The 56,895-nt window shown below is 70.0% G+C and carries 53 protein-coding genes and 1 tRNA gene (2 of these 54 cut by a window edge); 27 read left to right on the top strand and 27 right to left on the bottom strand.

What is annotated here, in order from left to right:
- On the bottom strand, positions 1 to 436 hold the 5' portion of the coding sequence (locus ABNF93_RS02040; protein ID WP_349325755.1) for a hypothetical protein. Its footprint begins 191 nt before the window's first position; the window shows 436 of its 627 coding nt (coding positions 1-436); the start codon lies at positions 434 to 436; the stop codon falls past the left edge of the window.
- Positions 437 to 832: 396 nt separating this feature from the next.
- Here ABNF93_RS02040 and ABNF93_RS02035 point away from each other — a divergent pair, with 396 nt between their 5' ends.
- Genes ABNF93_RS02035 through ABNF93_RS02020 form a run of 4 tightly spaced genes read left to right on the top strand, consistent with a single transcriptional unit; the run spans position 833 to position 3,292 of the window.
- On the top strand, positions 833 to 1,153 hold the full coding sequence (locus ABNF93_RS02035; protein ID WP_349325971.1) for a YbaB/EbfC family nucleoid-associated protein: 321 nt from the start codon (positions 833 to 835) through the stop codon (positions 1,151 to 1,153).
- A gap of 36 nt (positions 1,154 to 1,189) precedes the next feature.
- The gene (gene recR / locus ABNF93_RS02030; RefSeq protein ID WP_349325754.1) at positions 1,190 to 1,789 is read left to right on the top strand and encodes a recombination mediator RecR; all 600 of its coding nucleotides are present in this window, start codon (positions 1,190 to 1,192) and stop codon (positions 1,787 to 1,789) included.
- Complete coding sequence (locus ABNF93_RS02025) at positions 1,782 to 2,579, top strand: DUF5063 domain-containing protein (RefSeq protein WP_349325753.1); 798 nt, start codon at positions 1,782 to 1,784, stop codon at positions 2,577 to 2,579. Before recR ends, ABNF93_RS02025 begins: the two co-directional genes overlap by 8 nt.
- 17 nt (positions 2,580 to 2,596) lie before the next feature.
- Positions 2,597 to 3,292 (top strand): class I SAM-dependent methyltransferase, encoded by a 696-nt coding sequence (locus ABNF93_RS02020; protein ID WP_349325752.1) that lies wholly within the window; start codon positions 2,597 to 2,599, stop codon positions 3,290 to 3,292.
- A 91-nt stretch (positions 3,293 to 3,383) separates the two neighbouring features.
- Here the strand turns inward: ABNF93_RS02020 and ABNF93_RS02015 are convergent, their stop codons facing one another.
- Complete coding sequence (locus ABNF93_RS02015) at positions 3,384 to 3,869, bottom strand: MarR family winged helix-turn-helix transcriptional regulator (RefSeq protein WP_349325751.1); 486 nt, start codon at positions 3,867 to 3,869, stop codon at positions 3,384 to 3,386.
- A gap of 144 nt (positions 3,870 to 4,013) precedes the next feature.
- Here ABNF93_RS02015 and ABNF93_RS02010 point away from each other — a divergent pair, with 144 nt between their 5' ends.
- Together ABNF93_RS02010 and ABNF93_RS02005 are read left to right on the top strand one after the other, a co-directional pair.
- Entirely contained in the window at positions 4,014 to 5,090 is a 1,077-nt protein-coding gene (locus ABNF93_RS02010; protein WP_349325750.1) for a ring-cleaving dioxygenase, read from the top strand.
- Entirely contained in the window at positions 5,087 to 5,755 is a 669-nt protein-coding gene (locus ABNF93_RS02005) for an alpha/beta hydrolase (protein ID WP_349325749.1), read from the top strand. Before ABNF93_RS02010 ends, ABNF93_RS02005 begins: the two co-directional genes overlap by 4 nt.
- 67 nt (positions 5,756 to 5,822) lie before the next feature.
- On the opposite strand, the gene ABNF93_RS02000 is transcribed toward ABNF93_RS02005, so the two are convergent.
- From ABNF93_RS02000 to ABNF93_RS01980, 5 genes are all read right to left on the bottom strand, one after another.
- Positions 5,823 to 6,368 carry a GtrA family protein gene (locus tag ABNF93_RS02000; protein ID WP_349325748.1) on the bottom strand — a complete coding sequence of 182 codons (546 nt, stop codon included), beginning with the start codon at positions 6,366 to 6,368 and terminating at the stop codon, positions 5,823 to 5,825.
- Positions 6,369 to 6,439: 71 nt separating this feature from the next.
- Positions 6,440 to 7,264 (bottom strand): SAM-dependent methyltransferase, encoded by an 825-nt coding sequence (locus ABNF93_RS01995; protein ID WP_349325747.1) that lies wholly within the window; start codon positions 7,262 to 7,264, stop codon positions 6,440 to 6,442.
- Between the two features lie 176 nt (positions 7,265 to 7,440).
- Positions 7,441 to 8,202, bottom strand: coding sequence for a decaprenylphospho-beta-D-erythro-pentofuranosid-2-ulose 2-reductase (gene dprE2, locus ABNF93_RS01990; RefSeq protein ID WP_349325746.1), 762 nt, complete (start codon positions 8,200 to 8,202; stop codon positions 7,441 to 7,443).
- Between the two features lie 94 nt (positions 8,203 to 8,296).
- Positions 8,297 to 9,688, bottom strand: coding sequence for an FAD-binding oxidoreductase (gene dprE1, locus ABNF93_RS01985; RefSeq protein WP_349325745.1), 1,392 nt, complete (start codon positions 9,686 to 9,688; stop codon positions 8,297 to 8,299).
- 4 nt (positions 9,689 to 9,692) lie between these two features.
- Positions 9,693 to 10,604, bottom strand: coding sequence for a decaprenyl-phosphate phosphoribosyltransferase (locus ABNF93_RS01980; protein ID WP_349325744.1), 912 nt, complete (start codon positions 10,602 to 10,604; stop codon positions 9,693 to 9,695).
- Positions 10,605 to 11,397: 793 nt separating this feature from the next.
- Here ABNF93_RS01980 and ABNF93_RS01975 point away from each other — a divergent pair.
- Both ABNF93_RS01975 and ABNF93_RS01970 read left to right on the top strand, forming a co-directional pair.
- Positions 11,398 to 12,729 carry an aspartate kinase gene (locus tag ABNF93_RS01975; protein ID WP_349325743.1) on the top strand — a complete coding sequence of 444 codons (1,332 nt, stop codon included), beginning with the start codon at positions 11,398 to 11,400 and terminating at the stop codon, positions 12,727 to 12,729.
- Positions 12,726 to 13,817, top strand: coding sequence for an aspartate-semialdehyde dehydrogenase (locus ABNF93_RS01970; RefSeq protein ID WP_349325742.1), 1,092 nt, complete (start codon positions 12,726 to 12,728; stop codon positions 13,815 to 13,817). Before ABNF93_RS01975 ends, ABNF93_RS01970 begins: the two co-directional genes overlap by 4 nt.
- A gap of 315 nt (positions 13,818 to 14,132) precedes the next feature.
- Here ABNF93_RS01970 and ABNF93_RS01965 read toward each other — a convergent pair whose 3' ends face one another.
- From ABNF93_RS01965 to ABNF93_RS01955, 3 genes are all read right to left on the bottom strand, one after another.
- Entirely contained in the window at positions 14,133 to 14,366 is a 234-nt protein-coding gene (locus tag ABNF93_RS01965) for a hypothetical protein (protein WP_349325741.1), read from the bottom strand.
- Between the two features lie 361 nt (positions 14,367 to 14,727).
- A complete protein-coding gene (locus tag ABNF93_RS01960; protein WP_349325740.1) occupies positions 14,728 to 16,032 on the bottom strand; it encodes a DUF418 domain-containing protein in 1,305 nt (434 codons plus the stop codon).
- Between the two features lie 62 nt (positions 16,033 to 16,094).
- A complete protein-coding gene (locus ABNF93_RS01955) occupies positions 16,095 to 18,602 on the bottom strand; it encodes an SCO7613 C-terminal domain-containing membrane protein (protein ID WP_349325739.1) in 2,508 nt (835 codons plus the stop codon).
- A gap of 131 nt (positions 18,603 to 18,733) precedes the next feature.
- Between ABNF93_RS01955 and ABNF93_RS01950 the strand changes: the two genes are divergently transcribed.
- Positions 18,734 to 21,838: a glycine--tRNA ligase gene (locus tag ABNF93_RS01950; RefSeq protein ID WP_349325738.1), complete on the top strand. Its 3,105-nt coding sequence runs from the start codon at positions 18,734 to 18,736 to the stop codon at positions 21,836 to 21,838.
- A 102-nt stretch (positions 21,839 to 21,940) separates the two neighbouring features.
- On the opposite strand, the gene ABNF93_RS01945 is transcribed toward ABNF93_RS01950, so the two are convergent.
- Positions 21,941 to 22,840, bottom strand: coding sequence for a beta propeller repeat protein (locus tag ABNF93_RS01945; RefSeq protein ID WP_349325737.1), 900 nt, complete (start codon positions 22,838 to 22,840; stop codon positions 21,941 to 21,943).
- A gap of 284 nt (positions 22,841 to 23,124) precedes the next feature.
- Here ABNF93_RS01945 and ABNF93_RS01940 point away from each other — a divergent pair, with 284 nt between their 5' ends.
- Entirely contained in the window at positions 23,125 to 24,480 is a 1,356-nt protein-coding gene (locus tag ABNF93_RS01940) for a serpin family protein (RefSeq protein WP_349325736.1), read from the top strand.
- A gap of 190 nt (positions 24,481 to 24,670) precedes the next feature.
- Entirely contained in the window at positions 24,671 to 25,048 is a 378-nt protein-coding gene (locus ABNF93_RS01935) for an RNHCP domain-containing protein (RefSeq protein WP_349325735.1), read from the top strand.
- A 297-nt stretch (positions 25,049 to 25,345) separates the two neighbouring features.
- Here the strand turns inward: ABNF93_RS01935 and ABNF93_RS01930 are convergent, their stop codons facing one another.
- Complete coding sequence (locus tag ABNF93_RS01930) at positions 25,346 to 25,843, bottom strand: cupin domain-containing protein (protein WP_349325734.1); 498 nt, start codon at positions 25,841 to 25,843, stop codon at positions 25,346 to 25,348.
- Between the two features lie 326 nt (positions 25,844 to 26,169).
- Here ABNF93_RS01930 and ABNF93_RS01925 point away from each other — a divergent pair, with 326 nt between their 5' ends.
- On the top strand, positions 26,170 to 27,093 hold the full coding sequence (locus tag ABNF93_RS01925) for a phosphotransferase family protein (protein ID WP_349325733.1): 924 nt from the start codon (positions 26,170 to 26,172) through the stop codon (positions 27,091 to 27,093).
- A gap of 100 nt (positions 27,094 to 27,193) precedes the next feature.
- Positions 27,194 to 27,844: a class I SAM-dependent methyltransferase gene (locus ABNF93_RS01920; RefSeq protein WP_349325732.1), complete on the top strand. Its 651-nt coding sequence runs from the start codon at positions 27,194 to 27,196 to the stop codon at positions 27,842 to 27,844.
- 124 nt (positions 27,845 to 27,968) lie between these two features.
- Here the strand turns inward: ABNF93_RS01920 and ABNF93_RS01915 are convergent.
- The 3 genes from ABNF93_RS01915 to ABNF93_RS01905 form a co-directional block, all read right to left on the bottom strand.
- A tRNA-Pro gene (locus ABNF93_RS01915) sits at positions 27,969 to 28,042 on the bottom strand.
- Positions 28,043 to 28,058: 16 nt separating this feature from the next.
- A complete protein-coding gene (locus ABNF93_RS01910) occupies positions 28,059 to 28,631 on the bottom strand; it encodes a GNAT family N-acetyltransferase (protein WP_349325731.1) in 573 nt (190 codons plus the stop codon).
- The gene (locus ABNF93_RS01905) at positions 28,628 to 29,530 is read right to left on the bottom strand and encodes a metallophosphoesterase (RefSeq protein ID WP_349325730.1); all 903 of its coding nucleotides are present in this window, start codon (positions 29,528 to 29,530) and stop codon (positions 28,628 to 28,630) included. Before ABNF93_RS01905 ends, ABNF93_RS01910 begins: the two co-directional genes overlap by 4 nt.
- Before the next feature lie 171 nt (positions 29,531 to 29,701).
- Here ABNF93_RS01905 and ABNF93_RS01900 point away from each other — a divergent pair, with 171 nt between their 5' ends.
- On the top strand, positions 29,702 to 30,154 hold the full coding sequence (locus tag ABNF93_RS01900) for a GatB/YqeY domain-containing protein (protein WP_349325729.1): 453 nt from the start codon (positions 29,702 to 29,704) through the stop codon (positions 30,152 to 30,154).
- Positions 30,155 to 30,185: 31 nt separating this feature from the next.
- On the opposite strand, the gene ABNF93_RS01895 is transcribed toward ABNF93_RS01900, so the two are convergent.
- Positions 30,186 to 32,591 carry a penicillin-binding protein gene (locus ABNF93_RS01895; protein WP_349325728.1) on the bottom strand — a complete coding sequence of 802 codons (2,406 nt, stop codon included), beginning with the start codon at positions 32,589 to 32,591 and terminating at the stop codon, positions 30,186 to 30,188.
- A 219-nt stretch (positions 32,592 to 32,810) separates the two neighbouring features.
- Between ABNF93_RS01895 and ABNF93_RS01890 the strand changes: the two genes are divergently transcribed.
- Positions 32,811 to 33,146, top strand: a complete 336-nt coding sequence (locus ABNF93_RS01890; RefSeq protein WP_349325727.1) for a WhiB family transcriptional regulator — start codon at positions 32,811 to 32,813, stop codon at positions 33,144 to 33,146.
- A gap of 105 nt (positions 33,147 to 33,251) precedes the next feature.
- Here ABNF93_RS01890 and bagB read toward each other — a convergent pair whose 3' ends face one another.
- Positions 33,252 to 34,397, bottom strand: a complete 1,146-nt coding sequence (gene bagB / locus ABNF93_RS01885) for an ArsA family ATPase (protein WP_349325726.1) — start codon at positions 34,395 to 34,397, stop codon at positions 33,252 to 33,254.
- 263 nt (positions 34,398 to 34,660) lie between these two features.
- Positions 34,661 to 35,812: an ArsA-related P-loop ATPase gene (locus ABNF93_RS01880; protein ID WP_349325725.1), complete on the bottom strand. Its 1,152-nt coding sequence runs from the start codon at positions 35,810 to 35,812 to the stop codon at positions 34,661 to 34,663.
- 292 nt (positions 35,813 to 36,104) lie between these two features.
- Here ABNF93_RS01880 and sp36 point away from each other — a divergent pair, with 292 nt between their 5' ends.
- From sp36 to ABNF93_RS01860, 4 genes are read left to right on the top strand one after another with little or no spacing between them, the layout of a single operon-like run.
- Positions 36,105 to 36,260 (top strand): Sp36 family protein, encoded by a 156-nt coding sequence (sp36, locus tag ABNF93_RS01875; protein WP_349325724.1) that lies wholly within the window; start codon positions 36,105 to 36,107, stop codon positions 36,258 to 36,260.
- The gene (locus ABNF93_RS01870; RefSeq protein ID WP_349325723.1) at positions 36,257 to 36,718 is read left to right on the top strand and encodes a RidA family protein; all 462 of its coding nucleotides are present in this window, start codon (positions 36,257 to 36,259) and stop codon (positions 36,716 to 36,718) included. Before sp36 ends, ABNF93_RS01870 begins: the two co-directional genes overlap by 4 nt.
- Before the next feature lie 13 nt (positions 36,719 to 36,731).
- Complete coding sequence (locus ABNF93_RS01865; protein WP_349325722.1) at positions 36,732 to 37,811, top strand: NUDIX hydrolase; 1,080 nt, start codon at positions 36,732 to 36,734, stop codon at positions 37,809 to 37,811.
- The gene (locus tag ABNF93_RS01860) at positions 37,808 to 38,626 is read left to right on the top strand and encodes an MBL fold metallo-hydrolase (protein ID WP_349325721.1); all 819 of its coding nucleotides are present in this window, start codon (positions 37,808 to 37,810) and stop codon (positions 38,624 to 38,626) included. The genes ABNF93_RS01865 and ABNF93_RS01860 overlap by 4 nt, the downstream gene beginning before the upstream one ends.
- 163 nt (positions 38,627 to 38,789) lie before the next feature.
- Here the strand turns inward: ABNF93_RS01860 and ABNF93_RS01855 are convergent, their stop codons facing one another.
- On the bottom strand, positions 38,790 to 39,437 hold the full coding sequence (locus ABNF93_RS01855; RefSeq protein WP_502877524.1) for a Crp/Fnr family transcriptional regulator: 648 nt from the start codon (positions 39,435 to 39,437) through the stop codon (positions 38,790 to 38,792).
- Positions 39,438 to 40,056: 619 nt separating this feature from the next.
- On the opposite strand from ABNF93_RS01855, the gene nth reads away from it, so the two are divergent.
- From nth to ABNF93_RS01835, 4 genes are all read left to right on the top strand, one after another.
- A complete protein-coding gene (gene nth, locus ABNF93_RS01850) occupies positions 40,057 to 40,785 on the top strand; it encodes an endonuclease III (protein ID WP_349325970.1) in 729 nt (242 codons plus the stop codon).
- Between the two features lie 125 nt (positions 40,786 to 40,910).
- Positions 40,911 to 41,618, top strand: coding sequence for a TlpA family protein disulfide reductase (locus ABNF93_RS01845; protein ID WP_349325719.1), 708 nt, complete (start codon positions 40,911 to 40,913; stop codon positions 41,616 to 41,618).
- Positions 41,615 to 42,469: an NUDIX hydrolase gene (locus ABNF93_RS01840; protein ID WP_349325718.1), complete on the top strand. Its 855-nt coding sequence runs from the start codon at positions 41,615 to 41,617 to the stop codon at positions 42,467 to 42,469. The genes ABNF93_RS01845 and ABNF93_RS01840 overlap by 4 nt, the downstream gene beginning before the upstream one ends.
- Complete coding sequence (locus tag ABNF93_RS01835) at positions 42,466 to 43,644, top strand: MarP family serine protease (protein WP_349325717.1); 1,179 nt, start codon at positions 42,466 to 42,468, stop codon at positions 43,642 to 43,644. Before ABNF93_RS01840 ends, ABNF93_RS01835 begins: the two co-directional genes overlap by 4 nt.
- A 54-nt stretch (positions 43,645 to 43,698) precedes the next feature.
- Here ABNF93_RS01835 and ABNF93_RS01830 read toward each other — a convergent pair whose 3' ends face one another.
- From ABNF93_RS01830 to ABNF93_RS01815, 4 genes are all read right to left on the bottom strand, one after another.
- The gene (locus tag ABNF93_RS01830) at positions 43,699 to 44,613 is read right to left on the bottom strand and encodes an alpha/beta fold hydrolase (RefSeq protein ID WP_349325716.1); all 915 of its coding nucleotides are present in this window, start codon (positions 44,611 to 44,613) and stop codon (positions 43,699 to 43,701) included.
- A 64-nt stretch (positions 44,614 to 44,677) separates the two neighbouring features.
- Positions 44,678 to 45,652 carry a phage holin family protein gene (locus ABNF93_RS01825; RefSeq protein ID WP_349325715.1) on the bottom strand — a complete coding sequence of 325 codons (975 nt, stop codon included), beginning with the start codon at positions 45,650 to 45,652 and terminating at the stop codon, positions 44,678 to 44,680.
- Positions 45,649 to 46,902 carry a Na+/H+ antiporter NhaA gene (nhaA, locus tag ABNF93_RS01820; RefSeq protein ID WP_349325714.1) on the bottom strand — a complete coding sequence of 418 codons (1,254 nt, stop codon included), beginning with the start codon at positions 46,900 to 46,902 and terminating at the stop codon, positions 45,649 to 45,651. The genes ABNF93_RS01825 and nhaA overlap by 4 nt, the downstream gene beginning before the upstream one ends.
- A 255-nt stretch (positions 46,903 to 47,157) precedes the next feature.
- Complete coding sequence (locus ABNF93_RS01815; protein WP_349325713.1) at positions 47,158 to 48,036, bottom strand: TrmH family RNA methyltransferase; 879 nt, start codon at positions 48,034 to 48,036, stop codon at positions 47,158 to 47,160.
- A gap of 524 nt (positions 48,037 to 48,560) precedes the next feature.
- On the opposite strand from ABNF93_RS01815, the gene ABNF93_RS01810 reads away from it, so the two are divergent.
- The 4 genes from ABNF93_RS01810 to ABNF93_RS01795 all read left to right on the top strand — a co-directional run bounded on the left by ABNF93_RS01810 (position 48,561) and on the right by ABNF93_RS01795 (position 52,854).
- Positions 48,561 to 49,496, top strand: a complete 936-nt coding sequence (locus tag ABNF93_RS01810) for a coiled-coil domain-containing protein (protein WP_349325712.1) — start codon at positions 48,561 to 48,563, stop codon at positions 49,494 to 49,496.
- 201 nt (positions 49,497 to 49,697) lie between these two features.
- On the top strand, positions 49,698 to 50,366 hold the full coding sequence (locus tag ABNF93_RS01805) for an MOSC domain-containing protein (RefSeq protein ID WP_349325711.1): 669 nt from the start codon (positions 49,698 to 49,700) through the stop codon (positions 50,364 to 50,366).
- A 167-nt stretch (positions 50,367 to 50,533) separates the two neighbouring features.
- The gene (locus ABNF93_RS01800) at positions 50,534 to 52,138 is read left to right on the top strand and encodes a flavin monoamine oxidase family protein (protein ID WP_349325710.1); all 1,605 of its coding nucleotides are present in this window, start codon (positions 50,534 to 50,536) and stop codon (positions 52,136 to 52,138) included.
- Positions 52,135 to 52,854 (top strand): Rid family hydrolase, encoded by a 720-nt coding sequence (locus ABNF93_RS01795; protein ID WP_349325709.1) that lies wholly within the window; start codon positions 52,135 to 52,137, stop codon positions 52,852 to 52,854. The genes ABNF93_RS01800 and ABNF93_RS01795 overlap by 4 nt, the downstream gene beginning before the upstream one ends.
- Positions 52,855 to 52,897: 43 nt before the next feature.
- Here the strand turns inward: ABNF93_RS01795 and ABNF93_RS01790 are convergent, their stop codons facing one another.
- The 4 genes from ABNF93_RS01790 to ABNF93_RS01775 all read right to left on the bottom strand — a co-directional run.
- Positions 52,898 to 53,803 (bottom strand): zinc-binding dehydrogenase, encoded by a 906-nt coding sequence (locus ABNF93_RS01790; RefSeq protein ID WP_349325708.1) that lies wholly within the window; start codon positions 53,801 to 53,803, stop codon positions 52,898 to 52,900.
- A 94-nt stretch (positions 53,804 to 53,897) separates the two neighbouring features.
- Positions 53,898 to 54,359, bottom strand: coding sequence for a hypothetical protein (locus ABNF93_RS01785; RefSeq protein ID WP_349325707.1), 462 nt, complete (start codon positions 54,357 to 54,359; stop codon positions 53,898 to 53,900).
- 36 nt (positions 54,360 to 54,395) lie between these two features.
- Positions 54,396 to 56,363 carry an acetate--CoA ligase gene (acs, locus tag ABNF93_RS01780; RefSeq protein ID WP_349325706.1) on the bottom strand — a complete coding sequence of 656 codons (1,968 nt, stop codon included), beginning with the start codon at positions 56,361 to 56,363 and terminating at the stop codon, positions 54,396 to 54,398.
- Positions 56,364 to 56,555: 192 nt separating this feature from the next.
- On the bottom strand, positions 56,556 to 56,895 hold the 3' portion of the coding sequence (locus ABNF93_RS01775; RefSeq protein ID WP_349325705.1) for a bleomycin resistance protein. Its footprint extends 29 nt past the window's final position; the window shows 340 of its 369 coding nt (coding positions 30-369); the start codon falls outside the window, past its right edge; it ends in the stop codon at positions 56,556 to 56,558.

Raw genomic sequence — 56,895 nt, 5'->3', positions numbered from 1 at the left:
AGTCGGCGAGGTAGTCGCGGAGAGCCTTCAGATCGCTGAGTGACGGGCTGCGCAGGGTCTTGACCGTGAGGTCGACGGAATAGCTCCCTGAGTCGTCAGGTCCGCGCTCCCAGACCCGGCTGCGGTGCGTGACGCCTTCCCATTCGTAGGTGAAATCGGAGACATGCGGACCCAACCCGTCGGGAAGGAAGCCGATCTCGAACCCGTCAAGGATGCGCGGGACGCTGTCGTCGACCACGTCACGGCCTTCCTGCTCCGCCTCGGAACCTGCTCTGCTCCCACCGGAACCGGCATCTGCCGTGGCGCGAGCCGACGGGCCCGGCCGGTCGGGTGGCATCGCCGCCGTCGCCGGCGAGGCGACGGACACCTGCGCCAGGACGGTCGCTGAGACCCCGATGACGATCGAGGCACAGGTGAGTCTCGTTGTCGTGAACATCTTGTCCTCCACGAAGAGTCGTCGTGCCGGCGGCACTGGACTAGGGGTGCCGGCGGCGGTGCGTCCCATCGTTGGGTGAGCGAGGCTGGAGGGAGGAGGTGCGAGCTGAGCCTGTGGACAACTACGCCGATCGCGCCGCTGTGGACAAAAGCTGGCACCTCGTACGGACCAGTTGAACGGGAGCGCCCTCACCAGCGGGCGTCCGGCCCGCAACCGCCCCAACCACGGATCCGTGCGCGATCGGGGGTCTCACCCCCTGTGGGGGTGGGGCATCGTAGGCTCGACCTACGCAGTCATCCCGCCCGCACCATCTCGTCCAGACCGGTCCACCGGGACGAGACTCCAGCTGTGGCCGAGACGAGGGAGATCATCGTGTTCCCTGGCGGAACGCCCGACATGCAGCAGCTCCTGCAGCAGGCTCAGCAGATGCAGCAGGACCTGATGTCAGCGCAGGACGAGCTGGCCCAGACCGAGGTCAAAGGCACCTCCGGCGGCGGACTGGTCACCGCGACGGTCAACGGCGTGGGCGAGTTGCAGCGCCTCGAGATCAAGCCCGAGGCCTGCGACCCCGACGACACCGAGACCCTCGCCGACCTGGTGGTCGCGGCGGTGCTCGACGCCGGCAACAACGCCAAGTCCGTGGCGTCGCAGAAGCTGGGCCCACTCGCCGAAGGACTCGGCGGCCTGCCCGGCGGGCTCGGGCTACCCGGCCAGTAACACCCGAGCGCCGGCGGAGAGAGCAGAGGTCGCAGAGTGTACGAAGGTGTCGTTCAGGACCTCATCGACGAGCTCGCCCGTCTGCCCGGCATCGGCCCCAAGGGCGCGCAACGCATCGCGTTCTACCTGCTCGCCGCCGACGCGATCGACGTACGCCGGCTCACCGACGCGCTCGTCCAGGTCAAGGAGAAGATCCGGTTCTGCGACGTATGCGGCAATGTCGCGGAGGAGGAGCAGTGCCGGATCTGCCGTGACGCCCGGCGCGACCCGGCCGTACTCTGCGTCGTCGAAGAACCGAAGGACGTCGTGGCGATCGAACGGACCCGGGAGTTCCGCGGCCGCTATCACGTGCTCGGTGGAGCGATCAGCCCGATCGAGGGGATCGGCCCCGACGACCTTCGCGTCCGCGAGCTGATGACCCGCCTCGCTGACGGTACGGTCCAGGAGGTCATCCTGGCGACCGACCCGAATCTCGAGGGTGAGGCCACCGCGACCTATCTCGCCCGACTGCTCGGCCCGATGGGGTTGCGGGTCACCAGGCTGGCGAGCGGGCTGCCGGTGGGTGGCGATCTGGAGTACGCCGATGAGGTCACGCTGGGTCGTGCGTTCGAAGGAAGGAGGTTGCTCGATGCCTGAGGCGACCAACGATCCTCCGGCGACACCGGCCGGGGCGTCGGGGCAGCGGACCTCCACCCGGACGACCACGCATCCCAGTACGCAGCACACCACGCAGATCACCACACAGGACACCACGCAGGACACCGCAGGAGATGTACGCCGAGCCGGGGGACCGGCGGGAGAGAATGCGATGACGACGACTGACCCGGGGGTTGAGCACGTGCCAGAAAGCGATGTCGAGGACTTCGCGCAGGAGATCGCCGACCAGGTGGAGAGCTTCCTGATCGCGCTTCGCGAGATCGCGCGCGCGGAACACCATGCGACGGCGGTCCCCATGCTGCTGCTCGAGGTGAGCCAACTCATGTTGGCGGGTGGCCGGCTCGGTGCGATCACCGATGTCGTGCCGGTCGAGCGGTTCGAGCCTGACGCTGGTCCCGATCCTGATCTCGACGAGCTGCGCGAGCGCCTCGGCTACCTCCTCGCCGATGTGGACGTCTACACGGAGGTGTTCGATCCGTACGGCCAGCAGGTCGAGCTCCTGCACGGTCGGCTCTCCGACGATCTCGCCGGTATCGCGTCGGCGCTCGTCCACGGGCTGAAGCACCACCGCGCCGGACGGATCGACGAGGCCCTGTGGTGGTGGCAGTTCTCCTACCTGTCGAGCTGGGGCGCAGAGGCGGGCGCGGTGTTGCGGGCGCTGCACTCGGTGGTTGCGCACGCCCGCCTCGATTCCGGGTCGGACGAGCCGAAGGCCGGCGCCGAGGACGGCCTGGCGGCCGAGTCGTTGAGCGACGCACGCCAGTCCTGACGTTCCGGAGAGCCGTCGTGGAGGGTGAGCCGAGCGCCGCCGACGCTGGCACTGATGCCGCCGAGGAGTACTGGGATCAGTACTTTCGTACGCTCAGCGAGGCCGGCCGAGATCTCGACTGGGAAGGGCGATGGACCGAACCGTTTCTCGCGCCTCTGCGTGAGTTGGGCGGGGCGCCGCACGTTCTCGAGCTCGGGTGCGGCACCGGCAACGACGCCGCTCGGCTGGCCGACGCCGGTTGCGCCGTCACCGCTCTCGACCTGTCCGGTGAGGCGATCGCCCAGGCGCGGCGGAAGTTCGGCGCCCGGGCCACGTTCTTCGTCGCCGACATCGCGGAGCCGTTGGCGTTTTCGGACGGTGCCGTCGACGCGGTGATGTCCAACGTCGCGCTGCACCGGTTCGACGACGCGGTGACGCGCGCGATCTTCGCCGAGATCGCTCGGGTCGTGCGGCCGGGCGGGCTGTTCCTGTTCCACGTCAACGCGCGGGAGGACCGCCCGTTGCGGGCGCGTCGCTATCCGGTCCTACGCCAGGTCGAAGACGATCTCGTCCTCGAGCAGGGCGGCGGCCTGATGAGGTTCTTCTCCGACGCCTACCTGCGGGAGCTTCTGAGGGACTGGGAGGCGGAGTCCCTCGACCTGGTGGAGATCCTGGAGGAGGGAACGGGAACGCCGTTCAAGTACGTGTGGCGGGGTGTGGCGCACCGCAGGTAGGAGAAGCGCCTGGGGGATGTTGGCGGACCGGCCCAACGGTCCTCCCTCTCGGACAGCCGGCGCGTGGCGTGTCCGATTCGCCGCCGTCGCGTCAGGTCCGCGCCGGTCCTGCCGGTGGGGTGTTGGCTTCGCGGAGGGTACGCATGGCAGCGGCGAGCGCCGAGGACGCCTCGGGTCCGAGCGGGCCCAGCACCCGCCGGCGGAGGATCTCGGCGCAGGCGTGCCGGGCTTGTGCGGCGACCTCGCGACCGTGGTCGGTGAGGACGGCGTAGATCACTCTCCGGTCGGTGTCGCAGGGCTCCCGCCGGATCAGCCGGCTGGCGACGAGCCGGTCTGCGACCTTGGTGAAGCCGCCGCTGGACAGCGCCGCCTCCCGTGCGAGCCGGGTCATCGGCATCCGGAAGTCGGGCGACCGTACGAGCCGGAGCAGGATGTCGAACGGCGCCGGTGCCAGGCCGAAGCGCTGGGCGATCTCGTCCATCAGCCCCGCCTGGGTGGCGAGGTAGCCCTCGATCACGAGGCCCCACCAGGTGACGATCTCGTCGTCGTCGATGGCGTCGCGTGCGTCGTCGCCCATCTGCTGCCTTTCGTGAGTTTCGCGCGAGTCAAGGAAAGCCTAGCGCGCGAACATCTTCCGTACAGATATCTTGCGTGGAAGATAAATGGGTCGTATCGTCGACTCCGAGACCGGCGAAGGTCCACGACCTGAAGGTGATCCACCATGACTGGCAGCAACACTCACGGCGGCAGCGGCTCCACGGCGAGCGGTTCCACGGCGAGCGACTCCACCGCCAGTGGTTCCACGTCCAGCGGCTTCACGACCAGCGGCTTGCACCACGTCACCGCGATCGGCGGTGATCCGCAGCGCAACGCCGACTTCTATCTCCGTACCCTCGGCCTGCGGCTCGTGAAGACCACGGTCAACTTCGACGATCCGGGCACTTATCACCTGTACTACGGCGACGAACTGGGCCGTCCCGGGTCGCTGATCACGTTCTTCCCCTGGCGGGACGCACCGCGCGGGCGGCGAGGCGTGGGTCAGGCCACGACGACGGCGTTCTCCGTGCCGGAGACGTCGATCGGCTGGTGGAAGCAGCACCTGCAGTCGCAGGGCGTCGAGGTCAGCCAGGTCACCAACCGCGACCAGGAGGAGGTCCTCACCCTCCGCGACCCGGACGGCCTGGACATCGCCCTCGTCGCACATCCTCAGGGCGACCCGCGGGACCCGTGGAACGCCGGGCTCGTCCCCGGTGAGCACGCCATCCGCGGGCTGCACTCGGTGACGCTGTCGGTGGCGCGCGAGGAGGCGACCGCCGCGATGCTGGTCGACGGCCTTGGCCTGCGGTACGACAGCGAGGGCGCGAACCGGTTCCGGTTCGCCGCCGGTGAGGGTGGCCCTGGTGCCTACGTCGACGTCGTCGTCACGCCCGATGTCCCGCGTGGTCTGGTCTCCGTCGGCACAGTGCACCATGTCGCGTGGCGGGCGCCCGACGAGGCCACCCAGGTGGCGTGGCGCGAGGAGCTGCTCGAGGACGGCGTGCAGGTGACGTCGATCATGGACCGGCAGTACTTCCGTTCCATCTACTTCCGCGAACCGGCCGGCACGCTGCTGGAGATCGCGACCGACCAACCCGGCTTCGCGATCGACGAGCCGCTGCTCGAACTCGGCCGGGCGCTCAAGCTGCCGCCATGGCTCGAGCCCAACCGCGAGCAGATCGAAGCGATGCTGCCCACGCTCAACCTTCCCAGTGAGAACGATCCCCGCCCCGAGCCGCAACCGCAGAGTGGGCCGGCATGACGACCCCAGGCTCGCCGTCGTCCTCTGCACCGTCCTCGCCGGCGGCAGCGTCGCTCTCCCTGGAGCACCGGTTCGTGGCCGGCGACCCGAGCGCGCCGGTGGTCCTCGCACTCCACGGCACCGGCGGATCGCCGGAGGACCTGATGGAGCTGGCGCGCTACCTCCAGCCGGGTGCCGGCGTGCTCGCCCCGGCTGGCCCGGTCTCTGAACACGGCGCCGCCCGGTGGTTCCGGCGTCTCGCCGAGGGGGTGTTCGACGTCGACGACGTGATCGCGCGTACGCATCAACTGGCCGAGTTCGTCGTCGCCGCGCGCCAGGCGTACGCCCTGGGCGACCGACGGATCATCGCACTCGGGTTCTCCAACGGCGCGAACATCGCCGCCGCGACAGTGCTGTTGCGCCCTGACGTGCTACGCGAGGCGGTGCTGTTCGCCGCGATGATGCCGGTGCCGGACCCGCCCGACCATGACCTGTCGGTCAGCCGGATCTTCCTCGCCAACGGCACCCGCGACCCGATGGCACCACTCGATTCCGTCGTACGCCTGGAGAGGGCGCTGCTCGCCCGGTCGGTCCAGGTGCAGGTCTTCCGCCACGACGGTGGCCACCAGATCCCACTCGACGCCGCCGCCGCGGCACGAGAATGGGTGGGCACACCCGGGGAGTGAGGGCGCCCATCAACGCGACGTCCGCTCCCAAAGCGAGCCCTGTCAGTCGCCGGCCGACCGCGGGTCGTCAGGTCTCGATGTCGCCGGAGGCAGAGGCCCTGACGCGCGGGTGAAGGCCCGCCGAACTGTCGGTGGGAACGGGAAGGCCGGTGTGCGGATCGACCGGTGGCAGGTCGGGCGGCAGGAACACCCACCGCTTGTAGGACCAGAAGCGAAACAGCGACCCGAGGCCGAGCCCGATGACGTTGGCGGACAGGTTGTAGGCCAGCGGCCCGTCGAACCGCAGGATGTAGACGGTGAAGCCGACGACGCCCAACGCGATCGCGAGGCCGACCGCGTTGAGGGCGAAGTAGCGGAGGTACTCGGTCGCCAGCCCCTGCCGGGCGCGGTGCCGCCAGGTCCAGAACCTGTTGCCCAGGAACGCCACCGTCGCCGCGACCGCCACCGAGATCGTCTTGGAGGTGAGCGGCCCGAGGTCGAGGCCGAACCGCAGGACATTGGATCCGGCGATGTCGATGACCGCGGCGATGCCGCCGACCGTCCCGAACTTCGCCAGCTCGGCGACGAGGTGCTCGAATCGCCGCCACAGCCAGATCCACCGCCGAACACTCACCCGCCGAACGTTAACCCACGCGGGTGGCGAACCGGCCCGCCACGACGAAATGCCGCGGCGTTGGACACCCCTTAGGGCTTGCGGGCGACTCCGCAGAACGCCCACCGGGATCCGTCGCTGTCGGCTGCCTCGGGATCGTCGGCACCCCAGAGTCCGATGTGGGTGAGTCCCGGCTCGGCGCCGTCATAGGGCGACACCAGCTCCAACCCGGTGAAGAGGTTCGCGATCTCAGCCTTGGAACGCAGGTGCAGCTGCTCGGTCGCCTTCTCGTAGATCTCGCGCACCTGCTCGGCGATCACCGGCGATGTCTTCTCCGTCGTCCCGTGCGAGAGGGCAAGGTAGCTTCCCGACGCGAACTCCGACATGTAGCGACCGATGAGCCTTTGTGGGTCGTCCTCGTCGGCGATGAAGTGGCAGACCGCGACCAGCATCAACGCGACCGGCTGAGACAGGTCAAGGTGGTCGCGCAGCGCTGGATCGTTGAGGATGGCGTCGGGATCGCGGAGATCACCCGAGAGGAAGATGGTGTGGGGGGTGTCGACGATCAGCGACCTCGCGTGGGCGATGACCATCGGGTCGTTGTCGAAGTAGACGGTCCGGACGTCCGACGCGCCCGCCTGCGCGGCCTCGTGGGTGTTGTTGCGGGTGGGGAGGCCGGCACCGATGTCGATGAACTGGCGGATGCCCGCCTCTGCCGCGAGCCACTTTGCCGAGCGTTGTAGGAACCCGCGGTTGGCCCACGCGGCGTCCTCGAGCTCGGGCGCGGCCATCCGTACCAACTCGGCCGCTCTCCGGTCGACCTCGAAGTGCTCGGTGCCGCCGAGGTAGTAGTCGTAGAGCCGACCGGCGCTCGGGATGGTCGGATCAACACCAGGGGGAACGGCGTCTGTCGTCATGTCGGCCTCCACGCGAAGATCGTCGCGAGGCAGTCTGCCATGATCCGTACGTTCTCGCTGATCCAGTGCACCCCACGTCCGGTGGTCCGAAGGACCGTACAGGTTTCGGTCATGTCCTCCACGCTGGGTTCGGGCACGGCCCGAGATCCGGCGCGGCCGAGCGGCCCGTCGGCTGGTCAGCGCGGCAGCCGCCGCCAGATGGCGCGGGGGAGTACGCGCAACACGGCGAAGAGGGGCCCGAGCCTCGCGGGCACCCACACCGTGTCGCGCCCGGTCGCCAGGCCGTCGACCACGGCCCGCGCCACGTCGTCGGCCCCGATCGCGAAGGGCCCGTCGGGCATGCCCGTGGTCATCTGCGTACGGACGAAGCCGGGGCGGACCAGCAGCACCCGCGCACCAGAGCCGGCGAGCGCATCGCCGAGTCCCTGGGCGAACCCGTCGAGACCTGCCTTCGCGGCGCCGTAGACGTAGTTGGCCTTGCGGACGCGGGCGCCGGCAGCCGACGACAGCACCACCAGCGTCCCGTGCCCCTGCGTCCGGAGGACCTCGGCGACGGCGAGGTTCGCGGACACGTGGCCGGCGAAGTTGACGACGGCGGAGTGGGCGGCACCCGCGGGGTCGGCTTCGTACGCCGGTGTCGACCCGAGCACGCCGACCGCGTCGATGACGACGTCGAGATCGCCGGCCAGGGCGACCGCTCGCGCCACCGCGTCCTCGTGCGTCTCGGGTGCGGCGATGTCGAACTCGAGCGGCTCGACGAGGCTCGCTCCCGCGGCGTGGAGCGCCTCGACGGTGGTCTCGTCCGGCTTACCGTCGCGCACGGCGAGGACGACGCGCCGCGCACCCCGCGCGACGAGTGCCCGCACGATCGCGAGGCCGATCTCGCTGCGGCCGCCCAGAAGCAGGACGGACGTCACCGCGCCGACCGCGTTCTTCACTGGTGGCCTCCGGAGCTGATCGGGCGTGCGTGGGAAGGATCGGGCGTACGCGGCAGTCCGGGCGTACGCACTGAACCCAGCCTGCCGTCCCAGGTCAGAGTTCGAGGCGGCGGGCCAGGTCTGAGGCTAGGACACCGCTCGGATCGACCCGGTCCCGCACCTTCCGCCAGGCGGCCAGCTCGGGATACATCGCGGGGACGAGTTCGGCGGACAGGGTGGAGTCCTTCGCGAGATAGACCCGCCCACCCGCCGCCACCACCCGCGCGTCGAAGTCGCGCAGCATCCCCGCCAGCCGGGAGTCGCCGAGCGGTAGGTCGAGCGCGAGCGTCCATCCCGGCATCGGGAACGACAGCGGCGCGGGATTCGCCGGCCCGAACCGCTTCAGGACCGCGAGGAACGACGCGACCCCCGCTGCCGCCAGGTCGGAGACGATCGAGCGGAGGGCGTCGACTCCGGCGTACGGCACGACGAACTGGTACTGCACGAACCCGCGCCGCCCGTAGAGCCGGTTCCACCCCGACATGCCGTCGAGCGGGTGGAAGAACTCCGCCAGGCCCTGGATCTCAGCGCGTCTGCCGACCCGCCCGCCCGGCGACTTGTGGAACCACAGCTCGTTGAACGCGCGGACCGTCACGGGGTTCAGCAGTCCGGCCGGCACCCACGGAGGGGCGATGAGTCGCGCCCGTGGGTCGAACGCCAGCGGTGTGACCCGCGAGCGGCGGGGCAGCTCGGCCACCTGGGCGTGCCGTCCGCGGGTGAGCACACTTCGCCCCACCGCACGTCCGCGCGCCAGGAGATCGATCCACGCGACGGTGTAGTGGTAGCGATGGTCGGTGGCGGTCATGAGGGCGAGCGCTTCGTCGAGGTTCGCCGCGCGCTCGGTGTCGACCCGCATCCGTGAGGTCTCGACCGGCAGGCACCGGAAGGTCGCGTCGACCACGATCCCGGTCAGTCCCATCCCGCCGACGGTCGCCCAGAACAGTGTGGGGTCCTCGCCCGGTTCTGGGCCGACCTTCACCACCTTGCCGCCGGGAAGAACCAGGGTGAGCCCGAGCAGCGCGGCGCCGAACGACCCGTCGACATGATGGTTCTTGCCGTGGATGTCAGCGGCGACCGCTCCGCCGACGGTGACGAATCTGGTCCCGGGGGTCACGGGTACGAACCAGCCGGCGGGCACCAGATCGCGCATCAACCGGTCGAGGCTGAGGCCGGCCGACGCGGTGACGATGCCGTGCTCGGTGTCGATGGTGAGCTGGGGCGCGAGGCCGGTGCAGTCGACGACGAGTCCGCCTGCGTCCTGCGCCGCGTCGCCGTAGGACCGGCCGAGGCCGCGCGCGATCACACCGCGCGGCAGGGGGTCGGCCAGGAGCGCGGCGACGTCCTCGACGGACCGTGGAGTCGCGACCCGCGCGGCTGTGGCCGACGTACGGCCCCATCCGGTGAGCAGCCGGATCGGCGCATCGCTGCCCGCTGACGTACGGGGCACGGGCTCAGACGACATAGACGCCGATCGCGAGGCACCCGGCGAGCGCAACTCCTGACAGGAACAACAGCCGGTCGGAGAGCACCGTCTCCTCCGGTTCCTCACCTGATCCGGCGTCGACCAGCATGGCGTAGCGCAGGATCCCCACCGAGAACGGCACGATCGACAGGCCGAAGGCCAGCCTGGACATGCCGACGTGCTGGTCGAACGCCCACAGGCAGTACGACACGAGGAGGGCCCCGGACGACGTCGCTCGTACGTACCACAGGAACTCTCGGGTGTAGAGCTGCAGCGTCGCCCGCGACTCGCCCCGGCCGCCGTTGCGGAGTTCGGCCTCCCGCTTGCCGGCGACCATGAACAGCGAGCCGAGGGTGGCGACGATGAGGAACCAACTCGACACCGCCACGTCGACGGCCGCCGCGCCGGCAACCGCGCGGAGGACGAAGCCGCCCGCGACGCTCACCAGGTCGAGGATCGGGATGTGTTTGAGAGCGAGGGAGTACGCGGTGGTGAGGGCGACGTACGCACCGATCACGGCGGCGAGGTGCCAGCTCCCGGTGAGTAAGGCCGCGGCGGTCCCGGCGGCCAGGCACACCGCCCCCGTCGCGTAGGCGAGGCGCGCCGACACGATCCCGGCGGCGACCGGGCGGCGCCGCTTGCGCGGATGGGCCCGGTCGGCATGGGCGTCGCGGGCGTCGTTGATCAGATACGTTCCGCTCGCGACCAGGCAGAACGCTCCGAACGCGATGGCGACGTCGAGGATCGCGTCCACCTGGGTCAACACGCCGGCGGCGGTGGGTGCGGCGAGGACGAGGACGTTCTTGATCCACTGGCGGGGACGGCAGGCGCGGACCAGCCCGCGCAGGCGCGATTCCGGTAAGGGCGTGGTCGTCGCCCGTTCCGGTGCGGCCGTCGTCAAATCGCCCAGCTCCCTCGAATCCCGCTTCGCCGCATCCTAACCGCGCTTCCGGTGCGTTCACCGCGTCTCGTGCGCTCACCGCGATCGGGACCAAAAACTCAGCCGACCTCGCCCACGGGCTTTCCCCTGATCATGATCGTGATCATGAAGCTTCTGAGGTGATATAGCCCTGTTCCTTTTCATGGACCGGTTTCGCTTCATGATCACGCAGGCGGGGTGGCTAGGACGGCGCAGGCGGGCGGTGCAGCGCAGTCGGGCGGTGCAGCGCTGGCGGCGGGGGGTGCAGCGCTGGCGGCGGGGGGTGCAGCGCTGGCGGCGGGGGGTGCAGCGCTGGCGGCGGGGGGTGCAGCGCTGGCGGTTCAGGCAGCGCACGCAGGCGAGCCTAAGGGGGAGGCTGGGGGCGTGATCATGAAGCCGTTCCGGACCATGAAGGCGTTAGGGCACATTGCGCCCGCTCCTCTTCATGATCACGGTCATGATCACGGTCGGAGCGCCGTTGGATCGGGTGGCAGGCAGCGGGGCGCAGCCACCGCGTGGGTGCCGTGCGGATGCGTACCACCACCTACGCGGTCCCACCTACGCGGTCCCACCTACGCGGCCACGCCGCCAAATGCAGCCAGAGGGCGGGTTAGAGCTCCGCTCGGGCCCAGGCGCGGGGAGAGCGCCCACAACTTGGACAGTCCGTCCACGAAGCGTCGCCGTCGGTAGACTGTGGCGCGGCAACGGTGCCGACCAGGGCTGGCTCACGCCGGCCCCGGACTCTCGACCCGCCAAATGCAGGAGCGTTATTCCCGTGGGCCTAGTCGTGCAGAAGTACGGCGGCTCGTCGGTGGCCGATGCCGAATGCATCAAGCGTGTCGCCCAGCGCATCGTGGCGACGAAGAAGGCCGGACACGACGTCGTCGTGGTGGTCTCGGCCATGGGCGACACCACCGACGACCTTCGTGACCTCGCGCAGCAGGTGAGTCCACTGCCACCGCCGCGGGAGCTGGACATGCTCCTCACGGCCGGTGAGCGGATCTCGATGGCTCTGCTCGCGATGGCGATCGCCAACCTCGGCCAGACCGCCAAGTCCTACACCGGCAGCCAGGCCGGCGTCCTCACCACGTCCCATCACGGCAAGGCGAAGATCATCGACATCACGCCTGGTCGGATCCGGCAGGCGTTGGAGGAAGGCGCGATCGCGATCGTCGCGGGCTTCCAGGGTGTCTCGCAGGACACGAAGGAGATCACCACGCTCGGTCGCGGGGCCTCCGACACCACGGCCGTCGCGCTCGCCGCGGCTCTCGACGCGGACGTCTGCGAGATCTACACCGACGTCGACGGGGTCTTCACCGCCGACCCGCGGATCGTGCCCAGTGCGCGACGGATCCCGCAGATCAGTTACGCCGAGATGCTGGAGACGGCGGCCTGCGGCTCCAAGGTGCTGCACCTGCGGTGCGTGGAGTACGCCCGGCGGTATTCCGTGCCGATCCACGTACGTTCGTCGTTCAGCATGAATCCGGGCACGTGGGTCGCCGACGCCGACGTCGTACGCGCGGCGAAGGCAGCCCACGCCGTCGACGTCCCGACGGACCGGCAAATCACCTCAGAGGAGGGCGAGATGGAGCAGCCGATCATTTCCGGTGTCGCCTACGACAAGAGCGAGGCGAAGATCACCGTGGTCGCCGTGCCGGACAAGGTCGGTGAGGCCGCTCGCATCTTCGCCACACTCGCCGACGCCGAGATCAACATCGACATGATCGTGCAGAACGTCTCCGGGGTGGTGACGGGCCGAACCGACATCTCGTTCACGCTGCCGCGCGCCGACGGCCAGCACGCGATGACCGCGCTCGCCAAGATCCAGGGCGAGGTGGGTTACGAGCAACTGCTCTACGACGACCGGATCGGCAAGGTGTCGCTCATCGGCGCCGGCATGCGGACCAACCCGGGCGTGGCGGCACGCTTCTTCGCGGCGGTGGCCGAGGCCGGTGTCAACATCGAGATGATCTCCACCTCGGAGATCCGGGTGTCGGTGGTCGTCGACGAGGATGACGTCGACGCCGCGGTCGCGGGCGCCCACCGAGCCTTCGACCTCGACGCCGACGAGGTAGAGGCCGTCGTCTACGGAGGGACTGGCCGATGAGCGTGGGCGCGGACCTCGGGGAGAAGAAGCCGACCCTCGCGGTGATCGGTGCGACCGGCGCGGTCGGCACGGTGATGCTGCAGATCCTGTCCACCCGCCGTGACATCTGGGGGGAGATCCGGCTCGTCGCCTCGCCACGGTCGGCCGGGCGCAAGTTGACGGTACGCGGCGAGGAGGTCGAGGTCGTCCCGCTCTCCGAACGCTGCTTCGAAGGCGTCGACATCGCGATGTTCGACGTTCCCGACGAGGTCTCGGCGACCTGGGCGCCGGTCGCCGTGTCCTACGGCGCGGTCGTCGTCGACAACTCCGGTGCGTTCCGGATGGATCCCGACGTCCCGCTCGTGGTGCCCGAGGTCAACGCGCCCGCCGCCCGCGAGCGGCCGAGAGGGATCATCGCCAACCCCAACTGCACGACGCTCGCCATGATCGTCGCGGTGGGCGCGCTGCATCGTGCGTACGAGCTCGAGTCCCTGGTCGTGGCGTCCTTCCAGGCGGCGTCCGGTGCGGGACAGTCCGGCATCGACACGCTGTACGACCAGGTGGCGAAGGTCGCGGGTCACCGGGAGATCGGCACCCGTGCGGGGGACGTCCGGCGGATCGTCGGTGACGACCTCGGGCCGTTCCCGGCGCCGTTGGCGTTCAACGTGGTGCCGTGGGCGGGTTCGCTGCGCGAGGACGGTTGGACCAGCGAGGAGCTGAAGGTACGCAACGAGTCGCGCAAGATCCTCGGGCTGCCTGACCTTGCCGTGTCCGCCACCTGCGTACGTGTCCCCGTCGTCACGACCCACTCGCTCGCCGTCCACGCCCGGTTCGCCCGCGAGCTGGATGTCGAACAGGTGCGGCAGATCATGCGTGACTCACCGGGCCTGGTGCTGTGTGACGAGCCGGAGGACCTGGAGTTTCCGACGCCCGCGGACGCGGTGGGCACGGACCCGACCTGGGTGGGCCGGCTGCGGCGGGCGCTCGATGACCCGCAGGCGCTGGACATGTTCGTGTGCGGAGACAACCTGCGTAAGGGTGCGGCGCTCAACACCGCGCAGATCGCCGAACTCGTGGCCGAGGAACTCGCCGGCGTCCCCGTCTCCTGACCGCCTTCCGCCTCGGGCACCTCAAAGGCACCCGCTGGCGGAGCATCTTCCTATGAGGGGTCCCTTCGCCCAAGCGGCTTTCGTGTGAGGGGCACCCTCATCCAGACCGGGGCGGTCCTACGAAGGGCCCCGCGCGCGGTCACGAACCGGCGAACGTCGCGACCGACCTCAACGTCTCGCACACGTCGATGGCGGCAGCAGGTGTGGTCGCGGTGCTCCCGCCACTCGTGCTCGTCCTCGTCTTCCAGCGGTTGACGTGGGCGGACTGGCCTCCGGCGCCGTGCGATGAGTGCTGCCGTGGTCGGGGCCGCAGGTTCAGGAGCCACCGCCCCCATCGCCGCCAGAGCCACCACTGCCCGCGTCGCCGAGATCGGCGTTGCCGACTTCGGAGGTCGTCCCGTAGTAATGCGACCCGCCTGTCCAGCCCACCCCTTGCACGGGAAGCTTCCGCTGTGCGGTTCGTGGCACCATCCGGAACACCGTGCTGATGCCGACGAAGAGCAGGGCGAGGACCAGCAGGCTGATGACCGCGAAGAGCAGAAGTTCCATGGCCCACCCCGTGTACGTCGGGCAGCCGCGAAGCTGTGCGGCGCCAGGTGGCGTCCAGCGTAGCTGCGCGTACGAATGTGAGACGGGCGAGAACTCAGCAGTACACGAGTGGTCAACCGGTAGTGCTCCACAGGGAAATCCGGCACCGGCAGGGCCGCAAGGCAAGTCCGACAGCGGCACTTGTACGGAGAGCGACGCTCGGACGTGATGGTCTCGGGATCTGAGAGGTTGGACTGTACGCGATGTGAGACAGCGGATACGACACACGCCAATCCCCCCGAGACACGGCAAATGTGGCGTGCGTCGTCGCGCGCTGGACTCCGCCGACCTGTCACTGTGCGCAACAAGGGCGGCTCCGGTGCTAGCGGTTCCCGCGTGGGGCTCGATAGGTCAGGGAACGCAGCAGGACCTCCGCCGGACCACGCCGCCCGACCCGACCGAGGACGCCCGCTCCGGCGACGATGGCGAGCCAGGTGAGGAGGGCAACCCCCGCCGTCGCGGCACTTCCCAGGTGCGCGCCGAGGCCGCCGGCGTACGGGGTGAAGAGGAGTACGAACACCACCGACTGCGCGAGGTAGCACGACAGTGACCGCTCGCCACAGGCGGCCACGGCGGTGGTGATCCGACCCGGGGCGACCTCGCGTCGCTGACCAGGCAGCGCCTGCCGCGCCCACCGGGACTGGAGGCGGGCGGCGAGCAGCCCCACCAGCGCGGCGTAGCCGAGGCCGCCGGCCACGCCGGTCAGCGTGTGCAGGGCGCCGTACACCAGGTTGACGGTGACCGACGAGGACGGCTGGACACCGACCACCACGAGGTCCAGGGGCAGTCCGCCGGCGAGGGCGAGGGTGAGCCCGGCCACCGCGGCGCGGCGCAGCAGGACCCGGTGCCGCTCCGGCTCGTCGAGGATGCGTCGGCGGCCGGCCCAGAGGCCGAGCACCATCGGGAGGAGGACCATTAGAGCAGTGAACGGCGTCGTCGCCAGCCAGTCCGCCAGCCGAAGCGACATGGCCTCCCAGGGATCCTGCGTGCTCAGCGCTCCGACAAGCGCTCCGCCGCCACCGGTTGCCAGGCCGTAGGTCGAACCGAGCACCACGACCGGGACGGTGCAGACGGCCGCCCAGGCGAGCAGTCCACGATCGGAGACCGGCAGCAGCGCCAGCATGAAGAGACCCGCGAGCCCGTAGCCACCGAGGATGTCGCCCGGAAACAACAGAGCCGCGTGGACGATTCCGAACACCAGCAGCCACAGGTTGCGGCGAACCTGCACCCGCCGGATGGCCGGCTCCGCGGAGCCGCTGGCGCGCTGGCGGCGGTAGAGCTGGACCATGCCGTAACCGAACAAGGCGGCGAACATCGGATAGGCCCGGCCGTCCACGAACGTCACCACGACAAAGCTCGCGATCCGGTCGACCAGACCGGTGTCGATCACGTGCAGGCGGGGGCCGCGCGGCCGGTCGTACAGGAACAACGGCGCGTTGGCGAGCGCGATGAACGCGAGCATGACGCCGCGGGCGAGGTCGGGCGCGAGGGCGCGTTCCTGGCGGGTGACAGGACCCCGCGCGCCGCGTCCGTCGGTCCCGGCCGAGCCGTCGGCACCGACCGGTCTGTCCGCGCCGACCGGTCCGTCCGCGCCGACCGGGCGGTCGCTGTCGGTCCCCATCCGCATGCTGCAGAGCCTGCCATGCCGGCGGCGACCCCATGCCCGCCCCCGGCGCTCAGGACGCCCGATCAGTGCAGGCGCGCCACGGCGCTGCGCAGTCGCCGGACGTCGCGCAGGCGGTGTTCGTACGTCGCACCGACCACGAGGAGGAGCAATCCGCCGACCGCGAACGGGATCCACCTGGGAAGCGCGACGAGCAGTTCGGCCACGAAGGGGGCGAGCTCGACGCCCCCGAGGACGACGAGCGCGCCGCCACCCAGGACGGCCGGCGCCTGCAGCCGTCTCCACGCGCCGAGCAGGGTGATCGCGAGGCAGCAGGTACCGAGCAGCAGCGGTCGTTCCCACTGCTCGCCGGTCACCGCGCGCAGCAGCGAGGGCGCGAGGGTGAACGACAGACCCGAGCCGTACGCATGCCACGACGAGGGACCAGGGCTCACCGTCCGGCGACGCCACCAGCCCAGCCCGAGCAGGATGATCGACGCCGGAACCGTGTACGCCTCGATCAGCCCGACACCTTCCGCCCAGAGCAAAACCCAGGAGGAGAGCACGAGGGCGGTCAGGCCGACAGGACGCGCGGATCGGCGGGCGGGGCGGAGCGACGTGGCGAGAGCGAGGACGCCGGCCGACGCGAGGCCCACACCGAACAGCCGCGCATCGCCGAGGGTGAGGAGAATCGCCGCGACGACGAGGACGGCGGACCCCCACTCCACGCCAGGCGCGAGGTCCGCGCGAGCGCTACGCCGGGCCAGCACCGCCGCCAGTGCCGTACCGACCGCCGCGACGCCCAGGACCAGGAACGCGGAGCTACGCGCCGGCCAGCCGGCCGCGAGGCCCGAGGCCAGGGCGAATCCCCCGACCAGGAACGTGGCCGCCATGGCACTCACCGGACGCAACTCGCGGACCCGGGCGAGGACGGCCTGGCTCGCCGACCCGAGGGCGAGTACGCCGAGAACGACGAGAGTCGCGGTCTCGGTCGCCAGCGCCCACGAGAGCGCGAGGAGGGCGAGTACGCCGGAGACGGTGCCGGTCCAGTAGGCCACCGCGACGTCACGCAGCCGGCTCGCCGCGCCGGTAGAGACGACGGCCGCGACGAGGAACGTGCCGATCGCCGCCTCGTAGGAGAAGTCCAGGGCGACCGGTACCTCCGCCATCATCACGGCGCCGAGCGCGATGCTCACGCCGACGCTGGGCGACCTGAGTCCAGGCGAACGGGTACCGACGGCCAGGAGCAGGAAACAGCCGAGGAGGAGCCCGAGGACGACCAGGTCAGCCGGGCGGGCCGTGATGTAGGTCATCAGGGACGACGTGGCGTAGGACAGGGACGGAGCGACGGTGACACCGCGTACCCCGTCCGGCGCACCCGACCACGGCTCGACGATCCAGCCGACCGGGGCCGCGATCGTGCCCAGCAGAATCGGCACCTGCGGAAGGGCACTCGCGGCGGCGACCCCCGCGCCGGAGATCCGGCAGCCGCCCCGCACCGGCGCCGGCAGCCAGCGGGCGGCAGGGGTGGCGACGAGGACCAGCAGGCCGGCGGCGGCGTACGGCACCAGCTGCCAGCGTCCGTCGAGAGGAATCCGCAGCGGTGTGGCGAGGGCGAGGCACGCCGTCACCGCCGAGACCACGGCGACCGACGGCGTCAGCGCTTCCAACGGCCTGGCGCGGTGGATGATCGCCGGCACGGTCACGGCCAGGCCCACGAGGACCGCGACGGCAAGCAGCCCGGCGGCCGCGCGCACCTGAACCGGGTCGGGCGTGGAGAGCAGCTGCGCCAGACCGACCAGGACGCCGGCCGACCAGGCGAACCCGAAGCAGGTCGTCGCGGCCCTGCGGAGGGCCCTCCCGGTGACGGCCACCGTGACGTCGAAGGCGGCCGTGGCGATCAGTGCGGCCACCAGCCACGAGGCGGTGCCTGGCGGGTCGGCGTTCCACGCGAGCAGCGGTAGGACGATCTGGGCGAGGACCAGCGCGACGGAGACAGGCAGCCGGAGCGGTGGCAGCACCCTGGAGTACGCGACCAGCCCGGCCGAGACCAGAGCGACCAACCCGGCCGCGTACGGCCCCGGCGGGAGCCGGTCGAGTCCGGCCAGGCCGGTCCAGCGGGCGGCGTACCCGTCCAACAGCACGAGGGCGAACCCCAGCAGGGCGACGGTCTCGGCGGTCGAACGGAGGTTCCGAACGAGCAGAAGCTTGGGAATCGCGAGCGTGACGGCCGTGATCGCGCCCAGGATGGCGGCGCGTCCGGTGAGTCCGATCTGACCCCAGTTCCAGATCGTGAAGACCGCCGCGGCGACGGACAGCAGGGCCCCACCCAGGACAAGGAGCAGATTCTGGACGGTCTGGACCGACAGCTCGCGGCGTTGCCCCGCTGTCGGCGGAGTCCGGTGACCGGGCGCCGGGGAGGTCGCCGGGCGGGCGTCGAGCGCGGCGACCAGGGTCGCGCGGTGTCGCAGCGCGAAGTCCCGTTCCGTCGCCAACCAGGCAAGCCGGGCGTCGACCTCGCGGAGCTGCTCCCACAGCGGACTCGGATCCCCTGAGGCGGGTGATGTGGGTGGGCTGCCCTCGGATTCGTCCATGGCAGCCGATGATCGACCTGGCCGACCCACGCCGCCATCCGTCGGCGTACTCAGGTCCGCCCTGAGTATCCGGAGTGGGCGACATTAGGGTGGTCGGCGTGGCACGTGAGGTGACGGGGAAGACTCCGCCGATGACACAGCAGCCGTCGAGTCAGAGCGAGCCGGCGAGTCAGGGCGCTCCGACGATGCAGGACGTACTCCTGGCCCTGACGGCCTACTGGACCGAGCGCGGCGCGATGATCGTGCAGCCGTTCAACACCGAGGTGGGGGCGGGCACGTACAACCCGGCGACCATCCTGCGGGTGCTGGGCCCCGAGCCGTGGCGGGTGGCCTACGTCGAGCCGAGCGTGCGCCCCGACGACTCACGGTACGGCGAGAACCCCAACCGGCTGCAGACGTTCACCCAGTACCAGGTGATCCTCAAGCCAGACCCGGGTGATCCGCAGGAGGTCTACCTCGACAGCCTGCGCGCGCTCGGCGTCGACATCGACGCGCACGACATCCGGTTCGTCGAGGACAACTGGGCCTCCCCGGCGGTCGGCGCCTGGGGCCTCGGCTGGGAAGTGTGGCTCGACGGGCTGGAGATCACCCAGTTCACCTACTTCCAACAGGCCGGTGGCCGGAACCTCGACCCGGTGAGCGTCGAGATCACCTACGGCATCGAGCGCATCCTGATGGCGCTGCAGAAGGTCGACCACTTCAAGGACATCGCGTACGCACCCGGCATCTCCTACGGCGAGGCGTTCGGCCAGTCGGAGTACGAGATGAGCCGCTACTACCTCGACGACGCCGAGGTCGAGACCAACTGGACGCTGTTCAGGTCCTACGAAGCCGAGGCGCAGCGTTGCGTCGACGAGCGGCTCCCGGTACCGGCGCACATGTACGTCCTCAAGTGCTCGCACGCGTTCAACGTCCTCGACTCGAGGGGTGCGATCAGCACGACCGAGCGAGCCAACGCGTTCGGGCGGATGCGGGCGCTGTCGCGGCAGGTGTCGAACCTGTGGGACGAACGCCGGGAAGAGCTCGACTACCCCCTCGGTCGTACGCAACCACCCGCGCCCGCCCCGGCACCGACGAGCTTTCCGGAGGTCGACGGCCCGCGAACGTTGCTGTTCGAGATCGGCGTCGAGGAACTGCCCCACGCCGACGTCGCACAGACGGTGGACGCGGTTCGCGAGGCGCTGCGCGCGAAGCTCGGCGAGACCCGGCTGGGGCACGGCGAGGTCCGCACCTACGGCACGCCTCGGCGGATCATCGCGATCGTCGACGCCGTGGAGCCGCACGAGCCGGACGCCGAGCGGACCGTTCGCGGTCCTCGGGTCAGTGCTGCGTATGACGCCGACGGCCAGCCGACGAAGGCCGCGGCGGGATTCGCCCGCGGGCAGGGCGTCGACGTGGCCGCGCTGTCGCGGGTCGCGCAGGGCGGCGTGGAGTACGTCGCGGCGGTCCGCACCGACGTCGGCCGTCCCGCCACCGAGGTGCTGAGCGGACTGCTGGCGTCCGTCGTGAGCGAGTTGCGCGCCGACAAGAACATGCGGTGGAACGACCCGGTGCTGTCGTTCAGCCGCCCGATCCGCTGGCTGCTCGCACTGCTGGGAGACGTGCCGGTGCCGGTGGCCGTGTCGACGGTGGCGTCGGGGCGGACGACGAGGGTCCGGCGTACGGCCGCGCAACCCGTGGTCGAGGTCCCGGGCGCCGACGGTTATCTGGACTTCCTGCGTACGCACGACATCGTGGCCGATCCGAGCGAACGCCGCGCCGCGATCGTGGCGGCGGCGGAGGCGCTCGCGGCAGAGGTGGGCGGCGTCATCGACGTCGAGGGCGAGGCGGCGCTGATCGACGAGATCACCAACCTGGTGGAGCAGCCGGTCGCGATCCGCGGTGCGTTCGAGGAGCGGTATCTCGAGCTGCCGGCGGAGGTCCTCACGACGGTCATGCGCAAGCACCAGCGCTACCTGCCGGTGCGCGCGGCCGATGTGGTGGACGCGGGCGCCGGCGAGCGGGGGCCGTCCGGGAGCCGGAACAACGCGGCGCTTCGTCCGGCGTTCGTGGCGGTGGCCGACGGTGCGTGCGATCCCGATGTCGTCCGCGCGGGTAACGAGTCGGTCCTGCGCGCCCGCTACGAGGACGCGGCCTTCTTCTGGCGCGCGGACCTCGAGGTGCAGCCCGACGCACACCGCGCGGGCCTTGCGAAGCTGGCGTTCGAGAACCGGCTCGGCTCGATGTCCGAACGCGCCGACCGGATCGCGAAGGTGGCCGACGCGCTTGCTTCCCTGGTCGGCCTGTCCGGCGCTGATCGGGCGACACTGTCGCGGGCCGGGCAGCTGGTGAAGTTCGACCTCGCGTCGCAGATGGTCGTCGAGCTGACGTCGCTGGCCGGCACGATGGGCCGGGAGTACGCCCGCCGGGCCGGCGAGCCCGAGGCCGTCGCCGAGGCGTTGTACGACATGGAGCTGCCGCGGGTCGCCGGCGGTCCGCTGCCGGCGACGACACCTGGCGCACTGCTCGCGCTGGCGGACCGGTTCGACCTGCTGGCAGGGTTGTTCGCGGTGGGCGCCACGCCGACCGGGAGTTCCGACCCGTTCGCGTTGCGGCGCGCCGCGCTGGGCATCGTGAACATCCTGCGGGAGCGGCCATCGCTCGCGGCGGTGACGGTGGACGCGGGGTTGGCGGCGGCGGCGGCCGAGGTCGAGGCGCACGGTGTGGAGGTGGCGGCGTCAGCCCGGGCCGACGCCGGGGAGTTCGTCGTACGCCGGTATGAACAGCAGCTCCTCGATGCCGGCCACGGCTATGACCCCGTGCAGGCGGTCCTCCCGTTGGCCAGCCGGCCGGCGCGCGCGGAGGAGACGCTGCGCGAGCTCGAACGGCGTACCGGCGTCGCCGAAGGTGCCTCGGCCGACCCGGCCTTCACCGACCTGGTGACCGCCCTGCAGCGGGTCCGGCGGATCGTGCCGGCCGACGTCGCGGGGGAGTACGCCGTGGACGCGCTGAGCGAGCCCGAGGAGCTGGGGTTGCATCAGGAGCTGGCCAAGGTACGCGAGGCGCTCGGCGCGGACGCGGACTACACGCTGGCGGAGTTCGTCGACGCGGCCGTGGCGCTGGTGGGACCGGTGAACGCCTTCTTCGACGCGGTGCTCGTCATGGCGGAGGACCCGGCGGTTCGGGCGGCGCGGCTCGGGTTGCTGGCCTCGATCCGCGACCTCGCAGCCCCAGTGCTCGACTGGGACGCTCTCTGACCCGCGCGCCCGTGCGGGAAGGATGCCCTGCTTGGATGAGGGCGCCGCTGACCCAAGAGACGCCCGCGTGAGGGGCGCCCTCATCCAAACGAAAAGGCCGAGCTATTCCCGGACGAGGACGCAGCGCACCGCCGGAAGGCCGTCGGCGAGGAGTTCCCAGCTGCGTCCGGCATCTGCGCTGGCATAGACGGCGCCGGTCGTGGTGCCGAAGGCGATCGTCGACCCGGCCCCTGCCAGGCAGTGCGGCTCGATGTTGGTCTCGAGGTCGGGGAGGCCCTTGCCGCAGCGTTCGAGCCGTACACCTTCCAGCCCGCCACGGTAGATCGCCGCGCCCTTGCCGTTCGTACCTTCGGACGCACTGACGACCACTGTGTCGTTGCACACGCCGACCGCGGTGCAGTAGGTGCCGTCGAGGCCGAGGGCGCGGTGGTTCCAGGCGCCCCCGTGATCCCAACTGGTCGACAGGCCCCGCGCGGTCGCCGCGAGGAGCGGACCGTCGCCGGGGAGCGCGATGATCTGGTGGACGTCCTCGTCGATGTCGAGTGTGGGTTCCCAGGTCGCGCAGTCATCGGTCGAGCGTGGGATCCCGCCGATGCGTACGTTGACGAACGTATTGCCATCGTCGTCGACACCGATCGAGCCGACCGACGGTTGGTCGCCGGACGCCGCGTGCCACTTGGCCCGTCCGTCGACGAGGTCGAACGACTCGACCGGTTCGAGCCGTTGGCCACGCAGCCGGTAGAGATGGGCGCCGTAGGTGCCGATCAGGAGACCGTCGCCGGACGGGTGGATGCAGGTGGTCTTCACGTTGCGCAGCCGCGTCACGTGGCGCCAGATGGCTGCCGCTCCCGCGTTGAAGATCTCCGACTCGCCGACCAGGGCCCAGGTCTTGTCACCGTCGGCGACCAGCGTCCGGAGTCGCCGCCCGGGCAGCTCGAGACGCGTCTGCGACCCGAAGACATGGAGCCCGTCGTCGGTTCCCACGTAGATGCCAGCGGGCATCAAGATCTCCCTTCGCCGTCGGCAATTCTTCCGTGGAAGAGTGGTCGCACGGAAGGGTTCGCCCCGCACTGGTCGCATCCGGGTTCAACCCGCGCCCGGCTGGACGCGGAGGGCCCGCACGACCTTACTGTCCGCTGCGAGATCGGCCTGTCCCGGGTTGAGTGCGCGACGACGCCGCGGGACAACCGATTTCCGTCCCGCGGCGTCGTTCGGGAGGCCTGCTCCGACGGGACTCGCCACCCGTCGAGCTCGCCATCTGGATGACCTAGCGGGAGGTGGCGGAGATGATGCAAGGTGTCGGGACATCCCGGCGAGCGGTGCTCATCGGCGCACTGGCGGCGCCGTTGCTCGCGGCCTGCGGCCGGGAAGCCGGCGGTGCCAACGGAGGGAACGGCATGGGTGGCAAGGACGGGCGCGGGGGGCTGCGGCTGGTGGCGGCCGAGGGAGTTGACCGGGTCACGCCGCCGCGCGATGCACCGGTGGCGCCGACGGTCGACGGGATGACGGCGTTCGGGCATGCCCTCATGCAGCGGGCCAGCGATCCGTTGACGAACTTCGTCGCGTCGCCGGCGAGCATCGCCTTCGCCTTCGGCATGGTCAGGGCGGGCGCCCGCGGACAGACCGCCGTACAGATCGACGACGTTCTGGGCTTCCCTCCCGACGGTCCACACCTGGCGTTGAACGCCATCACCCGGCAGGTTGTCACCACCGACAAGGCGCCGCCTCGGGCGTCGAGCAAGCGCGAGCCCGGTGAGCCGCCGGCACCGCCGGTCGTGGCCGTCGCCAATGCGTTGTTCGCCCAGGAGGGCTTCGCCATCCGGGAAGCCTTTCTGCGTACGCTGAAGGAGCACTACGACACCGGCGTCCAGACGCTCGATCTGCAGTCGCCTGCCGCGCTCGAGACGATCAACGCGTGGGTACGCCAGCAGACCGCCGAACGCATCACCAAGCTCTTCGAACAACTCAATCCTGACACCATGCTGGTGTTGGCGAACGCCGTGTATCTGAAGGCCGACTGGGCTGTGCCGTTCGAGGAGTCCGCCACCCGTGCCGAGACCTTCACCAAGGCCGACGGCGGCACCGTCAAGGCGCCGATGATGACGCGGATGGGCGCGTTTCGCCATGCGTCGGGGGCGGACTGGCAGGCGGCGGAACTTCCCTACGCCGGCGGAGAGCTCGCGATGTGGATCGTCGTGCCGACCGCGAAACCGACAGCCGCGGCACCGTTCAAGCCCGTGACCCTGCTGCGGCCGCAGCTGCTACGGGAGGTGGCCTCGGGGCTGCGGAGCGGACAGGCGAGAGTCGCACTCCCACGCTGGGACTTCGCCACCAACCTCGAGCTCGCCTCGTTGCTCCAGCTACTCGGCATGACGGTGCCGTTCGGCAGGTCTGCCGACTTCTCCGGCATCGCCGACAGGCTCTATATCGACCAGGCCATCCACCGGGCCAACATCACCGTCGACGAGTTCGGGACGGAGGCAGCCGCCGTCACCGGCCTGGCGATGCGGACGACCTCCCTCCCGGCGGAGCCGAAGACGGTGATCCGGGCGGACCGAGCGTTCGCGTTCGCGGTGGTCCACCTGCCGACGCAGACGCCGTTGTTCCTGGGGCAGGTGGCTGATCCGACCGCGACGAAGTGAGGTCTGGCTCGCTTCGTTCGTACAGGCAGGAAAATCGGTTGCCGGTGTGCCGATGATGCGGTGTCATTCGAGGCGATACGCGGCGGTGGTTCTGCCGTCGCGGGGCCACGGCAGGTAGCGAGAGGAGGCGAGAGTGTGACGACTGTCCGGGTCCGTCGCTGCGTTCACTTCGACGGACGGAGATCCACTCGTGACACACGCATCTCGCCACCACCGCGATCGGCGCCGCGCGTCGCGTTTCCGCTGCCTGCACTGCGGACGTGAGGTAGACCTCGACGCTCAGGGCACCGCCCATCGCAACCACTGCCCACACTGCCTGTGGAGCCGGCACCTCGACCGGGCGCGACCCGGCGACCGTGCCTCGCCTTGTGGTGCGGGGATGGAGCCGATCGCCATCACCGTACGCGGTGCGGGGGAGTGGGTGCTGGTGCACCGCTGCCGGGAATGCGGCGCCATGTCGCTCAACCGTGCGGCGGGAGACGACAGTGCCCTGCTCCTTGTGCAGTTGGCCGTGAAGCCGCTGGCGTCCACGCCGTTCCCGCTCCACGCTTTGCACCGTATGGCGTAGTCCTGCCCGGCGTTCACCCCGGCGCGCCCTGCCCTCGTGATCAGGATCGTGACCATGAAGGTTCTCTGTGCGCATAGCCCGCAAAACATTCATGATCACCGATCGCCGTCCCTTGCGACGATCACGAAGTGTCCCCAGATCGCTGCACCAGCGAGCTTTCACGATCACAGGGCAGGGCGGCACGCGGCGAGCTACTGGTCAGCCTGTGCTTGTCGGGCGCGAACTTCTCCAACGTCTGCCGCCCGTCCGCCCAGCGTTCCGCTGCCGTTGTCCGCCTGCACGCCTGACCGAGCGGGCTCAGTCGAGGAGGGTGCAGCCGTACGCCTCGAACAACGCGCGCATGCCCTCCACCCCTGATGGCCGTTCGCCGCTGTGCAAGACGTCGAGCAGCGCACTCGTGCGGGCTCCCATGACGAGCAGGTAGCGCACCGAGGCGTCAGGGTCGGGGTTCCAGAACGTGTGCGGCAGCCCACGCGGCCCGATGACCGCCCCGCCCGCCGGTACCTCGTGCTCGGTGTCGCCCACCTTGACGCGGAGCCGCCCGTCGAGGACGTACCACGCCTCGTCCTCGTCATGATGGATGTGCATTGGCGCCTGGTAGGGCGGATCGTCGACGGAGCCCGTGCCTGGTCGGGCGGTCCATTCGGCCAGGACGAGACCGGAGCCCGCGGGCGCCAGCTTCCCATTCGCGGACAGGCGCGTCGCCGCGACGTGTCCCGGTGGCGGCAAAGACACAGCCCAACCCTCCTTGTCGTACGACAGCTTGAGCGGGCCCGGATCGGCACCCAAGGTCACGGATCGGCACCCAAGGTCCCAGAATGCGCACCGCAAGAGTCCGACAGTAGTAGCCCGAGTACGCATCCTAGGGAGAAGGGCGTCGGACGATCATCGTTGTGTGAGCGTGGAACCCTCTGTGAGCACGGCGGTAGTCCGCAGCTCGTCCCAGGTGACGACCCGCCACCGGCCAAGAACGGGTGGCGACCGCCATTGGTGCGAGCGAGCGCATCGGCGATCACGCAAGGGCGATCGCCGAAAACCCTTTGATTCCCCACCGCCGCGCTGGTCGAATCGCCGGCATGTCGGTGCCGCCAGGATCGTTTGTCGAATGGCAGCACGCTCAGGTGAGCACGCCGCGCTCGGTGCTGGCCAGGCTCGTACGCCGTGCGGTGGGAGCGCGGATCGAGCGGGTGGACCGGATCGTGGAGGGGTACGACAACGAGGTCTACCGGGTCTGGAGCGCCGACGGGCAGGATGTGGTGGTCCGGATCTTGCGGTTCGGTGGCGACTCCACCAGGTCGGCGGCCGAGGCCTGGGCGATCGGCGCCGCCCGTGCCGCCGGAGTACCCGGACCGGAGATCCTGCTCCACGACACCGTACGGATCGATCACTCCGAGTTTCCCGTCATGGTGCAGCGCACGATGCCCGGCCGCCCGCTCGCCGAGGTCGTCAACCGCCTGTCGGAGCGACAACGACACGACGTGCTCGCTGAGATCGGCGGACTGATCGCTCGAATCAACGGGGTCCCCGTCGATGACGGACGCGACTGGACGACTGTGATGGCGGCAGAGCTGGTCGATCGTCGTGCGCAACGGGATCAGATTCTGGCGGGCGGCTTCTCGGCTGCGCAGTTCGACCGGATGCTGGACCTGCTGGAGGGGTACGCCCACGACTTTCCCTGTGAGCGCTGGGTGCTGTGCCATGGCGATCTCAGTCCGCGGCACATCTTCGTGACCGGTGACGGCGGCGAGGGTGCGTCCGTACGGGTAAGCGGGATCATCGACTTCGGCGACTGGAAGCCCGGCGCACCGGTGCACGACCTGGCAGTGCTCCGGGTTCGCGGCCCGGAGTTGGACCTACCGCCACTGCTGGCCGGCTACGGCGCACCGGCCGACGAGACGTACCTCCGGCGGTTGAACCTGCACACCCTGGATATCGCTCTGTCCTCACTACAGATCGGCGTGGATGAGGACGACCGGGCCTGCATCGAACGTTCAGCCGCGCAGATCCGCACCCTGCTCGCCAGCCTCGACGTACCAGAGTCGTAGGTCCCAGCTGCGTCCAGCGCGATGCGGCTCAGGCCGCCAACTCTCATGCGGTGCGTGGGCTGTGCACCAGATCCTGATCACTGGACTACCGTGGTGGAACATGCACGCGGACGGCTGGTTGGCAGACACCACGACCTCCTACGACACCGTGGCGGTCAGCTATGCCGACCACGTACGCGACGCCCTGGCCGGGGAGCCGTACCTACGCGCGAGTCTTGGGTTGTTCGCCGACCAGGTTCGCGCCGCCGGTGGCGGACCGGTCGCCGATGTGGGGTGCGGACCAGGACACGTGACCGCCCATTTGCACAAGCTCGGGATCGACGCGTTCGGTGTCGACCTCTCGCCTGGGATGATCGACGTTGCCCGGCGGGACCACCCCGACCTGCGGTTCGAGGTGGGTTCGATGACGGACCTCGACCTCGCCGACGGCTCGGTGGCCGGCCTGCTGGCTTTCTGGTCGTTGGTTCACGTCCCCGACGATGCGGTTCCCACGATCTTCGGGCACTTCCGGCGGGTGTTGCGGCCCGGCGGACCACTGCTGCTCGGCTTTCACCTCGGCGACGGATCGCGGCTGAAGACGCAGGGCTACGGCGGTCACCCGATGAACGTCTACGTCCACCGCCGCCAGCCGGGCCGAGTGACAGCCTGGCTGGACGATGCCGGGTTCACGGTCGAGTCCCAGCTGCTGTTCGACCTTGACCAGAGCGTTCCAGGGGCGGTTCTCTTCGCGCGCCGCCGGTCCTCGCTCTGAGGCGACAGTCGGGGACGCGTTCTCACCGTCTCCGACGTACAGTCGCGCCCCAGAATTGGAAACCGGCAGGTCAGAGACTCTTCACTGAGCCATCGCTCAGGCCTCTGACCTGCCGGTTTGCGCGTCGGGGTGGCGGGATTTGAACCCACGACTTCCTCGTCCCGAACGAGGCGCGCTACCAAGCTGCGCTACACCCCGCAAACGCCAGGCAAGCCTACCGGGCGGCCTCTGACCCCCGCGATCGGGTATCGGACCGGGCCGTGGGAGTCCCGCGGTAGATCGTCAGCCACCAGCGTTCCCACGCCATCTGCTGCCAGTACGACAGTCCCAGCTTCTCCATGACCCGCAGCGAGCGGGTGTTGGCGGCAATGGTGATCGAGATGAGCGAAGACAGTCCGAGCGTGTCGTACGCAAGATCGCGGACAGCACACGCCCCCTCGGTGGCGAGGCCCTGACCCCACGCGGCGTGGGCGAGGCGCCAGCCGATCTCCACCTGGTCCGGCATGGCGCGATGGTGGTTCAGCCCGATGAAACCGGCCAGCCGGCGGGTGGCGCGCAGATCCACGGCGTACAACCCGTAGCCGTGCAGGTGCCAGTGGTCCTCGATCCGGTCCGCGAGGGCGTCACTCTCGACACGCCGCATCGGTATGCCGCCGAGGTGTTCCATCACCCGCGGGTCGGCGTTGATCGCCGCGAACGCCGACCAGTCCGAACGCCGCCACGTCCGCAGCGTGAGCCGTGGCGTATCCAGCCGCGCGGGTACGCGGAGATCGGCCGCCGCGCTCACAGGGCCGAACGAAGGGTCAGCAGGCTGGCCTCGGGATAGCAGGCGAACCTCACTGCCGCGTAGGGCGACGTGCCGAGGCCGGCGGAGACGTGCATCCAGGACGGACCCCAGCGGGAGAGCCCCTTGGCCCGTCCCGTGTCCAGGTCACAGTTGGTCACGAGGGCGCCGTAGCCCGGCACGCACACCTGTCCGCCGTGGGTGTGCCCGGCGAGCAGAAGGCGATAGCCGTCGGCGACCATGGCGTCGAGGACCCGCCGGTAGGGCGCGTGGGTGACGCCGATGGTGAGCTCGGCCGACGTGTCGGCAGGGCCGGCGACGTCGTCGTACCTGTCCCAGTGGATGTGCGGATCGTCGACCCCGACGAACGCCAGCCGCCGCCCGTCGGCCTTCAGCTCACCCCGTGCGTTGGTGAGGTCGAGCCAGCCCGCGTCGGTGAACGCCGTACGCAGCTGGTCGATCGGCATCCGCGGGGCGCCGAACGCACGCGGACCCTCGCGGATCCAGAAGTAGCGAAGTGGGTTGCGGCGGACCGGCGCGTAGTAGTCGTTGGAGCCGAAGACGAACACCCCTGGACGCTCCAGGAGCGGCTCGTACGCATGGACCGCGACCGGTATCGCGTCGGGGTGGGAGATGTTGTCGCCGGTGTTGACCACGAGGTCCGGCTCCAGCGCGGCGAGTCCGCGTACCCACTCGACCTTGTCCGTCTGGTCTGGCATGAGGTGAAGGTCGGAGATGTGCAGGACCCGCAGCGGCAAGCTCCCCGGCGGCAGCACGGGCACATCGAACCGGCGGAGGCGGTAGGCCCGTGCCTCGTAGCGCGCGGCGTAGGCCACGCAGGCCGCGGCAGCGGCGGCGACACCGGCGGTGGCTCCCAGGGCGACCTTGAGCTTGTGATGCACCCTGACAGGCTCCCACACCCCGGGGCGGCTCACATGGTCGCACCACTATTCATGATCGTCTTGTGCGTGGCGTCGCATGAGCCCGTCCTGTGGGGTCGTGCGATGCGGCTCTACCGGCGGTTGTACGCCGGCGCAACCGGCGCCGGCCTCAGGCTCCGTAGGATCGTGCCCATGAGTGCCCTCAAGGAGCGGCTGCGTGCCGACCTGACGACCGCGATGAAGGCCCGGGACAAGGTGCGTTCGTCGACGCTACGGATGAGTCTCACGGCGGTGACGAACGCCGAGGTGGCCGGCGCGGCGGCCCGTGAGCTGTCCGATGCCGAGGTGCTGGACGTCCTCGACAAGGAGGCCAAGAAGCGTCGCGAGGCGGCGGAGGCCTACGACGAGGCTGGTCGGTCCGATCTCGCGGCCAAGGAACGCACCGAGGGCGAGATCATCGCGGAGTACCTTCCCGCGCAGCTGTCCGAGGACGAGTTGGCTGCGATCGTGCGTACGGCCGTCGCCGAGACCGGTGCGAGCGGCATGAAGGACATGGGCGCGGTCATGAAGGTCGTCCAGCCCCAGGTGAAGGGCCGCGCCGAAGGCGGCCGCGTCGCCGCCGTCGTGCGCGCCGAGCTCGGCTGAGCCCGGCGCCTGCTCTGCAATTCCTACCGGATCAGCCCGGGCGCGAATCGTCGTCGGGCGGTGGTGGCAGGGTCGGCTTCGGGAACGGTCCCGGGGTGGTCGGGATCGGCTTCGGCTTCGGCGTGGGCGTCGGTTTGGGCTTGATCCCGTTGGACAGGTAGACGATCACCGTCGAACCGGAACCAGCGCTGGTGTTGGGGCCCGGTGTCTGCCGGACGATGGTGCCGCGCGGCAAGTCGGAGTTCGTCGAGCCGCCCACGGCCATCGAGAAGTTCGCCTTACGCAGGACCGACCGTGCCCGGTCCTGATCCATCCCCAACACGGACGGGACGGTGGTGGGGATGCCCACCAGCATCTTCGGGCTCGGGTTGACGAAGTTCGGGCTCTTCCTGCCCTCGAGAGCGCCGCGCATCGCCGCCAGCCACATGGGTCCGGCGAGCGTGCCACCCCAGACCTGGTCGCCGGTTACGGTTCGCCCGCCGATGCGTTGCCCCATCAGGCTCTGCTGCGGCGCTTCTGCGTCGGTGACGACCGCGGCGGTGGCGAGGTTGGTGGTGTAGCCGAGGAACCAGACCGCGATCCGGCTGTTGCTGGTACCGGTCTTGCCGGCGACCTGCCGGCCTTCGTTCGCCATGCTCATCCGCTGGCCGGTGCGGCCGGGGTCATCACCGTCGACGACCTCGCGGAGGACGTAGTTGACGCCATCGGCGACGGCCTGGGGAATGACCTGCTTGCATTCGGTCTTCGTGAGTTTGATCGGGTTGCCCTGCCGATCGAGCACCTTGAGGACCGGTGTCGCGGGGCAGTGCAGACCGCGGGCGGCGAAGGTGGCGTAGGCCTCGGCCATCGAAATCGGAGCGACCTCGTTGACGCCGAGCACGAACGGTTTCACCTGATCGAGTGGGTCGCCGTTGGCTCGGACCGCACCGAGCCTGGTGGCGATATTGGCCGGCTCGCAGATCCCTGTCTGCGCCTCGAGGTTGGCGTAGAACGTGTTGACCGACCGCGCCGTCCCACTGATGAGGTTGCTCGTGGAACCCGCGCTCGTGGAATTGGAGACATCCCACGGCGTACTGATCCAGCCCGGCTGGCCTCCGGGGCAGTTACGCATGGAGCCGCTGTGCCTCATCCGAGTGGGCGACGGCAGGCTGGTCGACAGCGGAATGCCCTGCCGGATCGCCGCTGCCATGACGAACGGCTTGTACGTCGAACCCGGCTGGTAGCCCAGCGTGCCGTTGTACTTCCTCGGCACATTGAGGTTGACGTAGGTCTTGCCCTTGCCCTCGCCGTACTTGCGGGACTGGGCGATCGCCTTGACGCGACCGGTGCCGGGTTCGACCATCGACAGCGCGCCGATCACCTTGTCGGTCGGGCGAACGGCCTCGGCGACCGCCTTGTCGGCGGCCCGCTGGGCCTTCTGGTCGAGCGTGGTCTGGATCGTCAGGCCGCCGCGGTCGAGGAGGCGTTCGCGGTCCTCCCGCGTCTTGCCCAGGGCTGGATCTCGGAGGAGGACCTGCCGGGCGTAGTCACAGAAGAAGGGGTACCGCGAGTAGTAGCAGCCCTGCGAGGACTGGGTCATCCGGAGCCCGAGATCGGTCCCCGCGGCCTCGGCGCCCTCCTTGGCCGACACCATGCCTTCGTGGACCATCCGGGACAGGACGAGGTTGCGTCGACCGAGGACGGCTTCGGGATTGTCTTTGGCGTCGAGGCCGTTGGGGTCGCGGACCAGCCCGGCGAGCATGGCCGCCTGCGGCAGGGTGAGCTTGGCGGCGGAGGTGTTGAAGTAGTGCTTCGCGGCCGACTCGATGCCGTAGGCGCCGTCGCCGAAGTAGACGATGTTGAAGTATCGCTCGAGGATCTCGTCCTTGGTCATCGTCTTCTCGAGCTCGACGGCGTAGCGCAGCTCCTGGAGCTTGCGACCGTAGGAGTCCTCGATGACCGCGCGTTGCTCTTCGGGCGTCTTGGCATTTTCGTACTGCACAAGCTTGACGTACTGCTGGGTGACCGTCGAACCGCCCTGGGAGACCTGGCCGCCCTGCGAGTTGCGGACGAACGCCCGGAGCGTGCCCTGCGCGTCGAGGGGCCCGTGCTGGTAGAAGCGCGCATCTTCGATCGCGAGGATCGCCCGCTGCATGACGGGGGCGATCTTGTCGAGCGTGACCTGGACGCGGTTGCGTTCGTAGAACGTCGCGATCTGGGAGCCGTCTGCTGCCAGGACCCGGCTGCGCTCGGGCAGAGGCGGGTTCTCCAGGGTCGCGTCCATGTTCTCGAACGCGTCGGTCGCCGACTGCGTGGTGAGTCCGAGGACGCCGGCGAAGGGGATCACCAGGCCCGCGACCAGAGCGCCCGTGAGCACACTGATCACCACGAACATCAGGAGGTGCGACACAAAGCCGCGCTCTCGTGACGTCCGGGACTTCACACGGATTGAGCTCATAGAGGGCAAGCCTACGGGGTCATGGCCGGACTTTTCTGAGCGCGTGCCGACCTCTCTGACCCGTCATTTCCCCGTCGTCTCGGCAACACAATCACAAATGTGGCCATTGGGGACTGTCGCAATGACCGCCTCTGGCTTTACCGTTCCTCCAGGACGTTGGGGGAACGTCCGTGCATCGGTCACCTTGCGTGACCGAAGTCAGGGGAGGGACAACACAAGATGAGTTCCATTGGGACATGGACTGGCGACTGGGTTCGGCTGGCCGCCTGCCGCGGAAGCGACGAACCCGACAAGCTGTTCGTCCAGGGCGCCGCGCAACACGATGTCAAGACGGTCTGCATGGGCTGTCCGGTCCGCACCGAGTGCCTCGCCGAGGCCCTCGACAGCCGGATCGAATGGGGAGTCTGGGGAGGCATGACCGAGCGCGAGCGCCGGGCCGTGCTTCGACGCCGGCCCACGGTGACGTCGTGGCGGCAGCTGCTCGAGACCGCACGAGTGGAGTACGAACGGGCCACCGCTCACCAGGGGAGACAGAGCGTCCGGGCGGCCGGATAGCGCGGCCGGCGCTGTCCGTGCGTCGGTAGGGAGGCCGGCGCACGACCCGTGAGTGGTGAGTGGCGTCCGGTGCTGGCGGGGCTCCCGCCAGCCACCTGGACGTCTTCACCCGCCGAGGTGTACGCCGATCCGGCGAAGTCCTTCGAGGTCGTGGACGTCGGAGGACAGTGCGGGCACACCGGTCACGGCGACGCCGGGATGGGCTGAGCCGAAGCGTTCGGCGAGCCGGTGTTCGCGGGTGGCGAGCAGCATGCGTTCGCCGTGCAGCCGCAGGATGGCCGCCGCGGTGGCGTGCTCGCCTGACTCGGCGAGCGCCTCGGCGGCTGACAGGCTCCGTTCGGCCGAGAGTCCGCCGGCCGCTGGCACCGCCATGCGGTTGAGAACGAGCCCGGCGAGGGGCATCCGGTCATCACGCAGCCGGGCGACGAAGTACGACGCCTCGCGGAGCGCGTCGGGCTCGGGTGTGGCCACCACGAGGAACGACGTACGCCGCTCCTGCAGGAGTTGGTACGTCGCCTCGGCCCGTGCCCGGAACCCGCCGAACGTGGTGTCGAGCGCGGTGACGAACGTCTGGACGTCACGCAGGACCTGCGCGCCGAGCAGCTTGGTCAACGTTCCGGTCACCACGCCCATGCCGGCGGAGAAGAGCTTGAGCGGCCCGCGGGCGGGTGTGCTCAGGATCCGCAGCAGCCGGCTGTCGAGGAACGACGAGAGCCGTTTCGGCGCGTCCAGGAAGTCCAGGGCGGACCGGGACGGCGGCGTGTCGACGACGATCAGGTCGTGGGTGCCGTTGCCGGCCGCCTCGGCGTGGAGCTGCCCGAGCTTCTCCATCGCCATGTACTCCTGCGTTCCCGCGAACGACGAGGACAGTGCGATGTAGAAGGGGTTGTCGAGGATCTGCTGCGCCTTGTCCGGCGAGGTGTGAGCCAACACCACCTCGTCGAACGTACGTTTCATGTCGAGCATCATCGCGTCGAGGTAGCCGCCCGCGGAGGTGTCGACGCCTTCGACCCGGCGCGGCACGCTGTCGAGCTCCGGCAGCCCCATCGCCTGGGCGAGCCGGCGGGCGGGGTCGATCGTGAGGACGACGACCCTTCGGCCGCGTTCGGCGGCGCGGACCCCCAGCGCGGCCGCCGTCGTCGTCTTGCCGACCCCGCCCGAACCGCAGCAGATGACGATCTCGACCGAGCGGTCGTCGATCACGTCGTCGAGGGCGAGCCTGGCGAGGTCACCCACCGCGGAGGCGCTCATGCCATTTCCCTTTCGCATGACCGCTGCGGTGCCTCGCTCCGGCACACCTCGTCCCTCGGCGTACCTCCGCGGGGGCTCCTCGCGCTCATGCCATTCCCCTTTCGCATGACCGCTGCGGTGCCTCGCTCCGGCACGCCTCGTCCCTCGGCGTACCTCCGTGGGGGCTCCTCGCGCTCATGCCATTCCCCTTTCGCATGACCGCTGCGGTGCCTCGCTCCGGCACGCCTCGTCCCTCGGCGTACCTCCGTGGGGGCTCCTCGCGCTCATGCCATCCCCTGGGTGCTGAGCTCGCGGGCGAGTTCGAACAACCCGCCGATGTCGATTCCGTCGGACAGGCGGGGCAGTTCGTAGGTGGGCCGGCCGAGTTCGGTGATGCGGGCCCGAAGGGTGTCCTCGAGCGCGACCCGGGTCGCGTGCTCCGCGGCGTCGGACAGGAGCCCGTCGACGATTCCGTCGTCGGCGGCAAGCCCGGCGGCGGTCAGCGCGTCGACGAACTCCGCCCGTGCCAGCTTCCCCGCCGCCACGGCCTTGCGCATCTGTGCGTCGAGGGGGCTCCGCGCGGCCAGGTTGACCACGATGCCACCGACCGGGATCTGGGCCTCCCGCAGCTCGGCCAGGCCGTCGGCGGTCTCCTGCACCGGCATCTCCTCGAGCAGCGTCACGATGTGGACGGCGGTCTGAGGGGACCGCATCATGGCCATGATCGCGTCCGCCTGTCGCCGGATCGGGCCCACCCGGGCGATGTCGGCGACCCCGGCGGTCACCCCGAGGAAACGGGCGATCCGGCCGGTCGGCGGTGCGTCCAGGACCACCGTGTCGTAGGTCGGGCGGTCGCGGGGCGCCTTTCGGGTGTCCGGCGGTCGTCCTCCCGAGGGCCGCTGCTTGTCCTTGCGGCGTACGGCTTCGTAGACCTTGCCGGTGAGCAGGACGTCACGGACGCCGGGGGCGATCGTCGTGGCGAAGTCGATGGCGCCCACCTTGTCGAGGGCCCGGGCGGCGCGGCCCATGTGGTAGTAGAGCTCGAGGTACTCGGCCAGCGCCGCCTCGGGGTCGATCGCCAGGCCGTACACCTCGCCTGCCACGTCTGACAGGTCGGAACGGGCAGGGTGGCCGGGGCGGCCGGTTCCGCGGCGATGGTCGGGGCGGGTGGCGCCTCGTCCGGCCGGGTCGTGCGTACCGGCGGACTGGCCGTTGCCCCGGACGGTGGCGATCCGGCGCTCGGAGTAGGCCAGTGACGGCGCGTCGAAGAGCCGGGAGATCCCCTGGCGGCCCTCCACCTCGCAGAGCAGGACGGTCTGACCGTCGGCGGCGAGCGCGAGGGCCAGAGCCGCAGCGACGGTCGTCTTGCCGGTTCCGCCCTTGCCGGTGACGACATGGAGGCGGACGCCTTCCCAGTCGGTCTCGCGCCGCGTCACGCTCGCCGAGCGTAGCCGCTGGGTTCGACGGCCGGGTACCAGACCGGTAGACAGCCATTAACGTCGTGCCTGCCGGAGGGGCGGCTGGCCTGTGCACCTGTGTCGGGAGAGCCGCGAATGACCACGCTGAGCAGGCCTGTGGAAGGGGACGCGGTGTGGACGCCCTGCCCGGTTACCGCTGGCCTGCTCAGCGTGGTCATTCGCGTCGTGACGCGTGCCGGTCACACGCCGTGGTCACGTGGCCGCGGCCCGGTGAGGTCGGTGTCGCGGCGGTCGCCCTAAGCTCGCGGGCATGACGAAATGGGAGTACGCCACTGTGCCGCTGTTGATCCACGCGACGAAGCAGATCCTCGACACGTGGGGTGAAGACGGCTGGGAGCTCGTCCAGGTCGTGCCCGGGCCCAGCGCCGAGAATGTCGTGGCCTATCTCAAGCGGCCGAAGCAGTGAGCGGTCCCGAGTCGCGGCTCGCGGCCCTCGGGCTGAAGCTGCCGGACGTGGCCGCGCCCGTAGCGGCGTACGTTCCCGCCGTACGCACGGGAAACCACGTCTACACCTCGGGCCAGCTGCCGTTCGCCGACGGCGCCCTGGTGGCGACGGGCAAGGTCGGAGGCGAGGTCTCGCCCGATGTGGCGGCCACCTGCGCCCGCCAGTGCGCGCTCAACGCGCTCGCAGCCGTGAAGGCGGAGCTGGGAGACCTGTCGTCGGTGACCCGCGTCGTCAAGGTCGTGGCGTTCGTGGCGAGCGTTCCTGAGTTCACCGGGCAGCCACTCGTCGCGAACGGCGCTTCGGAGCTGCTCGGCGACGTGTTCGGCGACGCGGGGCAGCATGCCCGCAGCGCCGTCGGGGTGGCCGCACTGCCGCTCGACGCGCCGGTCGAGGTCGAGCTCGTCGTCGAGACCAGCTAGGCCGGTGCCTTCGATGGGCGGAGACGGCGCCGATCGGCGGGTTCACGCGGTCCCGCCCGCGTTGGTGGAGCGGGCCCGCCGGCTCGCTGCGGGGGAGATGGTTCCCGCGACACCGCGGTACGCCTCGACGGTCGTGCTCCTACGCGACGGTGCAGCGAGCCGTGTGGACGCTGAAGGCAGCCTGGACGCCGGGGGCAGCCTGGACGCCGGGGACCGGAGCGTTGCCGAGGACGGGGGAGAGGGCGGTCCCGGTTCCGCGGGCGCGGACAGTGTCGGCAGTGCCGCCGGCGCGGGTGGGGTGGCTGGCACGCAGCGGTCGCTGGAGGTGTACGTCCTTCGCCGGCGTACGACCATGGCGTTCGCTCCTGGGATGTACGCCTTCCCTGGCGGATCGGTCGATGCGCGCGACGCCGACGAGGAGGTGGCCTGGGCGGGGCCGGACCCCTCGGAGTGGGCACGACTGCTCGGGTTCTCCGACGTACGCCTCGCGCGGGCGTCGGTCTGCGCCGCGGTCAGGGAGACGTTCGAGGAGTCAGGTGTCGTCCTGGCCGGGCCGACGGCTGCAAGCGTGGTCGCGGACGCGACCGGGCCGGACTGGGAGCAGGATCGGGTGGCGTTGCTCGGCCGGGAACTCTCGTTCGGCGCCCTTCTACGCCGCCGTGGCCTGGTCCTTCGGTCCGACCTCCTCGCCGCGTGGGACCACTGGGTGACGCCACGGGTCGAGGAACGCCGGTTCGACACGAGGTTCTTCCTGGCCGCCCTGCCGCCTGGCCAACGCACCCGCGAGATCGCCGACGAGGCCGATCGGCTGACCTGGATCCGGCCAGGCGATGCGCTGGCCGCGGTCGAGCGTGGCGAGATGAACATGCTGCCGCCGACGTACCACACCCTTGCCGCATTGACGAAAGCACGCGATGTCAAGGCAGCCTTGACGATGGCGGCGACGCGCGAGATCCGGCCGATCATGCCCACTGTTGCGCTGGACAGCGCGACGGGCGACAGTGATCACAGTGACGAAAGTGATCACAGTGGCGCCAGCTGGGTGCTTCCCGATCCAGGCGAGACGGACCACAACGAAGGAGTCCTGCGGTGAGCGGGTCAAAGACCTCCGAGTGGGTGGGCGGGCCGGTGGGTGAGCGCGCGGTGTGCGTCGTGGCGAAGAACCCCGGCCCGATGACGCTGGACGGCACCAACAGCTGGGTCCTGCACGAGCCGGGGAGTACGCAGGCGATCGTGGTCGATCCGGGCCCTGACGACGAGCAGCATCTGGTTGCCGTTCTCGACGTCGTACGGGCCCGGGGAGCGCAGGTCGCCGTGGCCCTGCTGACCCACCGGCACGACGACCACTCCGGCGGCATCCGACGGTTCGCCGACCTGGCCCGTTGCCCGGTCCGTGCGTTCGACCCGGCGTACCGCCTGGGCGACGAAGGGTTGGCCGACGGCGACGTCGTGGAGGTTGGCGGCCTGGAGGTTCACGTCGTCGAGACGCCTGGACACACGACCGACTCCGTGTCGCTCACCCTGGCCGCCGAAGCGGCGCTACTGACCGGTGACACGGTGCTCGGCCGAGGAACCGCGGTGGTGGCCCATCCCGATGGCACGCTGGCCCCCTACCTCGCGTCGCTCGAACGCCTACGTACGCTGGCCGCCGCCACCGGTATCCGGCAGATCCTGCCGGGGCACGGCCCGGTCCGCGGTGACGTGGTGGACCTGCTCGACGGCTATCTGACCCATCGGGCCGAACGCCTGGTGCAGGTACGCAAGGCCGTCACCGCCGGGGCTCGCACCCCTCGCGACATCGTCGAACGCGTCTACTCCACCATCGATCCGGTCCTCTGGCCGGCTGCCGAACAGAGCGTTCGGGCGCAGCTCGACTACCTGGCCGAGGCGCACACTCGGGAAGCATGACCGGGTAGGCCTTCGGACAATGACCACGCTGAGCATGCCTGCGTACCCCGGGAAGGTGCCGACCCCTGGCCCGGATACCACAGGCATGCTCAGCGTGGTCATTTGCCGAAGCCCGCGAAGGCCCGCGGCTGGTTGCGAAGCGCTGCGGCGCGGCAGGCGGTGGTCAGCGGGCGCGGTGGGAGAGGCGTTCGACGTCGAGGATGACCACGGCGCGTTGTTCCAGCCGGATCCAGCCCCGGTGGGCGAAGTCGGCCAACGCCTTGTTGACGGTTTCACGCGAGGCGCCGACCAGTTGGGCGAGCTCTTCCTGGGTCAGGTCATGGTGGACATGCAGGACGCCGTCGGAAGATTTGCCGAACCGGCGCGCGAGATCGAGCAGCGCCTTGGCGACCCGCCCCGGCACGTCGGAGAACACCAGGTCGGCCACCTGGTCGGTGAGCCCACGCAGCCGGGACGCCAGCTGCAGCAGGAGTCCCAGGGCGACCTCGGGACGTCCGGACAACCACTGGCGGAGCTGGTCCTGGCCGAGCGCAAGGAGCAGCGAGTCGGTCACCGCCGTCACCGTCGACGACCGCGGGCCAGGGTCGAACAGGGACAACTCGCCGAACATCTGGCCCGGACCGAGCACCGACAGGAGGTTCTCCCGGCCGTCGGAGGACGTCCGGCCCATCTTGACCTTGCCGTCGATCACGACGTACAGCTCGTCGCCGGCATCGCCCTCCCGGAACAGAGCCTCACCGCGCCGCAGGCGTACCTCGTGCATGGTGGCGCGGAGCGCCGATGCCTCGGCGTCGTCGAGGCCGGCGAACATGGGCGCCTGCCGCAGCACGTCGTTCACTCGCGTGATCCTCCTCCAGGCGTGCGGGGTACGAAGTGCCGTACGCCATCTGCGGAATGTCCGCTCGATCATGCCCGACCACGTGCGGGTCAGCGCATCCCGGCCGGCAGACGGGACGACCGGTACGGACACGCTGGCGGATCTGGTCACCCGGCGCAGCGGCCCCGAACCTGACGGTGGGACCGATCAACCGTGTGATCGGCGCATGATCTCCAGGACACTCCCTAGTCTGCCGCGCCGGGCGACATCGGCGGTAGTGCCGCCACGTAGGCTGTTCCGGGTGACTCCTCCCAGTCCGCCTTCGGGTCGCGCGAGTGGCCGGTCCGCCGAGGTTTCCGCAACCGCAACCACCACTGGCCCGAGCGCTGCCAGCAAGTCGACGCGAACCTCGCCAGGACGTACGAATCCCACCGCCAGGGCGACCACGAAGTTGACGGCCGACGCGGCCAGGGACCCTGCGGCCAGGGCGACCACGAAGCGGTCCGCCAACGAGTCCGCAGCGAAAGCGAGCGGGAAGTCCGCAGCGAAGGCGAGCGGGAAGTCCGCGGCGAAGGCGAGCGGGAAGACGGCCGAGAAGTCGGCGGCGAAGTCCATCGCCAAGACCGCGAAGAAACCGGAGAGTCGGCTCGCGCTCGTCCGCCGGGCGCGCCGGATCAACAAGGTCCTCGCCGAGACCTATCCCGACGCACACTGCGAGCTCGACTTCGTCAATGCGTACCAACTTCTCGTCGCCACCATCCTGTCCGCCCAGACCACGGACAAGCGGGTCAACATGGTGACGCCCGAACTCTTCGCGAAGTACGCCGAGCCTGCCGATCTCGCGGCAGCCGACCCCGCCGACGTCGAGCGGATCATCGCCTCGACCGGTTTCTTCCGCGCGAAGACGAAGTCGATCATCGGGATGGCCAAGGCGCTGTGTGAACGGTTCAGCTGTGAGGTCCCGGCCAAGCTCGCGGACCTCGTCACGTTGCCCGGTGTCGGCCGTAAGACCGCGAATGTCGTTCTGGGCAACGCGTTCGACGTCCCCGGCATCACCGTCGACACCCACTTCCAGCGACTGACGCGACGGTTCGGATGGACCACGCAGACCGACCCCGTGAAGATCGAGACCGAGGTCGCGTCGCTTATCCCGAAGAAGGAGTGGACGGTCCTGTCCCATCGGCTGATCTGGCACGGTCGGCGGATCTGTCACTCGCGCCGTCCCGCGTGTGGCGCGTGCCCGGTGGCGCCGTTGTGCCCGTCGTACGGCGAAGGGCCCACCGACCCCAAGGTCGCGGCGAAGCTGGTCCGCACTCCCGCGGAGGCCCTGGACAGTCGATGAGTGGCCAGGTCGGCGGACGATCCATGATCATGAAGGAAAATCGGTCAATACGCCGACAGATCCTTCCTGATCACGATCATGATCACGGGACGGCGAGGGAGCGGGGTCGAGCTCGACGGGCAGTGGTGCCCGCTCGGGCTTCTGCCCTGATCGCGGTCGCGCTGGTGGCCGTCCTGTTGCTGGCGGCCGGCTGCGCGGGCGCGGACGTGGGCGGAGTGGGTGACCGGACCGCCCCGGAAGACAGGTCGGGACGCTCGTCGGACCCGGCCACCCGCCAGTCACTCGATTCTCCCGACGTGGTGGCACTGCGTACCGATGCCGGCCTCGCGTCGTGTGACGAGCTCACCTCGGCCAAGGCCGACACTCCCCGCGCTGGGCCCAAGGACTCGTCCCGGGCGCCGCTCCCCGACCTCACCCTGCCCTGCCTCGGGCCCGGCGGTGACGTCCCGCTGGCGGGGATCACCGGCCGGCCGACCGTGATCAACGTCTGGGCGCAGTGGTGTGGACCGTGCCGGGAGGAGTCTCCGCACTTCCAGACGTTGTACGAACATGCGGATGGACAGCTGACCGTCATGGGCGTCGACTACGACGACCCGCAGCCGGCGCGGGCCCTGGCGTTCGTGGACCAACTCGGGCTTCGCTACCCACAGGCGGCCGATCCCGACAAACGGCTCAGAGCGCCGTTCGGGTTGTTCGCCGGGCTGCCGGCGACCGTCTTCGTCGACGCGGACGGGCGGATCGTGCACGTCGCCCATCGAGCGTACGAATCCGAGCGGTCACTCGCCCGCGACGTTCGTACCCACCTGGGGGTGGAGCTGGAGATGGAGCGGTGAGGTCGCTGCCGGACGACGCCGAACGACCCGGCCGCGCCGACGGCACGGACGAGGACAGTCCGGGTGCCAGACGCTCCGCCGCCAGCACAGACGGGTTGCCGGCCTGGCTGCGGCCGGTCGCGGACGTCGCGGCCCGGGTCACCCCGGCCGACTTCCGAGGTGCCCTCCCTCCGGACGGTGGCGGGCGTTCCTCCGCCGTCCTGCTGCTCTTCGGCGAGGACGCCGACGGTCGCCCCGAGATCCTGCTGATCGAACGCGCGCACACCCTGCGGTCACACGCCGGACAGCCGGCCTTTCCAGGCGGCGCGATCGACCCCGACGACGATGGCCCCGTCGCCGCGGCGCTCCGCGAAACGGTGGAAGAGACCGGGCTCGACCCCCTGGGCGTCGAGGTGTTCGGTACCCTGCCGGCGCTCTATCTCCCGCCCTCCGGCTATGTCGTCACCCCGGTACTCGGCTGGTGGCATACCCCCTCGCCGGTGCGGGTGGTCGACCCGGAGGAGGTCGCGTCCGTGCACCGAGTCCCACTGGACTCCCTGCTCTCCGCCGCCAATCGGCTGCGGGTCCGGCACCCGTCGGGTTTCGTCGGACCCGCGTTCGCCGTCGCCGGGCTGGTGGTGTGGGGATTCACCGGCGGTGTCCTCGACCGGCTGATCACGCTGGCCGGCTGGGAACGCCCCTGGGACCGGAACCGGGTCGAGGACCTGCCCGTACACCTGGTGAACCTTTCCCGCGCAGGCGTACGAGCAGATGCACAGCGAAACCCCAGGGCAGACACACATTCAGCGGGTACGAATGAACCGCAGGCGCCTCAGGCGAGCACCGGACGAGAGCAAGGGGAAACGTCGTGAACCTCTTCGACGTCGTACTGATCCTGGTGGCGATCGGCTATGCCGTCTCCGGGTTCCGGCAGGGCTTCCTCGTCGGTGGGCTCGGCGTCGCGGGGCTCATCGGCGGTGGCGTGCTCGGCGTGAAAATCGCACCCGTGGTGCTGGCGCAGTACCCCCCGAGCGTCAAGGTGTCGCTCGCCGCCCTGGGCATCGTGCTCGGTGGGGCACTGCTCGGCCAGGCACTGGGCGCGGCCCTGGGCGCGGCGATGCGCGACCGGGTCACGTGGCGACCCGCGCACATGGTCGACTCCACCGGCGGTGCCGTCCTCAGCGTCCTCGCGATGCTGCTGGTGGCGTGGATTCTCGGCTCCGCCGTGGCGGGTGCGCAGTTCGGTGACGTGTCGCGGGTCGTGCGTACGTCCAAGGTGCTGGCCACGGTCGACCAGTTCATGCCACAGGGTGCCGAGGGTGTCCTGCTGGCCTTCAGCCGGGTCGTCGACCCGAGCCTCTTCCCGCGGTATCTCGAACCGTTCGCGCCGGAGCAGATCGCGCCGGCGCGCCCGCCGACGGCCGCGATTCTGCGTGACGCAGACGTCGAACGTGCTGCCGCGAGCGTCGTACGCGTGACGGGGTTGGCACCCAGCTGCTCGCGGTCGCTGGAGGGTTCGGGGTTCGTGTACGGCGCGGCCCGGGTGATGACCAACGCGCACGTCGTCGCCGGGGTGACCGAGCCGAAGGTGCAGACGGCCGAGGGGGATACCTACGATGCCGAGGTCGTGCTCTACGACCCCGACCGCGACGTCGCCGTCCTCGAGGTGCCCGACCTGCCGCTGCGCCCACTGCAACTGGACGACACCGCCGACGCCGGGGACCAGGGGGCCGTGCTTGGCTATCCGGAGAACGGACCGTTCTCGGCCGCTCCGGCCAGGGTGCGTGCCGAGCAGCGCCTGCAGGGTCCGGACATCTACGGCGGCCGTGAAGTCGTCCGTAACGTCTTCTCCCTCTACGCCGAGGTACGCCCCGGCAACTCCGGCGGTCCGCTGGTCTCGCCCGAGGGTACGGTGACCGGCGTCATCTTCGCCGCCTCCGTCGAGGACAACCAGACCGGTTACGCCCTGACCATCGAAGAGGTCATGAGTGACGCTCGGGCCGGTAGGCAGGCCGACGCCCCGGTCTCCACGGGTGGCTGCGCCTGATCCCGCGCGTCCGCGCCGATTGCATGAGGGGCGCCCTGCGCCAGTCGGCGATGCTCAGACGTCGTCCAGCCAGGCGACCAGTTCCTTGGTGAAGGCGTCCGGCGCTTCCTCGTGGGGGAAGTGTCCGACGCCGTCGAGGAGCCGCCAGCGGTAGGGCCCGGCGACGTACTCCGCGGAACCTTCGGCGGTCGCGGGGAGCACCGACGGGTCCAGCATTCCGTGTAGCTGCAGCACCCGCTGGCGTACCGGCTGGCGCATCCGGGCGACGAAGCGCCGCCCGTCGGTACGGAACGCGGCCCGGACGAGCCACCGGTAGTACTCCAGTGCACAGTGCGGAGCCGGCCACAGCTGCATGGCCTGGCGGTAGCGCCGGGCGGTCTCCGCATCGGGAAACACCGACCCGGGCGCGGCCCACCGGCGCAGCAGGGTCTCGACCAGGGCGGCGTCATCCGCGACCAGCCGGCGTTCGGGAATGATCGGCGACTGGAACGACACCACGTGCCCCGCGGCACGCAACTGTCGCCCGCCACGGAACGCAGCGGTACGCAGCCGCAGCGGATGCGGCGCCGAGGCAACGGCCAGGCGACTCACCTGGCGAGGGTGCAGCGCGGCCGTCGCCCACGCGACGTACCCGCCCCAGCCGTGTCCGACGAGCACGGCATCGGAATGGCCCAGTGAACGCACCAACCCGGCGACGTCGCCCGCCAGCGTCACCGGGTCGTAGCCACGCGGCGTCTTGTCGCTCCCGCCGTACCCCCGAAGATCCATGGCGACAGCGCGGAAGCCGAGCTCCGACAGTACAGGCAGCTGATGCCGCCAGGCCCACCAGAACTCCGGAAACCCGTGCAGGAACAGAACGAGAGGACCGTCGCCGGCGTCGGCCACATGGAACCGGGCGCCGTTCGCTGCGACCCATCGATGGCTCCACGGGCCGTCGATGTCGACGATCCCGCCAGACTTGGCGGTCATGAGACCCACTGTCCCATAGCGGACAGCACCGCGCGGCTGTTCTCAGACTGGCCCGTGACGGGACTCACTCCGACCGATCTCCGCCTGTGTTGCCGCGGCCGACCATGCCTTTCGCTTCTTCGATCGAGTGGAGGGTGCGCTCAGGTCCTTTTGCCTTACGTACGCTGCGGAGACCGACGAAGGCGATGATTCCCGCCACCAGCAGGTAGACGACCCCGACGATCACGAAGGCCACCGCGGGATGGAAACCGGCGGCGACGAGACCGTAGCCGGCCGCGATCGAGAGCATGAGGAAAGCGACGTACGCAAGGAACCCGGCAGCGCCGAAGAGCCCGGCTCCCTTGGTGGCGGCCCGTGCGCTTTCGCTGAGTTCGGCCTTCGCCAGCGCGATCTCACCGCGTACGAGAGCCGAGAGGTCACGGCTCGCACTCGCGACGAGCTGACCGAGGCTCCGCGCGTCGTCATCCGCCATCGCTCCATCATGCTCCGGAACGGCGCCCAATGGCTGGGTCTCCTGGCGTTCTCGGTCGCGCGCGGAGGCCTGGTCGGACCCGATCGCCTGATCCGGTACGGACGCCTGGTCATATGCGGGGGCCTGGTCATATGCGGGGGCCTGGTCGATGGGAGCGCCTGCCTGTTCGCCCACGGTGGGCTGTTCGCCCACGGCGGGCTGGCCGGGCACGGACGGTCGAGCGGGCGCGGACGGCTGCTCGGGCACGGACGGCTGCTCGGGGATGGCGGCGCGGCTCGCCTGCCCAGTCGGGTTGCCACGCTCAGCTGGCGTCTCGTCCTGCCCCGACATGATCACTCCTTCCGGCATCGTCCCCGCCGCGTCTCGTCCAACCTGCCGTGCCGTGTCTCGTACGACCTGCCGTGCCGTGTCTCGTACGACCTGCCGTGCCGTGTCTCGTACGACCTGCCGCGTCTCGTACGAGCGGGAGACGGGGCGGTCACCCAGAAACCGGCAGGCTGACGCCTCATCCCCGTTCGTACCCACCGCGTCCTGGCCATGCACCCACCGGGCGGTCAGGTTGGTCATCCGGCCGGTGCGTCTCCGGAGGAACTGGAGGTGTCGGCGGCCTGAGACGTCCGTTGCCGGAATCGCAACAAGGCCGCCGCCGCGAGGGCAGCGATCAACGAGGCGAGCAGGACCGCGGCCTTGATCCGCGCCAGTCGAGCCGGCTCGTCCCCGAACGCCAGATCGCTGATCAGCAGGCAGACGGTGAACCCGATGCCGGAGAGGATCCCGACCGCGACGATGTCGCGCCAGGTCAGGTCCGGGCTGAGGTCGGCATGGGTGAGTCGGGCCGTGAGCCAGGCTCCGCCGAAGACACCGACGCACTTCCCGACCACCAGGCCGACGATGACACCCAGTGCGGCCGCGTCGGTGCTCATCGCACCGAGCGCACTCGCCGTCACCGGCACCCCGGCTGCCGCCAGCGCGAACACCGGAACGGCCACACCAGCCGACAGCGGCCGGAGCCGGTGTTCGAGGCGTTCGGCTGGTGAGGACTTCTCCTCCGGGTCGGGTCGCACCCGGGTCAGGAGCCCCATCGCGACGCCCGCAACGGTCGCGTGGATCCCGCTCTGGTAGGTCAACCACCACACGGCGAGGGCGAGCGGTACGTAGACGAGCGGGGTCCGCACCCGGCGATGTTGGAGAACGGCGTAGCCGCCCAACAGCACCACCGCCAGCGCCAGCGCGGCGAGGTCGAGCGACTCGGTGAAGAACACCGCGATGACGGTGATCGCGCCCAGGTCGTCCACCACCGCAAGCGTCAACAGGAACGCCCGCAGAGCGGGCGGCAGCGCAGAGCCCGCGACCGCGAGGACGGCAAGGGCGAACGCGATGTCGGTCGCCATGGGTACCGCCCAGCCGACTGTCGCCTCGACATCACCCATGCCGAGGACCAGACCGACGTACAGCAGGGCGGGTACGACCATGCCGGCGACTGCGGCGACGAGGGGCACCAGCGCCCGGGAGAGGTGACGCAGCGAGCCGGTGACGAGCTCGCGTTTCAGCTCGAGCCCGGCGACGTAGAAGAAGATCGTGAGCAGCCCGTCGGCCGCCCAACCCTCCAGCGTCAGGGGGCCGACCGAGAAGTGCCGGGCCCGCTCGTAGGTGTCGTGCCAGGGCGAGTTCGCCCACACGAGCGCGATGACCGCGGCGGCGAGCAGGAGGGCGCCCCCGACGGTCTCCTGCCGCAGCGCGTCGAGGAGGAACGGTCGCTCCTCCCGCTGGGGCGCGGCGAACAGGAAGGGACGGCGTGGCCGGGGTCGGCGTGGCATGGGGATGTCCTCGTGGGCGGCGGAGCGGATGTGGTCAGGGGAGTCGTGACTGCGTCGCCGACCAGGCTTCACGGCGCACCAGGTCCAGGTTACTGATGCACATTCCGCGTCGGATATCGAAGCGGAACACCCGGTTCTCGCCCGAGGGGACCGTTCGCTCGGGGGGATCGATCGCTCGGGAAGACTGCTCGCGCGGCAGGACTGCTCGTTCGACGACCGATCGCTCGTGGGAACCGATCGCTCGAGAGAACGCCGTCACGCCCGCGCCGCTGACCGGCGCTGGCGCCGTGCCTCGTAGCACAGGATCCCTGCCGCGACCGAGGCGTTGAGGGAACTCGCCGCGCCGGCGATGGGGATGCGCGCGACCACATCGCAGGACTCCCGCCACGCCGCACTCATCCCGCGCAGTTCGTTGCCGACGACCAGCAGGCGAGCCCCGGTGAGGTCGGCCGCATCGACGTCGACCTCACCCGACTCGTCCGTCCCCACCACCTGGAGGTCGACACCTCTCGTCGAACGGAGTTCGGCGACCCAGGCCAGCACGTCGCGAGGCGAGCCCTGGCGTACCACCGGCAGGGCGAACAGTGAGCCGGTGCTCGCCCGCACCGCCCGCGGGTCGTACACGTCGGCCGCGTGTCCGGTGACGATCACCCCGCACGCACCGAACGCGTCGGCCGAGCGGACGAGGGTCCCGATGTTGCCCGGGTTGGCCGGCCGGTCGAACAGCAGCACGAGACCGTCCGGTGGTACGACGATGCGGTCCAACCGGTCCAGTGGCATCTCGGCGACCGCGATCAGTTCGGGCGCGCCGTCGGCCTTGTCGCCGAGCTCGGCCAGGAGCGGAGGGGCGACGTCGACGACCTGGGCGGCGTGCTGCCCGCCCGTCGCCCGCGCGATCAGGTCCGTCGCCCACGCCGACAGGGGAGTGTCGGTGGGGCGGAGGAGTGCCCGGAGCGGCCAGCCGTGGTCGACGGCCAAGGTGATCGGTCGTACGCCGTGGACGAGGAACTCGCCGGCCTGGTGCCGCTTCGTACGGTTGTCCAGCAGCGCCTGCCACTGCTGGAACCGCGCGTTGCGCGTGCCGATCCGGCGCTCCCTCGCGGGGGAGCTCGACCTTCCTGCCTTGCGTGACACGGTTCCCGATGCTGGCACACGTCGCCCCCGGTGCGCCGAGCGGGAGTGACTCGTCAGAGATCTTCACAGACTGGGCCATATCGACCGAAACCGGCAAAGTAGGTGTGTCGGCCGGCTGCCGGCGATCGCGCACCGCGGCTGTTTCCACTGATGACGTCCAGGTGAATTCCTCCACCGTCGTACGGACGAACCCCCTCCATCACGGTCGTGAAGCCCGTTCGCAGCGTGCTCGTAACCCGCTCCATGGGATGCATCCGCCCCCTGGTGGGTCCATGGCTTGGGTGGCTAAGATCGCACGCACGCCGCCGCGGCCCACGTCGGGCAACCCGCGAGCAGGCGTGTCAGATGCTCGCAACCATAGGAGTTGGTGGTGTTGCACTCACGGTCATTCGCGAGAGTGCTGACCAACCCACCTGGTGACGCGAAGGCCGGTGCCGCACACGATCGTGTGACGGCTTCGATGTCATTCGTCCGCGAGTAGCTGTGTCCCATTGTCGCCGCCGCACCATAGAGGACGAGAGCACATGAGTGACACAACCACCGGCGCCTTCCGATTGGTGCGTCGGGGCTATGAGCCATCCCAGGTCGACCACCGCATCAGGCATCTCAACGAGGCTGTGGACGCCTCCCGCCGTCAGTCGGTTGAGCTGGCCAGGCGGGTGGAGGAACTGGAAGCCAAGGCGTCCAGCCGAAGCGACGACTCGAAGGGGTCGGAGCCGTCGTTCGCCGAGTTCGGCGAGCGGATCGGCCGCATCCTCGCACTGGCCGAGGAGGAGGCAGCCGACCTGCGTTCGGTTGCGGCCGCCCAGGCCGACGAGGTACGCCAGGAAGCCCAGCAGGCCGCCATCGAGATCCGCAAGGAAGCAGAGCGTTACGCGGGCGAGAAGCGCAAGGAAGCCACCGGCGAGGCCGAGGAGATCGTCGGCGAGGCCAGGGACCGGGCGGGCGAGATCGTCGACGCCGCCGAGCACGACGCGGTGGCGCGCCGCGAGGAGGGCGAGGCCGTCTTCGAGCAGCAGCGGGCGAAGGCCGCCCAGGCCGCCGCCGACCTGGAGAAGACCCTGGCGCAGCGCCGGGAGCGTGCCGAGCAGGACCTCGTCGAGCGCACAGCAGCCGCCGAGCAGCACCTGGCCGCGGTGCTCGAACGCTCCGAGCAGACCCACGCCGAAGCCGAGCGTACGCACGCCGAGGCGATGCAGAAGGCCGAGCGCGCCGTCGACGACGCCCAGCGCAAGGCGCACGAGATCGTGTCCGAGGCAAAGACCCGGGCCGACCGGATCCGCAGCGAGTCCGACCGCGAGCTCAAGGCGCTCACCCAGCGGCGCGACAGCATCAACGCGCAGCTGTCCAACGTGCGCCAGATGCTCGCCACGCTGTCCGGCACGGACCCGTCGGCCCTGCTCGGTGCCGCCGGCGCCGGACTGGGTGGTGACCAGCAGCCGGTCAAGAAGGGTTCCTGACCCCGCCCGAGCGCGGGTGTCGGGCATAGTCTCGGGCAACTGAGCGTTGCCCTCGTGTGGGCTCCGGTTCGCCGACCCGCACGAGAACGGTGTGCGGCCGGGGGTACCTGCCAGGACGATCCGTCCGAACCAGGTGCCTCCGGCCCGTTGTTTGTTGCCAACGGCCAGGCGTCGGTTGGCCCGAGACCTGTCGAGGTGGACATGGCGTACCTGCTGTCGGTCAATGTCGGGAAGTCGCGTCCCAACCCACACAAGGACGTCGGCGTCACCGGCATCGACAAGCGGCCCAGCGACCAGCCGGTCGAGGTGCGCGCGCCGGGGCCGAAGGGCGGCGGGCTCGGCAGCGGGCTCGTCGGTGACTTCATCGCCGACCGGAAGAATCACGGCGGCGACGACCAGGCGGTCTATGCCTACGCCCGGGAGGACCTTGACGCCTGGGCGGCGGAGCTGGGGCGGCCGCTCTCCAACGGTTCGTTCGGCGAGAACCTCACCACCACCGGGCTGGACGTCACCGGCGCCCGGATCGGCGAGCGGTGGCAGGTGGGCTCCGAAGTCGTGCTGGAGGTGGCGGTCCCGCGGATCCCGTGCGCGACGTTCGTCGGCTGGCTGGGGGAGCGCGGGTGGATCAAGACCTTCACCCAGCGCGCGATTCCTGGTGCCTATCTCCGGGTGGTCTCGCCGGGTCGTGTCGGACCGGGTGACGAGGTGGCCGTGGTCGAACGACCCTCGCACGACGTCACCATCGGCCTGGTCTTCAGGGCGTTGACCCTCGAGTCGGAGTTGCTGGCGAAGCTGCTGGTGGCGGAGGCACTTCCGGAGGATGTCCGGGACCGCGCCCGCCGCCGGTTGCCGTTCGCTCTCGACGACTGACGCGCATCGCTTGTGCGAGCGGTGCCCCAGCGGCGCGCCGCTCCACGCCGCGTCGTACACGGCCGAGAGGCCGTGAGCATTTCACAACCGTCGCGGAACGGTTGTGATATTTGTGCGCAACACCCGCCCTCCACGGTTGATGCCGTCGTCAATCGTTGGAGGGGTGGATGAAAACAGGCGGGACGCGACGCGACTTCCTGAAGGCCGTCGGTGTGGCTGGGGGAGCAGGCGTTCTGTACGAAACGATGGGCGCGCTCGGTCTGGCGCCCACGCCGGCACAGGCGGCGGTTCAGGACTTCGCACCTCCGCGTGCGGCAGACCTCAAGGTCAGCGGCCGAGGCGCACCGAAGGTCCTGGTCCTTGGGGCCGGCATCGCCGGTCTCACGACGGCGTACGAACTCGGCAAGGCTGGCTACGCCTGTCGGGTCCTGGAAGCCAAGGGTCGCCCGGGTGGTCGCAACTGGACGGTGCGTGGTGGCACCGAGTTGCGCGATCTCGACGGGCAGGTGCAGCGGGCCAGCTTCTCCAAAGGCGAGTACATGAACGCCGGCCCGGCGAGGATCGCGCAGTCGATGGTGACGCTGGACTACTGCCGCGAACTCGGAGTCGCCCTGGAGCCGTTCGTCAACCAGAACGCGGATGCGTACATCCACCACGACAACGCGGGCGCGCTCAGTGGGAAGTCGACCCGCTGGCGGACCGCGAAGGCGGACGTGTACGGCTACGTCTCGGAGCTTCTCGCCAAGGCCACCGACCGCGGTGCGCTCGACGCCGAGCTGAGTTCGCAGGACAAGGAGCGGGTGCTTGCCTTCCTGCGGGACTTCGGTGCGATCGGCGGCAAGGACCAGAACTTCGCCTACACAGGGACAAGCCGGCGCGGCTACACCGTCGAGCCGGGCGCGGGTGACGAGGCGGGCGCCGTTCTCGGTCCTCCGCCGTCGATGACGGACGTGTTCGCGAGCCTGTACGGCAGGAGGTTCTCGTTCGAGTTCGGCTACGACCAGGCGATGATGATGCTGCAGCCAGTGGGCGGCATGGACCGGATCGCGTACGCACTGGCCGAGGCGGTCGGCAGCGAGCGGATCTCCTACCGCTGCGAGGTGAAGCGCATCACCGACCTCGCCGAGGGTGTCGAGGTGACCTACACCGATGCGGGCGGGCGGGAACGCGTCGAGCGGGCGGACTACTGCGTGGCGACACTCCAGCCGATGGTCTTGGCGAAGATCCCGCACAACCTGGGCGCCGATGTCAAGGCGGCCTTGACATATCCCGTCGCGAGCCCGGTCGGCAAGATGGGTCTGGAGTACACCAGCCGGTGGTGGGAGGAGCGCGACCGCATCTACGGCGGGATCACGCCGACGGACCTCGACGTCGCCCAGATCTGGTACCCGTCGTACGGCTTCCACAGCAAGCGCGGGACCCTCATCGGCTACTACCACTTCGGTGCCAACGCGACGGCGTACGGCCAGCTCACGCCGGCGCAACGCGTCGAGCGCGCGGTCGCTGCCGGAGTGAAGATCCACGGTGAGGTCTATCGCTCGAAGCTGGCCTCGACCTTCTCGGTGGCCTGGCACCGCACACCGCACATCGAGGGCGGGTGGGTGTCGTGGCCGTCCCGCACCAGTGGGGAGTACGCCCTGCTCAACAAGCCGGCTGGACACGTCTACTTCGCCGGCGACTGGCTGAGCTACTTCATCGCCTGGCAGTCGGGCGCTTTCGACTCCGCGCGCAAGGTCGTGACCGAGCTGCACGAGAGGGTGATGGCGGCATGAGGCGAGGAGACGAACGCGACTGGCTCTCGGCGGGTGGAACCGTCCGCCGGGCCGCCCGGATGCGGCGGGCGGCCGGGATGCGGCGGGTGCTGGCGGCTGCATGCGTCGGGGTGGCGGTGCTCGGGACGGCGACAGCGGCTTCCGCCGGCGGTGTGATGCCGCGGCCGAAGGAGGTCCGCGTCATGCTGCCGCCGGACAACTCCAACCCCGCGATCGCGAACGGCGTCGCCACCGGTTCGGAGGTGGCGCTCTACACCTCCAGCGGGCTGGGCCCCGCGCAGGCGAATCCTTCGGCGCCTGCCGGATCGCCGGAGCGGTGTACGGATCCGTCGCTGTTTCCAGGCGGCACCTGGCCCGAGGGCGTCACTGTGACCGAGGCGCAGGCGCTCAGTGTCCTGTCGCGCATCACCGAGAACCTCGCCGCGGCCGGACTGACGGTCGACGACGTGATCACGATGAAGGCGTACCTCATGCGACCGGCGGGCGCCTCGGCGGCCGACTATGCGGGCTGGAACCGGGCGTACCGACAGTTCTTCGCCAACATCGACCTGGCGACCGGGCAGGTCGTTCCTGTCCCGTTCGGCACCGGCGAACCTGGACCACCGCTCGTTGCCACGAAGGCGCGTCCGGCGCGGGCGACGACCGAGGTGGCCGGCCTCGCCGTGGGCTGCTGGCTGGTCGAGGTCGAGGTGATGGCGGCCTATCGGTCCCGGTGACGTGTCCCCGGCCGGGCCACGCCTTGTGGCCCGGCCGAGGCGGTCAGGTGATGTCGAGGACGGCCTTGCCGGCGACCCGGCGCCCGACGAGTGCGTCGGCAGCCTCCTCGGCTCGCTCCCAGCTGCCGCGCCAGCCGATCTGCGGATCCAGCTTGTCGGCCGCGAGCAGGCCGACGAGATAGCCGAGGTCGCCGGCGAGATGGCCTCCCATCGTGAACGCCTCGATGCTGCGACGGATCCCGACCGTGGCGTACGGCGCGAAGACGGTCGGTTCGTTGGCGGTGCCGCCGATGGACTGGAGTGAGCCGTTCTCGGCGAGGAGGGCGAACGCGTCGGCCAGCTGCTGGCCGCCCACGTTGTCGATGACACCGCGTACCGGCTGGTCGATGCCGCCCAGGCCGACGACGACCTGCGCGGCACCGATCTCGGCCAGCCCGGTGCCGCGCTCGGGGCGGCCGACGCTCGCGATCACCTGGGCGCCGGCGATGGCCGCCAGCTGGACGGCGAACCTGCCGACACCACCGGACGCGCCGGTGACGAGGATGCGTTCGCCGGCGATGAAACCGAACCTGCGCAGTGCCCGCAGTGCCGTCACCCCGGCGACCGGAAGCGCGCTCGCCGCGCCGAGGTCGACGCCGTCCGGTACGACCGCCATCTCCGCCGTGTCCGCCGCACGGAACTCCGCCCAGGCGCCCTGCCCGCCGAACGTCACGACGCGGGACCCTTCGGCCGGACCGGATCCGTCGCTCGCGGCCCGAACCACCGTGCCGGCGCAGTCCCAGCCGAGGACCGTGCCCGGGATCTGGTGCATGGCGCCGCTCAGCTCGCCGTAGTTGAGGGACGTCGCGGCAACCTTGACGAGGGCCTGCCCCGGCGCGGGGACAGGTTCGGGTGCCTCGGCGAGGCGGAGACCATGTGGTGCGGAGGGATCGGCGACAAGTGCACGCATCACGAACACATCCTGGTGATCGGGGTCAGGTCAGGGTCGACGTGGTCGATGTCCGGGTTGTCAACATGCGGTTGCGGGCCGGCATTCCAGGGTGTCAGCCGAGGTGGGCGGCGACGACGCCGAGGGCGAAGGCGGTGCCGACGAGGCCCAGCAGTGCGTACGCCGAACGCCGGAACCTCACCCGCACGGCGTTGCGTTCCTCCGGAAGGGCGAACACCCGCCGCGGCCACTGCCGCCACGACACGTCGACGAAGACGGCCAGGGCAGCGAGCAGGAGTACGCCTTTGGCCGCGTGGATCCCGAGCGCGAGGGGGCGCGCGGGATCGGCCGCGACGAGCAGGAGCGCACCGCCGGTGAGGGCGAGGGCGCCGATCAGTGCGAGCACCTTGGACCGGTTACCGCTCGCCATCGTGGTGAGGAACGCCTCGTGGGCCTCCTCATCCGTACCGAAGAATCGTGCGGCCTTGGGTTGCACCACGGCGAGGCTGTAGACCATCCCACCCACCCACGCGGTCGCCACCCCCACATGCGCGAGCAGGAGAACGATCCGCAGCATCAGGTGCGACTCCTGTCGCCGTGATCATGACGCACCCTACTCGTCGTCGGAAGCTGCGCCCGGCTTGGCGAGGTTGGTCCGGATCAGGTCCATGACCGAGGAGTCGGTGAGCGTGGTGACGTCACCCAGCTCACGGTTCTCGGCCACGTCGCGCAGCAGCCGCCGCATGATCTTGCCCGACCGCGTCTTGGGCAGCTCCTCGACCACCAGGATCTGCCGGGGCTTCGCGATCGGCCCGATCTCGCTGGCCACGTGGTCGCGCAGCACCTTCGCGATCTCCGGGCCGCCGTCGGCAGCCGCGCCGCGCAGGATCACGAACGCCACGACCGCCTGGCCGGTCGTCGGATCGGTGGCGCCGACCACTGCCGCCTCGGCCACCTTGGGATGCGACACCAACGCGGACTCGATCTCGGTCGTCGACAGCCGGTGGCCGGAGACGTTCATCACGTCGTCGACCCGGCCGAGCAGCCAGATGTCGCCGTCCGCGTCCTTCTTGGCACCGTCACCGGCGAAGTAACGGCCGGGGAAGCGGGACCAGTACGTGTCGACGTACCGCTCGTCGTCGCCCCACAGCGTCCGCAGCATCGACGGCCACGGCTCGGTGAGCACGAGATAACCACCCGAGCCGTTCGGCACCGGCGTGCCGGCGTCGTCGACGACGTCCGCGCTGATGCCCGGCAGCGGGGTCATCGCCGCACCCGGCTTGCCGCTCGTCACGCCCGGCAGCGGCGTGATCATGATCGCACCGGTCTCCGTCTGCCACCAGGTGTCGACGACGGGCGTACGGTCGCCGCCGATGTGGGTGCGGTACCAGATGTAGGCCTCGGGGTTGATCGGCTCGCCCACGCTGCCCAGCAGGCGCAGGCTGGACAGGTCGAACTTGGCCGGGATGTCCTCGCCCCACTTCATGAACGTACGAATGGCGGTGGGCGCGCAGTAGAGGATCGTCACGCCGTACTTCGCGACAAGCTCCCACCAGCGGCCCTTGTGCGGGGTGTCAGGCGTCCCTTCGTACATCACGCTCGTCACGCCGTTGGCCAGTGGACCGTAGACGATGTAGGAGTGGCCGGTGACCCAGCCGATGTCGGCGGCGGTCCAGTAGACATCGGTCTCGGGTTTGACGTCGAAGACCGCCCAGTGGGTCCATGCGACCTGGGTGAGGTAGCCGCCGGTCGTGTGCAGGATGCCCTTCGGCTTGCCGGTGGTGCCGCTCGTGTACATCACGTAGAGCGGGTGCTCGGCGTCGAACGCCTCCGGCGTGTGCTGGTCACTCTGGCGCTCCACGACGTCGTGCCACCACACGTCGCGGGGCTCGGTCCAGTCGACGTCCTGGCCGGTCCGGCGTACGACGAGAACGCTGCGGACGTCGGGGCACTCCGCCAGTGCCTGGTCCACCTGCGGCTTGAGCGCGCTCGGCGCGCCGCGGCGGTAGCCGCCGTCGGAGGTGATGACCACGCGGGCGTCGCAGTCCTGGATCCGGTCGCGCAACGCGGTCGCGGAGAAACCGCCGAACACGACCGTGTGCGGGGCGCCGATCCGGGCGCAGGCGAGCATCGCGACGACCGTCTCCGGGATCATCGGCATGTAGATCGCCACCCGGTCGCCGGCCTTGACGCCCAACTCCACCAGGGCGTTGGCGGCCTTGGAGACCTCGCTCAGCAGGTCGGCGTAGGTGATCGTGCGGGTGTCGCCCGGCTCGCCCTCCCAGTGGAAGGCCACCTTGGCGCCATTGCCCGCCTCGACATGGCGGTCGACGCAGTTGTACGCGGCGTTGATGCGGCCGCCGACGAACCACTTCGCGAACGGCGCGTTGGTCCAGTCGAGGGTGGTGTCCCATTCGCGTTCCCAGTGCAGGCGACGGGCCTGCCGCTCCCAGAAGGCGAGGCGGTCGGCCTGGGCCTCGTCGTAGGTGGCCGCACCGACGTTCGCCCGGGCGGCGAGCTCGGGCGGCGGCGGGAACCGGCGATCCTCATGCAGAAGGTTCGACAGTGCTTCGCTGCTCACGGGTCGCTTCCCCTCTCTTGCCTTCGCTCATCCGGTCCGGATCGGATTGCTCCGCTGACCCTAACCCTCCGGGTCCGTCCAGGTCAGCAGGCCTGACCCCTGCCGGCGTTGATCAACGGTGGTCGAAACGGACATCACCGGTCCGGCGCGTCCGATTCTGGCACCGATGATCAACGCCGACCGCAGGTGTGATCAGCCGCCCGCCGCCGCGAGGTGGACGCAGTTGCCCGCCGGGTCGATGACGACGAACTCCCGGCCCCACGGCTGCTCCGATATCGCGGTGATCACCGTGCCGTCGACCTCCCGGTCGGCCGGCACATGTCGAGACCATTCCGCGTGCAGGTCATCGACGTTGTCGACGCGGAGCCAGGTCATGGTGTTGTCGGGGACGACCTGATCCTGGACCGAGGCGATGAAGATCTCGATGTCGTCGCGCCGCACGATCGCGAAACCGTCACCGACGATGCCGCCATCGAATCCGAGCTTCTCGACCCAGAACTTCGTATCCGCTTCGACGTCGACCGCGGTGAGG

Source organism: Actinopolymorpha sp. B9G3, assembly GCF_040120725.1.
Lineage (GTDB): Bacteria > Actinomycetota > Actinomycetes > Propionibacteriales > Actinopolymorphaceae > Thermasporomyces.
This window is presented reverse-complemented; position numbering and strand designations above follow the sequence as displayed.

Coding starts and splice junctions, on each gene's coding strand:
- ABNF93_RS01805 (WP_349325711.1), top strand. CDS start 49,698: ATGGCGTACCTGCTGTCGGTCAATGTCGGGAAGTCGCGTCCCAACCCA.
- ABNF93_RS01795 (WP_349325709.1), top strand. CDS start 52,135: ATGAGGCGAGGAGACGAACGCGACTGGCTCTCGGCGGGTGGAACCGTC.
- ABNF93_RS01800 (WP_349325710.1), top strand. CDS start 50,534: ATGAAAACAGGCGGGACGCGACGCGACTTCCTGAAGGCCGTCGGTGTG.
- ABNF93_RS01950 (WP_349325738.1), top strand. CDS start 18,734: ATGACACAGCAGCCGTCGAGTCAGAGCGAGCCGGCGAGTCAGGGCGCT.
- ABNF93_RS01785 (WP_349325707.1), bottom strand. CDS start 54,359: ATGCTGCGGATCGTTCTCCTGCTCGCGCATGTGGGGGTGGCGACCGCG.
- ABNF93_RS01825 (WP_349325715.1), bottom strand. CDS start 45,652: ATGACCAACCTGACCGCCCGGTGGGTGCATGGCCAGGACGCGGTGGGT.
- ABNF93_RS02035 (WP_349325971.1), top strand. CDS start 833: ATGCAGCAGCTCCTGCAGCAGGCTCAGCAGATGCAGCAGGACCTGATG.
- ABNF93_RS02015 (WP_349325751.1), bottom strand. CDS start 3,869: ATGGGCGACGACGCACGCGACGCCATCGACGACGACGAGATCGTCACC.
- ABNF93_RS01940 (WP_349325736.1), top strand. CDS start 23,125: ATGATGCAAGGTGTCGGGACATCCCGGCGAGCGGTGCTCATCGGCGCA.
- ABNF93_RS01830 (WP_349325716.1), bottom strand. CDS start 44,613: ATGACCGCCAAGTCTGGCGGGATCGTCGACATCGACGGCCCGTGGAGC.
- ABNF93_RS01810 (WP_349325712.1), top strand. CDS start 48,561: ATGAGTGACACAACCACCGGCGCCTTCCGATTGGTGCGTCGGGGCTAT.
- sp36 (WP_349325724.1), top strand. CDS start 36,105: ATGACGAAATGGGAGTACGCCACTGTGCCGCTGTTGATCCACGCGACG.
- ABNF93_RS01865 (WP_349325722.1), top strand. CDS start 36,732: ATGGGCGGAGACGGCGCCGATCGGCGGGTTCACGCGGTCCCGCCCGCG.
- ABNF93_RS01995 (WP_349325747.1), bottom strand. CDS start 7,264: ATGACGACAGACGCCGTTCCCCCTGGTGTTGATCCGACCATCCCGAGC.
- ABNF93_RS01895 (WP_349325728.1), bottom strand. CDS start 32,591: ATGAGCTCAATCCGTGTGAAGTCCCGGACGTCACGAGAGCGCGGCTTT.
- ABNF93_RS01960 (WP_349325740.1), bottom strand. CDS start 16,032: ATGCGGATGGGGACCGACAGCGACCGCCCGGTCGGCGCGGACGGACCG.
- ABNF93_RS01970 (WP_349325742.1), top strand. CDS start 12,726: ATGAGCGTGGGCGCGGACCTCGGGGAGAAGAAGCCGACCCTCGCGGTG.
- ABNF93_RS01890 (WP_349325727.1), top strand. CDS start 32,811: ATGAGTTCCATTGGGACATGGACTGGCGACTGGGTTCGGCTGGCCGCC.
- ABNF93_RS02005 (WP_349325749.1), top strand. CDS start 5,087: ATGACGACCCCAGGCTCGCCGTCGTCCTCTGCACCGTCCTCGCCGGCG.
- ABNF93_RS01855 (WP_502877524.1), bottom strand. CDS start 39,437: ATGTTCGCCGGCCTCGACGACGCCGAGGCATCGGCGCTCCGCGCCACC.
- ABNF93_RS02010 (WP_349325750.1), top strand. CDS start 4,014: ATGACTGGCAGCAACACTCACGGCGGCAGCGGCTCCACGGCGAGCGGT.
- nhaA (WP_349325714.1), bottom strand. CDS start 46,902: ATGCCACGCCGACCCCGGCCACGCCGTCCCTTCCTGTTCGCCGCGCCC.
- ABNF93_RS01945 (WP_349325737.1), bottom strand. CDS start 22,840: ATGCCCGCTGGCATCTACGTGGGAACCGACGACGGGCTCCATGTCTTC.
- bagB (WP_349325726.1), bottom strand. CDS start 34,397: ATGAGCGCCTCCGCGGTGGGTGACCTCGCCAGGCTCGCCCTCGACGAC.
- ABNF93_RS01965 (WP_349325741.1), bottom strand. CDS start 14,366: ATGGAACTTCTGCTCTTCGCGGTCATCAGCCTGCTGGTCCTCGCCCTG.
- ABNF93_RS01790 (WP_349325708.1), bottom strand. CDS start 53,803: ATGCGTGCACTTGTCGCCGATCCCTCCGCACCACATGGTCTCCGCCTC.
- ABNF93_RS01920 (WP_349325732.1), top strand. CDS start 27,194: ATGCACGCGGACGGCTGGTTGGCAGACACCACGACCTCCTACGACACC.
- ABNF93_RS01955 (WP_349325739.1), bottom strand. CDS start 18,602: ATGGACGAATCCGAGGGCAGCCCACCCACATCACCCGCCTCAGGGGAT.
- ABNF93_RS02025 (WP_349325753.1), top strand. CDS start 1,782: ATGCCTGAGGCGACCAACGATCCTCCGGCGACACCGGCCGGGGCGTCG.
- ABNF93_RS01900 (WP_349325729.1), top strand. CDS start 29,702: ATGAGTGCCCTCAAGGAGCGGCTGCGTGCCGACCTGACGACCGCGATG.